General features: G+C 70.5%; 54 protein-coding genes (2 of these 54 running past the window's edge). 48 read left to right on the plus strand and 6 right to left on the minus strand.

Annotated elements, in window-relative coordinates; genetic code table 11:
- Positions 1 to 1,547 carry the 3' portion of a RelA/SpoT family protein gene (locus ABD716_RS13660; protein ID WP_344777784.1) on the plus strand. It extends 709 nt beyond the left edge of the window, so 1,547 of the gene's 2,256 nt are visible here — the last part of the coding sequence; its start codon lies off the left edge, out of view; the stop codon is at positions 1,545 to 1,547.
- Here the strand turns inward: ABD716_RS13660 and ABD716_RS13665 are convergent.
- From ABD716_RS13665 to ABD716_RS13675, 3 genes are all read right to left on the minus strand, one after another.
- A complete protein-coding gene (locus tag ABD716_RS13665; RefSeq protein ID WP_344777786.1) occupies positions 1,534 to 2,079 on the minus strand; it encodes a hypothetical protein in 546 nt (181 codons plus the stop codon). The genes ABD716_RS13660 and ABD716_RS13665 overlap by 14 nt on opposite strands.
- 75 nt (positions 2,080 to 2,154) lie before the next feature.
- The gene (locus tag ABD716_RS13670; protein ID WP_344777788.1) at positions 2,155 to 3,384 is read right to left on the minus strand and encodes a DUF349 domain-containing protein; all 1,230 of its coding nucleotides are present in this window, start codon (positions 3,382 to 3,384) and stop codon (positions 2,155 to 2,157) included.
- A 92-nt stretch (positions 3,385 to 3,476) separates the two neighbouring features.
- Positions 3,477 to 4,319, minus strand: a complete 843-nt coding sequence (locus ABD716_RS13675; RefSeq protein ID WP_344777790.1) for a peptidylprolyl isomerase — start codon at positions 4,317 to 4,319, stop codon at positions 3,477 to 3,479.
- A 206-nt stretch (positions 4,320 to 4,525) separates the two neighbouring features.
- Here ABD716_RS13675 and ABD716_RS13680 point away from each other — a divergent pair, with 206 nt between their 5' ends.
- Complete coding sequence (locus ABD716_RS13680; RefSeq protein WP_344777792.1) at positions 4,526 to 5,848, plus strand: replication-associated recombination protein A; 1,323 nt, start codon at positions 4,526 to 4,528, stop codon at positions 5,846 to 5,848.
- Between the two features lie 6 nt (positions 5,849 to 5,854).
- On the opposite strand, the gene gap is transcribed toward ABD716_RS13680, so the two are convergent.
- Positions 5,855 to 6,853, minus strand: a complete 999-nt coding sequence (gene gap, locus ABD716_RS13685) for a type I glyceraldehyde-3-phosphate dehydrogenase (RefSeq protein ID WP_344777794.1) — start codon at positions 6,851 to 6,853, stop codon at positions 5,855 to 5,857.
- Positions 6,854 to 6,949: 96 nt separating this feature from the next.
- A complete protein-coding gene (locus ABD716_RS13690) occupies positions 6,950 to 7,903 on the minus strand; it encodes a GlxA family transcriptional regulator (RefSeq protein WP_344777796.1) in 954 nt (317 codons plus the stop codon).
- Positions 7,904 to 8,064: 161 nt separating this feature from the next.
- Here ABD716_RS13690 and rpsD point away from each other — a divergent pair, with 161 nt between their 5' ends.
- From rpsD to ABD716_RS13845, 31 genes are all read left to right on the plus strand, one after another.
- On the plus strand, positions 8,065 to 8,688 hold the full coding sequence (gene rpsD / locus ABD716_RS13695) for a 30S ribosomal protein S4 (RefSeq protein ID WP_344777798.1): 624 nt from the start codon (positions 8,065 to 8,067) through the stop codon (positions 8,686 to 8,688).
- 93 nt (positions 8,689 to 8,781) lie between these two features.
- Positions 8,782 to 8,967, plus strand: coding sequence for a hypothetical protein (locus tag ABD716_RS13700; protein WP_344777800.1), 186 nt, complete (start codon positions 8,782 to 8,784; stop codon positions 8,965 to 8,967).
- Positions 8,968 to 9,029: 62 nt separating this feature from the next.
- Positions 9,030 to 11,684, plus strand: a complete 2,655-nt coding sequence (alaS, locus tag ABD716_RS13705; protein WP_344777802.1) for an alanine--tRNA ligase — start codon at positions 9,030 to 9,032, stop codon at positions 11,682 to 11,684.
- A gap of 7 nt (positions 11,685 to 11,691) precedes the next feature.
- Positions 11,692 to 12,156 carry a Holliday junction resolvase RuvX gene (gene ruvX, locus ABD716_RS13710; protein WP_344777804.1) on the plus strand — a complete coding sequence of 155 codons (465 nt, stop codon included), beginning with the start codon at positions 11,692 to 11,694 and terminating at the stop codon, positions 12,154 to 12,156.
- A 21-nt stretch (positions 12,157 to 12,177) separates the two neighbouring features.
- Positions 12,178 to 13,665, plus strand: a complete 1,488-nt coding sequence (gene mltG / locus ABD716_RS13715) for an endolytic transglycosylase MltG (protein ID WP_344777806.1) — start codon at positions 12,178 to 12,180, stop codon at positions 13,663 to 13,665.
- Complete coding sequence (locus ABD716_RS13720) at positions 13,662 to 14,546, plus strand: shikimate dehydrogenase (protein ID WP_344777808.1); 885 nt, start codon at positions 13,662 to 13,664, stop codon at positions 14,544 to 14,546. Before mltG ends, ABD716_RS13720 begins: the two co-directional genes overlap by 4 nt.
- A 9-nt stretch (positions 14,547 to 14,555) precedes the next feature.
- Positions 14,556 to 15,773, plus strand: coding sequence for a chorismate synthase (aroC, locus tag ABD716_RS13725; protein WP_344777810.1), 1,218 nt, complete (start codon positions 14,556 to 14,558; stop codon positions 15,771 to 15,773).
- 2 nt (positions 15,774 to 15,775) lie between these two features.
- Complete coding sequence (locus ABD716_RS13730) at positions 15,776 to 16,279, plus strand: shikimate kinase (RefSeq protein ID WP_344777812.1); 504 nt, start codon at positions 15,776 to 15,778, stop codon at positions 16,277 to 16,279.
- A 47-nt stretch (positions 16,280 to 16,326) separates the two neighbouring features.
- Positions 16,327 to 17,409: a 3-dehydroquinate synthase gene (gene aroB / locus ABD716_RS13735; RefSeq protein WP_344777814.1), complete on the plus strand. Its 1,083-nt coding sequence runs from the start codon at positions 16,327 to 16,329 to the stop codon at positions 17,407 to 17,409.
- Positions 17,410 to 17,436: 27 nt separating this feature from the next.
- Entirely contained in the window at positions 17,437 to 18,105 is a 669-nt protein-coding gene (locus ABD716_RS13740; protein ID WP_344777816.1) for a hypothetical protein, read from the plus strand.
- A gap of 93 nt (positions 18,106 to 18,198) precedes the next feature.
- A complete protein-coding gene (locus tag ABD716_RS13745; protein WP_344777818.1) occupies positions 18,199 to 18,849 on the plus strand; it encodes a TetR/AcrR family transcriptional regulator in 651 nt (216 codons plus the stop codon).
- Positions 18,846 to 19,367, plus strand: a complete 522-nt coding sequence (locus ABD716_RS13750; protein ID WP_344777820.1) for a hypothetical protein — start codon at positions 18,846 to 18,848, stop codon at positions 19,365 to 19,367. Before ABD716_RS13745 ends, ABD716_RS13750 begins: the two co-directional genes overlap by 4 nt.
- Before the next feature lie 54 nt (positions 19,368 to 19,421).
- Positions 19,422 to 19,865: a type II 3-dehydroquinate dehydratase gene (locus ABD716_RS13755; RefSeq protein ID WP_344777822.1), complete on the plus strand. Its 444-nt coding sequence runs from the start codon at positions 19,422 to 19,424 to the stop codon at positions 19,863 to 19,865.
- 51 nt (positions 19,866 to 19,916) lie between these two features.
- Entirely contained in the window at positions 19,917 to 20,213 is a 297-nt protein-coding gene (locus ABD716_RS13760; protein WP_344777824.1) for a GlsB/YeaQ/YmgE family stress response membrane protein, read from the plus strand.
- A gap of 121 nt (positions 20,214 to 20,334) precedes the next feature.
- On the plus strand, positions 20,335 to 20,898 hold the full coding sequence (gene efp, locus ABD716_RS13765) for an elongation factor P (protein ID WP_344777826.1): 564 nt from the start codon (positions 20,335 to 20,337) through the stop codon (positions 20,896 to 20,898).
- Positions 20,898 to 21,356: a transcription antitermination factor NusB gene (nusB, locus tag ABD716_RS13770; RefSeq protein WP_344777828.1), complete on the plus strand. Its 459-nt coding sequence runs from the start codon at positions 20,898 to 20,900 to the stop codon at positions 21,354 to 21,356. The genes efp and nusB overlap by 1 nt, the downstream gene beginning before the upstream one ends.
- A gap of 46 nt (positions 21,357 to 21,402) precedes the next feature.
- Positions 21,403 to 23,322, plus strand: a complete 1,920-nt coding sequence (locus tag ABD716_RS13775) for a M3 family metallopeptidase (RefSeq protein WP_344777830.1) — start codon at positions 21,403 to 21,405, stop codon at positions 23,320 to 23,322.
- A gap of 63 nt (positions 23,323 to 23,385) precedes the next feature.
- The gene (gene pyrR / locus ABD716_RS13780) at positions 23,386 to 23,940 is read left to right on the plus strand and encodes a bifunctional pyr operon transcriptional regulator/uracil phosphoribosyltransferase PyrR (RefSeq protein ID WP_344777832.1); all 555 of its coding nucleotides are present in this window, start codon (positions 23,386 to 23,388) and stop codon (positions 23,938 to 23,940) included.
- Positions 23,940 to 24,890 carry an aspartate carbamoyltransferase catalytic subunit gene (locus tag ABD716_RS13785; protein WP_344777834.1) on the plus strand — a complete coding sequence of 317 codons (951 nt, stop codon included), beginning with the start codon at positions 23,940 to 23,942 and terminating at the stop codon, positions 24,888 to 24,890. The genes pyrR and ABD716_RS13785 overlap by 1 nt, the downstream gene beginning before the upstream one ends.
- Positions 24,891 to 24,892: 2 nt before the next feature.
- Complete coding sequence (locus ABD716_RS13790) at positions 24,893 to 26,206, plus strand: dihydroorotase (protein ID WP_344777836.1); 1,314 nt, start codon at positions 24,893 to 24,895, stop codon at positions 26,204 to 26,206.
- On the plus strand, positions 26,199 to 26,741 hold the full coding sequence (locus tag ABD716_RS13795) for a PH-like domain-containing protein (RefSeq protein ID WP_344777837.1): 543 nt from the start codon (positions 26,199 to 26,201) through the stop codon (positions 26,739 to 26,741). The genes ABD716_RS13790 and ABD716_RS13795 overlap by 8 nt, the downstream gene beginning before the upstream one ends.
- A 1-nt stretch (position 26,742) precedes the next feature.
- Positions 26,743 to 27,879: a glutamine-hydrolyzing carbamoyl-phosphate synthase small subunit gene (carA, locus tag ABD716_RS13800; protein ID WP_344777839.1), complete on the plus strand. Its 1,137-nt coding sequence runs from the start codon at positions 26,743 to 26,745 to the stop codon at positions 27,877 to 27,879.
- On the plus strand, positions 27,872 to 31,174 hold the full coding sequence (gene carB / locus ABD716_RS13805; protein WP_344777841.1) for a carbamoyl-phosphate synthase large subunit: 3,303 nt from the start codon (positions 27,872 to 27,874) through the stop codon (positions 31,172 to 31,174). Before carA ends, carB begins: the two co-directional genes overlap by 8 nt.
- A gap of 17 nt (positions 31,175 to 31,191) precedes the next feature.
- Positions 31,192 to 32,082 carry an orotidine-5'-phosphate decarboxylase gene (pyrF, locus tag ABD716_RS13810; RefSeq protein ID WP_344778416.1) on the plus strand — a complete coding sequence of 297 codons (891 nt, stop codon included), beginning with the start codon at positions 31,192 to 31,194 and terminating at the stop codon, positions 32,080 to 32,082.
- Positions 32,075 to 33,043, plus strand: coding sequence for a guanylate kinase (gene gmk / locus ABD716_RS13815; protein ID WP_344777843.1), 969 nt, complete (start codon positions 32,075 to 32,077; stop codon positions 33,041 to 33,043). Before pyrF ends, gmk begins: the two co-directional genes overlap by 8 nt.
- A 59-nt stretch (positions 33,044 to 33,102) precedes the next feature.
- Positions 33,103 to 33,363 carry a DNA-directed RNA polymerase subunit omega gene (gene rpoZ, locus ABD716_RS13820; RefSeq protein ID WP_344752608.1) on the plus strand — a complete coding sequence of 87 codons (261 nt, stop codon included), beginning with the start codon at positions 33,103 to 33,105 and terminating at the stop codon, positions 33,361 to 33,363.
- A 48-nt stretch (positions 33,364 to 33,411) separates the two neighbouring features.
- Positions 33,412 to 34,692, plus strand: a complete 1,281-nt coding sequence (locus ABD716_RS13825; RefSeq protein WP_344778418.1) for a bifunctional phosphopantothenoylcysteine decarboxylase/phosphopantothenate synthase — start codon at positions 33,412 to 33,414, stop codon at positions 34,690 to 34,692.
- Positions 34,693 to 34,754: 62 nt separating this feature from the next.
- On the plus strand, positions 34,755 to 35,948 hold the full coding sequence (gene metK, locus ABD716_RS13830) for a methionine adenosyltransferase (protein WP_344777845.1): 1,194 nt from the start codon (positions 34,755 to 34,757) through the stop codon (positions 35,946 to 35,948).
- A 13-nt stretch (positions 35,949 to 35,961) separates the two neighbouring features.
- Positions 35,962 to 37,959, plus strand: a complete 1,998-nt coding sequence (locus ABD716_RS13835; protein ID WP_425553486.1) for a primosomal protein N' family DNA-binding protein — start codon at positions 35,962 to 35,964, stop codon at positions 37,957 to 37,959.
- Positions 37,960 to 37,992: 33 nt separating this feature from the next.
- Positions 37,993 to 38,913, plus strand: coding sequence for a methionyl-tRNA formyltransferase (locus ABD716_RS13840; RefSeq protein WP_344778420.1), 921 nt, complete (start codon positions 37,993 to 37,995; stop codon positions 38,911 to 38,913).
- Entirely contained in the window at positions 38,910 to 40,292 is a 1,383-nt protein-coding gene (locus ABD716_RS13845; RefSeq protein WP_344777849.1) for an RsmB/NOP family class I SAM-dependent RNA methyltransferase, read from the plus strand. Before ABD716_RS13840 ends, ABD716_RS13845 begins: the two co-directional genes overlap by 4 nt.
- A gap of 205 nt (positions 40,293 to 40,497) precedes the next feature.
- Here the strand turns inward: ABD716_RS13845 and ABD716_RS13850 are convergent, their stop codons facing one another.
- Positions 40,498 to 40,992, minus strand: coding sequence for a DUF2087 domain-containing protein (locus ABD716_RS13850; protein ID WP_344777851.1), 495 nt, complete (start codon positions 40,990 to 40,992; stop codon positions 40,498 to 40,500).
- 27 nt (positions 40,993 to 41,019) lie between these two features.
- Between ABD716_RS13850 and rpe the strand changes: the two genes are divergently transcribed.
- From rpe to pyk, 15 genes are all read left to right on the plus strand, one after another.
- Positions 41,020 to 41,682, plus strand: a complete 663-nt coding sequence (gene rpe, locus ABD716_RS13855; RefSeq protein ID WP_344777853.1) for a ribulose-phosphate 3-epimerase — start codon at positions 41,020 to 41,022, stop codon at positions 41,680 to 41,682.
- Positions 41,683 to 41,695: 13 nt separating this feature from the next.
- Positions 41,696 to 41,959, plus strand: a complete 264-nt coding sequence (locus ABD716_RS13860) for a phosphoribosyl-ATP diphosphatase (protein ID WP_344777855.1) — start codon at positions 41,696 to 41,698, stop codon at positions 41,957 to 41,959.
- Between the two features lie 46 nt (positions 41,960 to 42,005).
- Positions 42,006 to 42,845 carry an ATP phosphoribosyltransferase gene (gene hisG / locus ABD716_RS13865; protein ID WP_344777857.1) on the plus strand — a complete coding sequence of 280 codons (840 nt, stop codon included), beginning with the start codon at positions 42,006 to 42,008 and terminating at the stop codon, positions 42,843 to 42,845.
- 1 nt (position 42,846) lies between these two features.
- Positions 42,847 to 43,611, plus strand: a complete 765-nt coding sequence (gene hisF / locus ABD716_RS13870) for an imidazole glycerol phosphate synthase subunit HisF (RefSeq protein ID WP_344777859.1) — start codon at positions 42,847 to 42,849, stop codon at positions 43,609 to 43,611.
- A complete protein-coding gene (hisI, locus tag ABD716_RS13875) occupies positions 43,608 to 44,003 on the plus strand; it encodes a phosphoribosyl-AMP cyclohydrolase (RefSeq protein WP_344777861.1) in 396 nt (131 codons plus the stop codon). The genes hisF and hisI overlap by 4 nt, the downstream gene beginning before the upstream one ends.
- The gene (locus ABD716_RS13880) at positions 44,000 to 45,529 is read left to right on the plus strand and encodes an anthranilate synthase component I (protein WP_344777863.1); all 1,530 of its coding nucleotides are present in this window, start codon (positions 44,000 to 44,002) and stop codon (positions 45,527 to 45,529) included. The genes hisI and ABD716_RS13880 overlap by 4 nt, the downstream gene beginning before the upstream one ends.
- Positions 45,526 to 46,170, plus strand: a complete 645-nt coding sequence (locus ABD716_RS13885; RefSeq protein ID WP_344777865.1) for a Trp biosynthesis-associated membrane protein — start codon at positions 45,526 to 45,528, stop codon at positions 46,168 to 46,170. The genes ABD716_RS13880 and ABD716_RS13885 overlap by 4 nt, the downstream gene beginning before the upstream one ends.
- 37 nt (positions 46,171 to 46,207) lie before the next feature.
- Entirely contained in the window at positions 46,208 to 46,453 is a 246-nt protein-coding gene (locus ABD716_RS13890) for a DUF6704 family protein (RefSeq protein WP_344777867.1), read from the plus strand.
- A gap of 5 nt (positions 46,454 to 46,458) precedes the next feature.
- On the plus strand, positions 46,459 to 47,238 hold the full coding sequence (trpC, locus tag ABD716_RS13895; protein WP_344778422.1) for an indole-3-glycerol phosphate synthase TrpC: 780 nt from the start codon (positions 46,459 to 46,461) through the stop codon (positions 47,236 to 47,238).
- A 16-nt stretch (positions 47,239 to 47,254) separates the two neighbouring features.
- A complete protein-coding gene (trpB, locus tag ABD716_RS13900) occupies positions 47,255 to 48,469 on the plus strand; it encodes a tryptophan synthase subunit beta (RefSeq protein WP_344777869.1) in 1,215 nt (404 codons plus the stop codon).
- Positions 48,466 to 49,266 (plus strand): tryptophan synthase subunit alpha, encoded by an 801-nt coding sequence (trpA, locus tag ABD716_RS13905; RefSeq protein WP_344777871.1) that lies wholly within the window; start codon positions 48,466 to 48,468, stop codon positions 49,264 to 49,266. The genes trpB and trpA overlap by 4 nt, the downstream gene beginning before the upstream one ends.
- Before the next feature lie 79 nt (positions 49,267 to 49,345).
- Positions 49,346 to 50,329: a prolipoprotein diacylglyceryl transferase gene (gene lgt, locus ABD716_RS13910; RefSeq protein ID WP_344778424.1), complete on the plus strand. Its 984-nt coding sequence runs from the start codon at positions 49,346 to 49,348 to the stop codon at positions 50,327 to 50,329.
- A gap of 180 nt (positions 50,330 to 50,509) precedes the next feature.
- On the plus strand, positions 50,510 to 55,099 hold the full coding sequence (gene gltB, locus ABD716_RS13915) for a glutamate synthase large subunit (RefSeq protein WP_425553469.1): 4,590 nt from the start codon (positions 50,510 to 50,512) through the stop codon (positions 55,097 to 55,099).
- Positions 55,092 to 56,549 carry a glutamate synthase subunit beta gene (locus ABD716_RS13920; RefSeq protein WP_344777875.1) on the plus strand — a complete coding sequence of 486 codons (1,458 nt, stop codon included), beginning with the start codon at positions 55,092 to 55,094 and terminating at the stop codon, positions 56,547 to 56,549. Before gltB ends, ABD716_RS13920 begins: the two co-directional genes overlap by 8 nt.
- Before the next feature lie 65 nt (positions 56,550 to 56,614).
- Positions 56,615 to 57,671 carry the 5' portion of a pyruvate kinase gene (gene pyk, locus ABD716_RS13925; protein ID WP_344777877.1) on the plus strand. 389 nt of this gene lie beyond the right edge of the window, so 1,057 of the gene's 1,446 nt are visible here — the first part of the coding sequence; it begins with the start codon at positions 56,615 to 56,617; the stop codon falls past the right edge of the window.

Genomic DNA, 57,671 nt, shown 5'->3' on the forward strand with positions numbered 1-57,671 from the left:
TCGTGCAGCAGGTGATCGCGGCGATCGACGACGATCTGCGCTCCGCCCGCATCCGCGGGAAGGTCGTCGGCAGGCCGAAGCAGTACTACTCGATCTACCAGAAGATGGTCGTGCGCGGGCGCGAGTTCGACGAGATCTACGACCTCGTCGGCATCCGTGTGCTCGTGAACACGGTGCGCGACTGCTATGCCGTGCTCGGGCAGATCCACGCCAGGTGGACGCCGATGCCGGGGCGCTTCAAGGACTACATCGCGACACCCAAGTACAACCTGTACCAGTCGCTGCACACCACCGTCATCGGGCCGGGCGGCCGCGCTGTCGAGATCCAGATCCGCACGGAGGAGATGCATCAGCGCGCGGAGTACGGCGTCGCCGCGCACTTCAAGTACAAGGAGCGGGTCGCCGGCAAGGACGACAAGACGAACGTCGACGCCGACCTCACCTGGCTCGCGCACATCACCGACTGGCAGGCCGAGACCGAGGACCCGAGCGAGTTCCTCGACTCGCTGCGGTACGAGATCGGTGCGAAAGAGGTCTACGTCTTCACGCCGAAGGGCAAGGTCATCGGGCTGCCGCAGGGGGCGACCCCGGTCGACTTCGCCTACGCCGTGCACACCGAGGTCGGGCACCGCACGATGGGCGCGAAGGTCAACGGCCGACTGGTGCCGCTCGACTCGGGCCTGTCGACGGGCGACGTGGTCGAGGTGTTCACCTCGAAGAACCCCGACGCGGGCCCCAGCCAGGACTGGCTCAACTTCGTCAAGAGCCCGCGCGCACGCAGCAAGATCCGCCAGTGGTTCACCAAGGAGCGCCGCGACGAGGCGATCGAGCAGGGCAAGGACGCGATCGCGCGTGCCATGCGGAAGCAGAACATGCCGCTGACGCGCCTGATGAGCCCCGAGTCGCTCACCGAGGTGGCGAACACGCTGCACCTCGACGGGGTCGAGGCGCTGTTCGCGGCGGTCGGCGAGGGGCACGTGTCGACGCAGTCGGTGCTCGAGAAGCTCGTCGCCGGACTGCAGGGCGAGAGCGAGACCGAGAGCCCGTCGACCGAGGTCACGCAGGCGGTTCGAGGGCGTCGGCCGCGCAGCTCGAGCGACTCGGGCGTACTGGTGCGCGGCGCGCCCGACATCCTGGTCAAGCTCGCCAAGTGCTGCACGCCGGTTCCCGGCGATGAGATCGTCGGCTTCATCACCCGAGGTGCAGGCGTCTCGGTGCACCAGGCGAGCTGTCAGAACGTGAAGAGCCTGATGGATCAGCCCGAGCGCATGATCGAGGTCGAGTGGGCCGAAGAGAACAAGGGCATCTTCCTGGTGCAGATCCAGGTCGAGGCGCTCGATCGCTCCGGGCTCCTGTCGGACATCACGCGGGTGCTCTCGGAGCACCACGTCAACATCCTGTCCGCCACGGTGTCGACCTCGCAGAACCGGCTCGCGCTCTCGCGCTACGTGTTCGAGATGGGCGACACCACGCACCTCGATCGCGTGCTCAACGCCGTGCGGCGCATCGACGCCGTGTACGACGTCTACCGCGTCAGCGCCGGCTGACGCACCACTGTCTGAGGCGGTCCACGGCCCGCAGCTTGCCCGGGGTGTGGCCGAGCTGGAGTGCGATCGTCAACGCCTCCGCAGCGATGACGGGAGCGCGCAGCAGTTCCCGCACCGCGTCTTCGCGCTCGGGCGAGACGTCGTCGAGCAGGGCGACATCGACGGCAGTGCGCGGGCGGGACGTGACGCGGATGCCCGCGAGCTCAGTGATCTCGTCGTCGGTCACCGCGGTCTCTCGCAGGGTCACCCGCAGTGTTGACAGCAGGCGCCGCCGGGCGTCGCGGCGGACGGCACCGGTGTGGACGGCGGGCGGCCGGTCGAGGCATCCGTAAACCCAGAGCGCGGTGTCGAGCTCGGCGACCATGCGCGGCGTGAACACGCCCGCGAGTGCGGCGGCGCGATTCACCGCGAGCTCGGGCTCGTCGACCGCGATGACCGCCTCGTCGAGCGCGAAGGCGTCACCGTCGAGCCGCAGCGCCGACAGCTCGGCGACGGGCAGATCGAGTCGGGTGAGCACGGGGGACAAGCGCATGGCTGCGAGTCTCACAGATACGCGAAAGGCCCGGGTCGAACCCGGGCCTTCCTGTGGACAACGTGCCGGTCGCGGCTAGCGCAGCGCGTTGAGCCAGGCGCGGCGAGCGTCGATGGCCTCTTGCGCGTCGGCGATCGCCTTGGCGTCACCCGACGCCTGAGCCTCGGCGAGCTCGGCTTCGAGCCGCTCGATCGCCTCGTTGAGCTGAGCGGCCAGGCCGGCGCTGCGTGCCTGCTTCTCGGGGTTGTTGGCGCGCCAGTGCTCCTCGTCGAGCTTGCGGACAGCCGCCTCGACGCGGCGCAGCCGGTCTTCGATGGGGCGCACCTGGTCGCGGGGAACGCGACCGATCTCGTCCCACCGGCGCTGGATGTCGGTCAGCTTCGACTTCGCGACGTCGCGGTTGGTCTCGTTCAGCAGCGGCTCGGCCTCGCTGAGCAGCGCCAGCTTGGCATCGAGATTCGCCGAGTACTCCTCGTTCTCGACCGCGATCTCCTGCGCCTTGGCGGCGTAGATCGCGTCACCGGCTGCCTTGAAGCGAGCCCAGAGCGCGTCGTCGTCACGCTTGCCGGCACGACCGGCGCGCTTCCACTCGTCGAGCAGCTCGCGGTACTGCGGAATGCCGTCGACGCCGCGCGGCACCAGCGCCTCGGCGCGCTCGATCAGGGCCGTCTTCGCGGTGCGGGCATCGCGGTGCTGGGCATCGAGCTCGGCGAAGAACGCCTTGCGGTTGCGCTCGATCACCGATCGCGCAGCGCGGAAACGCTTCCAGAGCTCGTTGGCCTCGTTCTTCGGAAGGCGCGGGCCCTCCTTCTGGTGCTGCTGCCACCGGGCGAAGAGCTCGTCGAGCTGAGCGCTGGTGCGCTTCCACTGCGTCTTGGCCGGGTCCTCGGCGGCAAGGGCCTCGACCTCGACGACGATCTGCTCGCGCACAGCGAGTGCGTCGGCAAGCGCCGCCTTGGCCTCGGCGCTCTGCTGCTCGGTGAGCTCGGAGACGGTGCCGCCCAGCTTGTCGAGTCGTGCGGCCAGAGAGGCCAGGTCGCCCACGGCGCTCGCGCCGACCACGGTCGCCTTGAGGGTCGAGACCGACTTGGCGATGTCGGCAGCAGGTGCGCCGCGGCGCGCACGCTGCTCGAGGATCGACACCTGACCGGCGAGATCGGCGAACTTGCGCTCGTAATAGGCCAGCGCCTCTTCGGGCGTTGCGTCGGGGAACTCGCCAACGGCGCGCTCACCATCGCCTTCGCGCACGTAGACGGTGCCGTCCTCGGCCACACGGCCCCAGGGCTGCTGTTCGGAATCGGACAAGATGCTCCACCTTGCTCATGGATCGGCCCAGGGGAAGGCCGATGCTGACACTCGTTCGCCAGCCTATTGCACCCCACGCGGGGCGTGACGATCTACTTGAGCGTGAATCCGGTGATGGTGGTGGCGACCTTTGGGGCGCCGTCCTGAGAGCCGTCCGAGGTGCCCTTGGCGGTCACCGTCGAGATGAGCTTGTCGAGCCCGCTCGTGACCTGGCCGACCACAGTGTAGCCGCCCGCCGAGTCATTGGGGATGGTCGTATCGCCGTAGACGAGGAAGAACTGGCTGCCGTTGCTGTTCGCGTTGTCGCCCTGGCGCGCCATCGCGATGACGCCCTTCTTGTACTCCGCCGAGCCGTACGGGTTGTCCGTGGTCTTGGACCCTGTCGTCACCGCCGGGGCGTTCTCGATCGGCCCGAAGCTGAAGCCGGGGCCGCCGGTGGGCCCGTCGGCGACGGTCTTCGCGCCGCCGCACTGCAGCACTTTGAAGGTCGCGCCGGTGGTCAGGCGGTGGCACACGGTTCCGGTGTAGAAGTTCGTCTTCGCAAGGCTGATGACGGCCGCGGCAGCCTGCGGCGCCGCTTTGCCGTCGATGGTGACCCCGAGCGGAATGCTCTTGTTGAGCGTGAGAGTCCCCGTCCAGTCGCGGTTCTCAGCGACGGACTCGTCGGGGGCGATGCCCGTCGCGGTCGGCGTCGGGGTGGGCGAGGCCGTCGCCGTCGACGTGGGCTTCGCCTCCGGCTTGCCGGGGCCGACGCCGAAGTACGCCAGCTGTGCCGCGATCGCGGCCGCCGCCACGACGACGATCGCGATTCCGGCGATCAGGTTGTCGCGACGGCGCCGCTTCCTGCCTGTCTCGTGAACGGTCTGCCTGGCCTGATAGGCACGCAGACGCTCGCGGGCGATGCGGGCTTCGCGGTCGTTCTTCGAGGGGGCCACCCGCGCACTTTATCGGGTGGCCTTATGAGGGTCGAAATCAATGCGGGCGATGGATGCCGGCCCCGAGCTCGCGCCGTGCCCCCGAGGCGCGTCGCCGCCTTCGGCGCCGAGATCGCGGGGCAAACGGCCAAGATGGGGGACGGGCGGCCGCTTGGCCTCCCATGCATGAACCGGCCGATGTCGGGGCAGTCTCGTAAGCTTGTTCTATGACTGATGCACGGGTGGGGCTGCGCAGCGGCGCGGTTCCGCTCGCTGTGCGCATGCGGCCGAAGAGCCTCGACGAGGTTGCCGGCCAGCGACACCTGCTCACGCCCGGCTCACCGCTCGTCGCGCTCGCGAACGACAAGACGGGCGAGCGCGGTTCTGTCTCGGTGATCCTCTGGGGTCCGCCCGGCACAGGGAAGACGACCCTCGCCCAGGTCATCGCGCACTCGTCCGGCCGCCGCTTCGTCGAGCTCTCTGCCGTGACCGCCGGCGTGAAGGACGTGCGCCAGGTGATGGACGAGGCGCTGTCGAACCGCGACCTCTACGGCATCTCGACGGTCCTCTTCCTTGACGAGATCCACCGCTTCACCAAAGCCCAGCAGGACGCGCTGCTGCCGGGCGTCGAGAACGGGTGGGTCATCCTCGTGGCCGCCACGACCGAGAATCCGTCGTTCTCCGTCATCTCGCCGCTGCTCTCGCGCTCGCTGCTGCTGACTCTCGAGACCCTCACGGAAGACGATCTGGCGACGCTCATCGATCGCGCGGTCGCCGATCCCCGCGGGCTGGGGGGCCGCTTCGAGCTCGAGGCCGAGGCGCGTACCGCGATCATTCAGCTCTCGTCGGGCGATGCCCGCCGGGCGCTGACCGCGCTCGAGGCGGCATCCATCACCGCCGACAGCGAGCAGCAGACGACGATCACGGCCGAGAAGGTCTCGCGCGCGGTCGACCGGGCGCTGCTGCGCTATGACCGGCAGGGCGACGAGCACTACGACGTCATCAGCGCATTCATCAAGTCGATCCGGGGCTCAGACGCCGACGCGGCGCTGCACTATCTCGCCCGCATGATCGAGGCGGGCGAGGACCCCCGGTTCATCGCCCGCCGGCTCATCGTCTCGGCCTCTGAAGACATCGGCATGGCCGACCCGACGGCGCTCGGCGTCGCCGTCGCTGCCGCCGATGCCGTGCAATACATCGGGATGCCCGAGGGGCGCATCCCGCTCGCGCAGGCCACCGTGCACCTGGCCACCGCGCCGAAGTCGAACGCGAGCTACATGGCGCTCGACGCGGCGCTCGCCGACGTGCGGGCGGGCAGGGCCGGCCGCGTGCCCAAGCATCTCCGCGACGCGCACTACGCGGGCGCGAAGAAGCTCGGGCACGGCAAGGGCTACGTGTACCCGCACGACGACGAGCTCGGCGTGGTCACGCAGCAGTACCTGCCCGACTCGCTGAAGAACGCCGAGTACTATCGGCCGACCGACCACGGCAACGAGCGCGACATCGCCACCCGGTGGGAGAAGCTGAAGCGCATCATCAGACGGCGCTGAACCCGCTCAGTCGCGGGCGAGCAGCTCGAGCGTGTCGACGACGCGGTTCGAGAATCCCCACTCGTTGTCGTACCAGGCGACGACCTTGACGTTGCGCCCGTCGACGCGGGTAAGGGCCGAGTCGAAGATCGAGGATGCCGGATCGCCGACGATGTCGGACGAGACCAGCGCGTCCTCCGAATACTCGAGGACGCCGGCGAGCGGCCCATCGGCCGCCGCGCGGTAGGCGGCGAGCACCTCGTCGCGGGTGACCTCGCGGGCGACCGTGGTGTTGAGCTCGACGATCGAGCCGACAGGAACGGGAACGCGGATCGAGTCGCCCGAGAGCTTGCCGTCGAGCTGGGGGAGCACCAGGCCGATCGCCTTCGCCGCACCGGTCGTCGTCGGAACGATGTTGACGCCGGCGGCACGCGCCCGGCGGGCATCGCGGTGCGGGCCGTCCTGCAGATTCTGCTCCTGCGTGTAGGCGTGCACGGTGGTCATGAAGCCGTGCTCGATACCCGCGAGTTCGTCGAGCACCGCGGCCAGAGGCGCCAGGGCGTTCGTCGTGCACGACGCGTTCGAGATGATCGTGTGCGCGGCGGGGTCATATGCCGAGGTGTTCACGCCATAGGCGAGCGTGACGTCGGCGCCGTCGGAGGGGGCGCTCACGAGCACGCGCGCGGCGCCGGCCTCGAGGTGCGCACGCGCAGCGGCGGCCGAGGTGAAGCGCCCGGTCGACTCGAGCACGATGTCGACGCCGAGTTCCGCCCACGGCAGCTGCGCCGGCTCACGCTCAGCGGTGACCCGGATGCGGTGACCGTCGACCACGAGGGTGTCCCCGTCCACGGAAACGGGGCGGCCGAGGCGCCCGGCGGTGGAGTCGAACGCGAGCAGGCGGGCGAGGGCCGCGGGCTCGGTCAGGTCGTTGACGGCGACGACCTCGAGGGACGAGTCGCGCTCGAGCAGGGCGCGCAGCACGTTGCGGCCGATGCGTCCGAATCCGTTGATGGCGATGCGGGTCATGGGGTGGTTCCTTTCCGTTACGGAATCCACCCTCGAACGGCACGCGCGGCCGCGGCATAGGCGCGGACGCCAAGGTGCGCAAGAATCGCGCCAAACTCACTCGCCGCGCGCGAACGTGCGCCGGTACTCGCTCGGCGTCGTGCCGAGGATGCGCTGGAAGTGCAGCCGCAGGTTCGCGGCCGTGCCGAGCCCGACCCCGGCGGCGATCTGCTCGATGCTCTGCTCGGAACGCTCGAGCAGCTCTCGAGCGACATCGATGCGCGCTCGCATGACCCACTGCATCGGCGTGTAGCCGGTGTCCTCGACGAAGCGGCGCGAGAACGTGCGTGGCGAGACCGCCGCATGCCGGGCGAGCGCGTCGAGCGTCAGCGGGTCCCCGAGCCGCGCGAGCGCCCACTCCCGCGTCGCCGCGAACCGCTCGCCGAGCGGCTCGGGCACGCTGCGCGGAACGTACTGCGCCTGGCCGCCGCTGCGATACGGCGCGGCGACGAGCCGGCGCGCCGCGTGGTTCGACACGGCGACGCCCTGCTCGCGCCGCAGAATGTGCAGGCACAGATCGATGCCGGATGCCGCGCCCGCCGACGTCAGCACGTCGCCTTCGTCGACGAAGAGCACGTTCTCGTCGACCGTGACGAGCGGATGCCTCGCCGCGAGCGCCTTCGTGTAGTGCCAGTGCGTCGTGGCGCGCTTGCCGTCGAGCAGCCCCGTGGCGGCGAGGGCGAACGCGCCGGTGGAGATGGCGGCGAGCGTCGCGCCGCGGCCGTGCGCCGCCCGCAGAGCGGCGACCGCCGGGGCCGGCGGCTCCTCCCGATCGGGGAAGCGATAGCCGGGCACGAAGACGATGTCGGCCCACTCGAGCGCCTCGAGGCCGTGCGCCACGTGGTAGGAGAGTCCGTCGCCCCCGGCGACCAGCCCGGGCGCCGAACCGCACACGCGCACCTCGTAGGGCATGCTGGCGCGGGTGGTGAAGACCTGCGCGGGAATCCCGACGTCGAGCGGCTTCGCGCCCTCCAGCACCAGCACGGCGACGCGGCGCAATGGTTCGGGCACGTCTGGTAATCTAGTCAGGTTGTCTCGGAGCCATTCGGCCCCGCAGCACGTCGCTCAGGCGACAGATCCCATTAGACGATGACCGCTTCACACAGAGGCGGTTCACGTGCGCTTCGAAGCACGCGCTCCTCAGCGGAGATCACAGAATCGAAAGGAAACACGTGTCCTCCCAGTCACGTAGCAAGACCCGCCTCTCCCGCGCCCTCGGCATCCCGCTCACCCCGAAGGCTGCGCGCTACCTCGAGAAGCGCCCCTACGCCCCCGGCGAGCACGGCCGCACCAAGCGCAAGGCCGACAGCGACTACGCCGTCCGTCTGCGCGAGAAGCAGCGCCTGCGCGCCCAGTACGGCCTCGGCGAGAAGCAGCTCCGCATCGCGTTCAACGACGCGCACCGTCGCGCCGGCATGACCGGTGACAACCTGGTCGAGGCCCTCGAGACCCGCCTCGACGCGCTCGTGCTTCGTGCCGGCTTCGCCCGCACCACCGCGCAGGCCCGCCAGTTCGTCGTGCACCGCCACATCCTCGTCGACGGCAAGATCGTCGACCGCCCGTCGTTCAAGGTGAAGCCGGGCCAGCTCATCCACGTCAAGCCCAAGTCCGAGGGCACTGAGCCCTTCCAGGTCGCGGCGGCCGGCGGCCACCTCGACGTCCTGCCCAAGGTCCCGGGCTACCTCGAGGTCGAGATCGACAAGCTGCAGGCCCGCCTCGTGCGCGAGCCGAAGCGCGCCGAGGTCCCCGTGCAGTGCGAGACCCAGCTGGTCGTCGAGTACTACGCAGCTCGCTAAGAGCGCTGGTATTCAGCACCGATAGTCTGGAGAGCGGATGCCGTACGGCATCCGCTCTTCGGCTTTAACTCACGCGGACTACGGAGCAGAACCATGAAGACCTTCCTCGCGCTTGCATTCGGCGTCGTCCTCGGATTCGTCGCGGCCCACCAGTTCAACCGCACCGAGCAGGGGCAGCGCTTCTTCCACGACCTCGACGCGAAGGCGCGCGAGTTCGGCGCCGCCGTGGCCGACGGGTACCACGCCCGCGAGGCCGAGCTGCGCTCGCCCGAGGACTGAACCCGATTCCGCACCGCCCCGCCCGCACATTCACGAACGCACCCAGGTAGAACCCCCTCTCGATGCTCACTTCTGAGATCCACCGCCGCTTCCTCGACTTCTTCGCGCAGCGCGACCACACGATCGTCCCGTCCGCCTCGCTCATCAGCGACGACCCGTCGCTGCTGTTCACGATCGCCGGCATGGTGCCCTGGGTGCCGTACCTCACGGGCGTCGTGCCCGCGCCCTACCCGCGCGTCGCCGATGTGCAGAAGTGCATCCGCACCCTCGACATCGAAGAGGTCGGCAAGACGCCCCGGCACGGCACCTTCTTCCAGATGCTCGGCAACTGGTCGTTCGGCGACTACTTCAAGGCCGAGGCGATCCGGTATGCCTGGGATCTGCTGCTGACGCCCGAGAGCGCGGGCGGCCTCGGCTTCGACGAGAAGGACCTGTGGTTCACGGTCTACGAAGAGGACGACGAGGCCTACAACGAGTGGCTGAAGGTCGGGGCATCCCCGGCGCGCATCCAGCGCCTCGGCAAGGACACCAACTACTGGTCGACCGGCCAGCCCGGCCCCGCCGGCCCCTGCTCCGAGATCTTCTTCGACCGCGGCCCGGCCTACGGCGTCGACGGCGGCCCCGCGACCGACGACGACCGCTACGTCGAGATCTGGAACCTCGTGTTCATGCAGTACCTGATCAAGGACGTGAAGTCGAAGTACGACTTCACGGTGGTCGGCGAGCTGCCGCAGAAGAACATCGACACGGGTGCGGGTCTCGAGCGCATCGCGTTCATCAAGCAGGGCGTCGGCAACTTCTACGAGATCGACCAGGTGCGCCCGGTGCTCGACCGGGCGGCCGAGATCGCGGGCAAGCGCTACGGCGCGAACCACGAGGACGACGTGCGGCTGCGCGTGGTCTCCGACCACGTCCGCTCGTCCCTCATGCTCATCGGCGACGGGGTCACGCCGTCCAACGACGGCCGCGGCTACATCCTGCGCCGCCTGCTGCGCCGGACCGTGCGCGCGATGCGGCTGATGGGCGTCGACACGGCCGTCTTCCCCGAGCTGTTCACCGCGAGCCGCGACGCCATGAAGGGCGCCTACCCCGAGGTCGAGACCGACTTCGCGCGCATCTCGCACGCGGCGTATGCCGAGGAGGAGACCTTCCTGCGCACGCTCGCGGGCGGCACCACCATCCTCGACACCGCGGTGGCCGACACGAAGGCCGCCGGCAAGACGCAGCTCTCGGGCGACACGGCGTTCCTGCTACACGACACGTGGGGCTTCCCGATCGATCTGACGCTCGAGATCGCCGACGAGGCGGGACTCAAGGTCGACCGCGCGGCGTTCGACACGCTCATGCAGGAGCAGCGCCAGCGCGCCAAGGCCGACGCCAAGGCGAAGAAGGGGCAGATCGCCGACCTCACCGTCTACAGCCAGTTCCGCACCCTGGGCGAGACCGTGTTCACCGGCTACACCGACTTCACGACGGAGTCCGAGGTGCTCGGCATCATCGTCGACGGCGTCTCGGTCGACCGGGCCCGCGAGGGCGAGACGGCCGAGGTGATCCTCAAGGAGACCTCGCTGTACGCCGAGTCCGGCGGCCAGGACGCCGACCAGGGCACGATCGTCGGCCCGGGCTACGAGCTCGAGGTGCTCGATGTGCAGCGCCCCGTCGCCGGCCTTGTCAGCCACACCGTGCGGGTCTCCGTCGGCGAGGTCGGGGTCGGCGCGAAGGCGACCAGCGTGGTCGACCAGGAATACCGCCGTGGTGCGAACCAGGCGCACTCCGGCACCCACATCGTGCACGCGGCGCTGCGCCAGCTGCTCGGGCCGAACGCACACCAGTCGGGCTCGTACAACAAGGCCGGCTATCTGCGGCTCGACTTCTCATGGAACAAGCCGCTCTCGGCCGAGACCCGCAGCGAGCTCGAAGAGATCTCGAACAACGCGATCCGCGAGAACCTGCAGGTCACGACCCGCGTTCTGCCGCTCGCCGACGCCAAGGCGCTCGGCGCCATGGCGCTGTTCGGCGAGAAGTACGGCGACCAGGTGCGCATGGTCGAGATCGGCGGCCCGTGGAGCCGCGAGCTCTGCGGCGGCACCCACGTCTCCGGCAGCTCCGAGATCGGCATGATCAACCTGATCGGCGAGTCATCGGTCGGTTCGACCAACCGCCGCGTCGAGTCGCTCGTCGGCATCGAGGCGTTCCGCGATCTCGCCGCTGAGCGGGCGATCGTCGCCGAGCTCACGTCGAGCCTCAAGACGCCGCGCGAGAAGCTGCCTGAGCGCATCTCCGAGCTCGTCGCGAACCTCAAGGCCGCCGAGAAGAAGATCGCCCAGTTCGAGGCGAAGCAGCTGCTCGAGCGCGTGCCCGCCCTCGTCGAGACGGCGAGCCGCGTCGGCTCGGTCCGCCTCGTCGCGCAGGACGCCGGCTCGCTGCGCGGCGGCGACGAGCTGCGCCAGCTCGCCATGAGCGTGCGCGAGCGGCTCGGCAGCGACCCGGCCGTCGTGGCGCTCACCGCCACCGTGTCCGACCGCCCGATCGTTCTCGTCGCGACCAACCAGGCCGCACGGGAATCCGGCGTCAAGGCGGGCGCGCTCGTCTCGACCGCCGCAGGCGTGCTCGGCGGCCGTGGCGGCGGCAAGGACGACCTGGCACAGGGCGGCGGCGCAGACACCGCGGCGATCCCGGCCGCGCTCTCGGCGATCGCCGACGCGCTGGCCGCGTAGGGGAGCCGTGCGCACGGGCATCCGCCTCGGAATCGACGTCGGGACGGTGCGGATCGGCGTCAGTCGATCCGACCCCTCCGGCTTCCTCGCCTCGCCTTTCGAAACCGTGCCGAGATCGGATGCCGGCGCCGATGTCGCCCGCATCGCGCAGCTCGCCGCCGAGCTCGACGCGATCGAGCTCGTGGTCGGGCTGCCGCTCGCGCTCTCGGGGCGCCGCACCGCGAGCACCGACGATGCGGTCGGCTTCGCAGAAGCGCTCGCCGGTGCCGTCAGCGTGCCCGTGCGCCTCGTCGACGAGCGGCTCTCAACCGTCACGGCCACCGTGTCGCTGCGGCAGTCGGGCAAGAATTCAAAGAAGTCGCGTAGCGTGGTAGACCAGTCAGCGGCTGCCGTGATCCTGCAGCACGCGCTCGACGCCGAGCGGTCAAGTGGCCGGCCGGCGGGCAGCGAAGTCCTGCCGCCGAGTTCCTGACCCCGAAGGAGCGCTCCCCACGTGACTTTCCGAGCCACGCCCTCTGATCAGCACGACCCGGGTGCTGAGAGCGGGCAGACCCGGCAGCCGATGACGCGGCGCGAGGCGCGCGAGATGGCCGCTCGGGCAGAAGCGGCGCGCGCCGCCGCGCAGCCGGCGGCCGAACAGCCGGCGCCGCCCGAGCAGCAGCAGCCCGAGCAGGAGCAGAAGCAGCCCGAGACCGCGTCGATCTGGGCGACCGCCCCCGTCACCGCGCAGACGGCGGCACTGCGACCGGAGGCGCCTGAGCTCGACGACCCGGCCGAGGCATCCGGCTCAGGCGAGCCCGAGCACGACTTCGCGTGGCTGCACGCGGCCGACGAGCCGCGCGGCGGCTCCCGGGGCGGCCGAGGCGGCCGGCCGCCGAAGCCCCCGCGCACGCGCGGCGGGGGTCGCCGAGCGCTGACGTGGATCATCTCGACCGTCGTCATCCTGGGGTTGATCGGCGGCGGGGCGCTCTACGCGTGGAACACCTTCCAGCCTCAGGTCAAGGCCGTGATGGGGCGCTTCGACACGACGCCGACCGACTACACGGGCGACGGCAGCGGAACGGCCAAGGTCACGATCAAGCAGGGCGACACGGGCGAGTCGATCTCGAGGAGCCTCGCCGACGCGGGCGTCGTGAAGACCCCGCAGGCGTTCTATTCGCTGCTCCTCCAGACCAAGCCCGACCCGGTCTTCCAGCCGGGGGTCTACCAGCTGCGCAAGCGCATGAGCGCCGCGAGCGCGCTCGCGCTGCTGCAGGACCCGAAGTCGCGGCTCGAGCACACCCTGCTGGTCCGCGAGGGCGACCGCGAGGCGACGATTCTGCAGAACGCGGCGACGGCGACCGGCATCCCGCTCGCGCAGCTGCAGGCAGCGGCGAAGAATCCGGCCAGATTCGGCCTGCCCGCGCAGGCGAAGTCGCTCGAGGGCTTCCTGTTCCCGGCCACCTACACGCTCGACCCGGGCATCACAGCCGACCAGGTGATCGAGAAGCTCGTCGACCGGATGAAGCAGGCGTTCCAGGACGACGGCATGCCGACCGATCCGACCAAGCTGTGGAACACGGTGATCCTCGCCTCGGTCGTGCAGCTCGAGGCCGGGCCGAACCCCGACGACCTGCCCAAGATCGCCGGCGTCTTCCAGAACCGGCTGAATCAGAACATGGCGCTCGAATCTGATGCCACGGTGCACTACGGGCTCGGCAAGTTCGACACCGTGTGGACCACCCCCGCCCAGCGCGCCGACACGTCCAACCGCTACAACACCTACGCGCACAAGGGCCTGCCGCCCGGCCCCATCGGAAACCCCGGCGATGCGGCGCTCAAGGCCGCGGCGAACCCGCAGGGCGACTACCTCTTCTTCACGGTCGTGAACCTGCAGACCGGCGAGACGGCGTTCTCGAAGACCGCCGACGAGCAGGACGCCAACGTGGCGAAGCTGCAGGCGTGGTGCCAGGAGCCCGACAACAAGGTGTACTGCAAGTGACCGCCGAGCTGATGTCCGAGCGTCGGCTCGCGGTGCTCGGCAAGCCGATCGCCCACTCGAAGTCGCCCGCACTGCACGCGGCGGCCTACGACGTGCTCGGCCTGCCGTGGGTCTACGAGCGCCACGAGGTCGACGAGAGCACGCTCGCCGAGTTCGTGAAGTCGCGGGATTCCGCGTGGCGCGGACTCTCGCTGACGATGCCGCTCAAGCAGACGATCCAGCCGCACCTCGACCAGATCGATCGGGTCGGCGAGCTGACGGGCGCCGTGAACACGGTCCTGTTCGAATGGGGCGGCGACACCGTGCACCGCGCCGGCTTCAACACCGATGTTCCCGGCATCGTGCGCGCGCTCCGCGCCGGCGGCGTCGACACCGTGCGGCGCGCCCACATCCTCGGCGGCGGCGCAACAGCGGCATCGGCGATCGTCGCCGCGAGCGAGCTCGGGGCCGAGAGCGTGCTGGTGAGCGTGCGGGCCCCCGAGCGCGCCGCGGCGCTCGTCCCGCTCGCGGCATCCGTCGGCCTCACCATCGACATCGCCACGTTCGACGCCGCACGCGACGACGCCGCGACGGGCCTCGTCGTGAGCACGCTGCCAGGCGGCGTCGACGTGCCCCTCACGTTCGCCGACGACCTCCGCGCGCGCGTGCCGCTTCTCGACGTCGCGTACGAACCCTGGCCGAGCACGCTCGGTCAGGCATGGGGGGATGCCGGGGGAGTCGTGCTCAGCGGCCTGGCCATGCTCGTGCACCAGGCGCTGCTGCAGGTGCGCATCTTCGTCGGCGGCGACCCGTTCGCGCCGCTGCCCGACGAGGAATCCGTGCTCGCCGCCATGCGTGCGGCGGTCGGCCTCGAGGCCGACGGCACCCCGGTACGCAAGTAGGCTTGAGCCATGCTTCGTTGGCTCACCGCAGGGGAATCGCACGGACCCGAACTGATCGCGATGCTCGAGGGTCTTCCCGCCGGCGTGCCGGTCAGGGTCGACGATATCCAGGCGGATCTCGCGCGCCGCAAGCTCGGCTACGGCCGCGGGGCGCGCATGAAGTTCGAGCAGGACGAGCTCACCCTGTCGGGCGGTGTGCGGCACGGCTTCAGCATGGGCAGCCCGGTCGCTCTGCGCATCGGCAACACCGAGTGGCCGAAGTGGGTCGATGTGATGAGCCCCGAGCCCGTCGACCCCAGTGTCTTGAGCGGCGGCCGCGGTGCCCCGCTCACCCGCCCCCGCCCGGGTCACGCCGACCTGGTCGGCATGCAGAAGTACGGCTTCGACGAGGCCCGCCCGGTGCTCGAGCGTGCGAGCGCCCGCGAGACCGCCGCCCGCGTCGCCCTCGGCGCGATCGCGAAGTCGTTCCTGCGCGAGCTCGGCATCACGACCGTCGCGCACACCCTCTCCATCGGGCCGGTGCGCGTGCCCGAGGGCTCCCGGCTGCCGCTGCCCTCCGACGTGGAGGCGCTCGACGCCGATCCGCTGCGCTGCTTCGACGCGGCGACGAGCGCGCTCATGGTCGCCGAGGTCGATGCGGCCCACAAGGAGGGCGACACGCTCGGCGGCATCGTCGAGGTGCTCGCCTACGGCGTCCCCGCCGGGCTCGGGTCGCATGTGCAGTGGGACCGCAAGCTCGACGGCCGGCTCGCCCAGGCGCTCATGAGCATCCAGGCGATCAAGGGCGTCGAGATCGGCGACGGCTTCGAGACCACGCGCCGCCGTGGCTCGCAGGCCCACGACGAGCTCGTCGTCGACGACGGGCTGATCGAGCGCACGAGCGACAAAGCGGGCGGCACCGAGGGCGGCATGTCCACCGGCACCGTGCTGCGGGTGCGCGCCGGCATGAAGCCCATCGCCACGGTCCCGCACGCGCTGCGCTCCATCGACGTGTCGACCGGCGAGGCGGCGCCCGCGCACCACCAGCGCTCCGACGTTTCCGCTGTTCCCGCTGCCGGCGTCGTGGCCGAGGCGATGGTCGCGCTCGTGCTGGCCGACGCCGTGCTCGAGAAGTTCGGCGGCGACTCGCTCGCTGAGACGAAGCGCAACCTCGATGCCTACGTCGCCGCGATCCCCGCGACGCTGCGCACCGCGGTCGCCAGCGCGTCCGCCGGCGCCGAGGCGTAGGCGTGGCGATCGTCCTCATCGGCCCGCCCGCGGCCGGGAAGTCGAAGGTGGGCAAGAAGCTCGCGAAACTGCTCGACAAGGACTTCGTCGACACCGACGCGATCATCGTGCGCGACCACGGCCCGATCACCGAGATCTTCGCCCAGCACGGCGAGCCGCACTTCCGCGCCCTCGAGCGCGCCGCGGTGATCGAGGCGCTCCGCCACGACGCGATCATCTCCTTCGGCGGCGGCGCCGTGCTCGACGCCGCCACACAGCGTGACCTCGAGGCCCATCTCGTCATCCTGCTCGATGTCGACGCCGAATCCGTCGAGCACCGCATCAAGGCCGACGGCAAGCGGCCGCTCGCCCCTGACATCGAGTCCTGGAAGGCGCTCGTCGCGGCGCGCCGCCCGCTTTACGAGCGACTGGCCGACCGGCGGGTCGAGACCGCGAACCGGCCCCGCGACCAGATCGCGCAGGAGCTGGCCGACTGGATCCACACCGCGGGCGAATTCGCGGAGTAGGCGCGCCGCCGCAGAGGCGACGCTCGACAAGACGGGAGTTCTCGCACATGAGCACCGACGACATCACCGAGATCCCGGTCCCGGGCCTCGACCCGTACACCGTGACGGTGGGCTACGGCCTGCGCAACGGCCTCGCCGACAAGATCGGCGACGACGTGTCGAAGGTGCTCGTCGTGCACCCGCCGACCCTCGCCGCCGCGGCAGCCGAGCTGCGCGCGAGCCTCGCCGACCGCTACCAGGTCCTCCTCGCCGAGGTGCCCGACGGCGAGGCAGCCAAGCGCGTCGAGGTGGCCGCCTTCTGCTGGCAGATCATGGGCCAGGCCGACTTCACCCGCTCCGACGCCGTCATCGGCTTCGGCGGTGGCGCCGCGACCGACCTCGCAGGGTTCGTCGCGGCGACCTGGCTGCGCGGCGTCAAGCTGATCCAGGTTCCGACGACCGTGCTGGGCATGGTCGACGCCGCGGTGGGCGGCAAGACCGGCATCAACACGGCCGAGGGCAAGAACCTCGTCGGCTCCTTCTACGCGCCCTCCGCGGTCGTCGCCGACCTCGACACCATCTCCAGCCTGCCGCGCAACGACGTGCTCGCAGGGTTCGCCGAGATCGTCAAGTGCGGATTCATCGCCGAACCCGAGATCCTCGAGATCGTCGAGGCCGACGTCGACCGCGCGACGGATGCCTCGTCCGACGAGTTCCGTCGCGTGGTCGAGCTCGCCATCGCGCTCAAGGCCCGCGTCGTGGGCGAGGACTTCAAGGAGTCCGGCCTGCGCGAGATTTTGAACTACGGGCATACGCTCGGGCACGCGATCGAGCACGCCGAGCGCTACCAGTGGCGGCACGGCGCTGCGATCTCGGTCGGCATGGTCTATGCGGCCGAGTTGTCGCGGCTCGCCGGGCGGCTGTCGGATGCGGCGGCCGAGCGGCATCGCAGCATCCTCACCTCGCTCACCCTGCCGACCACCTACCCGCTCGGCCGCTGGCAGATGCTGCTTGCGACCATGCGGCGCGACAAGAAGGCGCGCGGCGCGATGATGCGCTTCATCGTGCTCGACGACATCGCTCGGCCGACGGTGCTGCACGGCCCCGACGAGTCGCTGCTCTTCGCCGCGTATCAGGAGGTCGGCGTCTAGGGCGGTGACCCCGGGTACCGTCAGAGCATGACCGCACCCGCACCGCCGCGGCACCCGCGACACACACTGGTCGCGGTCTGGGCGGTGATCGGCGTCGCGGTCGCCGCCGTCGTCGCGCTGCTCGCGACCGGGCGGCTGAATGCGAACGTGCTGCCGAAACAGGCCGACAGGCCGCCGCTGCAGTCCGTGAGGTGCTTCGACGCCGACGGCGACCCGCTCTCGGGCTGGTCGGCGACCGCACGGCAGGCGGCGCGCCACGCGCGGGTCGACCCGCTCGCGATCTGCGCCGCGCTGTACAAGGACCACTCGGCGACCGCCCAGATGGACCGCATGTCGGCCGAGCAGCAGGCACTCGGCCGCGATTGCGTGACCTTCGACACGAGCGACGGCGAGCACTGGACGCTCAGCGGTCTCGTCGTGTCGCCGCAGGGCACCTACTTCGCCAGCGGCGGGCCCGCGCCCGGTCGCCTTCCGGGCTTCGGCACCGTCGCGCAGCCGGCGCCGCTCGTCTCGCCGCCGCCCGCGCCCACGCCCGGCACCCCGTGCACGGCGCTGCCGACCGTCAGCTGGGACCTCACGGTGCCGCCCATGGTCGCCTGCACCAGCGACGACGTCACCGTCTCGGTGTTCGTGCGCACGGAAGCGCGGACCGCGCGCGCCGTCTGCGCGGCCAAGCACCTCGCGGTCGCGGATTAGCGCCCACGCCGGGGGATCTCGCCGACGGGCGGAGCTTGTGGCATCCGCCTGCATGACCTAGTTTTTGAACATGTTCAAAACGACGAGCAGCGCATGAAATCCGAGCAGACGCGCGACCTCATTCGCACCACCGCGCTGCGCTCGTTCCGCGAGCAGGGCTTCGACGCGACGACGATGCGCAGCATCGCGAGCCAGTCGGGGGTCTCACTCGGCAACGCCTATTACTACTTCCCGACGAAGAACCACCTCGTGCAGGAGCTCTACCTCGAGGTGCAGCAGGCGCACCGCGCAGCCGCAGAGCCGGCACTGGCTGCGGCGTCCGACCTCACCGAGCGCCTCGGCGTCGTCTTCCGCACCGGGCTCGCGCAATTGGCGCCCTTCCGCGATTACGCGTCCGGCTTCCTCACCGCCATGGTCGCCGCGGACTCACCGCTCAATCCGATGTCACCGGAGTCGGCGCCGGCGCGCGAGATCGTCGTGGGCCTGTTCCGCGACGCCCTGGCGGGCGCCCGGCGCGCGCTGCCGGTCGAATTCGAAGCACGGATGCCTCACGCGCTGTGGCTCGCCTACCTGCTGCTGTGCCTGTACTGGAGCTATGACCGCTCACCCGGCCAGCGCAGCACCCAGCGCCTTCTCGACCAGGGGCTCGCGCTGCTGAAAGCCGCGCTGCCGCTGCTGCGCACCCCGGTGCTGCGGGCTCCGCTGCGGAGGCTGCTCGATCTCGTGGGGGAGCTCGGCGCATGAGCGACCTGGCGCGCCGCTACGGCACCTCATCGCCGCGCACAGCTGAGCTGCCGCGCGCGTTCACGTTGGGCGAATTCGTGCGGGGAGCGGGGCTCGCCCTTCTCTGGTTCCAGCCGCTGGTCGCGATCTCGGGCGTGATCGGCTCGCTGAGCGATGGCGGCAGCGACATCGAATACGCGTTCGTCATCCCGGTTGCTGGGCTTCATCTCAGTGTCATCGCCACCGTGCTCGGCTCACCGGCGGCGTACGCGGTCGGCTTCGCCCTGCGCCGACAGGGCCGCGATGCCGCGCATCTCGCCGCCTTCGTGCTCTACGGAGCGCTCGTCGGCATCGTAATGCTGGAGGCCATGGGGATCTACGGGCAGAGCGAGCTTCCGTTCCCGTGGGACACAACGTTCATCTACGGCATCCCTTCGGCGCTTGCCGTCGCCCTCGGTTGGTGGACGACGTCCCGCCTCGCACTTCGCAAAGATCGCGCGCTCGCTGCGGCACCGCGCACCGGCACTGACCATCGCTGACCCGATTCTGCGGCGCATCGCGGCTGCGGGAAGAGGCCTCGCTAAAGTAAGCCCGTGACCCACGTGCTCGTTCTGAACGGCCCCAACCTCGGCACCCTCGGCACCCGCGAACCCGAGATCTACGGCAGCGAGACGCTCGACGACCTGCGCGCGCTGCTCGAAGCGGATGCCGCGGGCCTCGGCGCCACCGTCGAGGTGCGGCAGACCGACCACGAGGGCGAGCTGCTCGGCTGGCTGCACGCGGCCGCGCGCGAGAAGACGCCGGTCGCGCTGAACGCCGGCGCGTGGACGCATTACTCGATCGCGGTCCACGATGCCGTGCAGTACGTGACGAGCTCGGGCGTGCCGCTCATCGAGGTGCACATCTCGAACCCGCACGCACGAGAGACGTTCCGCCACACCAGCGTCATCACAGCCGTGGCGACCGGCGTCATCGCCGGATTCGGCTTCGACTCGTATCGTCTAGCCCTCGCGCAACTCACCCGAACGGGGCAATGATTCTCCTGTGAGGCGCCCATCAGGGTGCCAGCGACTGTAAAGGGGAACAGCATGCTCGGCACGATCCTGTGGATCATCATCGGCGGCATCATCATCGGCCTGATCGCGAAGTGGATCGTGCCCAGCCGGCACGACGATATCCCGTTCTGGCTCACCGCGATCTGCGGCATCCTCGGAATTATCGTCGGCAATTGGATCTACGCCGCGCTCTTCCACAACGGCCAGTTCGTCGGCACCGGCGGCTTCGACTGGTGGCGCCACATCTGGCAGGTGGCCGTCGCGATCGTCTTCGTGATCATCGCGGCGTCGATCTCGGCGAGTGTGCGCGGCGGGCAGCGCCGGGCCTGAGAGACCCGCGCCGAGCCCGCTGATAGGATCTTCGCTGGCCATCGCTTCGTCGAAGCTCGATCGGCCACGCAGCTTCCTTATCGCGAGCGCATCTTCGCAACGACACTGAACGGAACCGCCCATGGCATCAACCGCTGACATCAAGAACGGCGTCGTCCTCAACATCGACGGCCAGCTCTGGAGCATCGTCGAGTTCCAGCACGTCAAGCCGGGCAAGGGCGGTGCGTTCGTCCGCACGAAGATGAAGAACGTCGTCACGGGCAAGGTCGTCGACAAGACCTACAACGCGGGCACCAAGATCGACATCGAGACGGTCGACCGCCGCGACTACCAGTACCTCTACAACGACGGCGACTCGTTCGTCTTCATGGACCAGACTGACTACGACCAGATCAACGTGCCCGCCGCCACCGTCGGTGACGCCGCGCACTTCATGCTCGAGAACCAGACCGTGACGATCGCGATGAACAACGGCAACCCGCTGTACGTCGAGCTTCCTGCCTCGGTCATTCTCGAGGTCACCTACACCGAGCCTGGCCTGCAGGGCGACCGCTCGAGCGCCGGCACCAAGCCTGCGACGCTCGAGACGGGCTACGAGATCCAGGTCCCGCTGTTCCTCGAGACCGGCACCAAGGTCAAGGTCGACACCCGCACGGGCGACTACCTCGGCCGTGTGAACGATTAATGTCGGCACGCACGAAGGCCCGGAAGCGGGCCCTCGACATCCTGTACGTCGCCGACCTGCGCGGCATCCCGATTCCGCAGGCGCTCGCGACCGAGGCCGAGCGCGCGGCCAATGAGCCGGCGCGCGAGGCATCCTGGCTCTACGCGCGCGAGATCGTCGACGGCGTCTACGACCACCGCGCCGAGATCGACGAGCTGATCGAGACGTACGCCCACGGCTGGACCCTCGCCCGCATGCCGATCGTCGACCGCGCCATCGTGCGCATCGGGGTGTGGGAGCTGCTGTACAACCCCGAGGTGCCGACCGGGGTCGCGATCTCCGAGGCCGTCGAGGCGGCGACGGTCCTCTCCACCGAGGACTCGTCGGGCTTCATCAACGGGCTCCTCGCCAAGATCGCGCAGACGGTCGGCGATGACGGGGCTGCGGATGCCTCGTCCGAGGCGCCCGCGGGGGAGTAGCGCCACCCGGTCGGAAGTGACCGCCCGATCCGGATAGGGTGCGAGCATGCCCCTGACGCCGCTCGAGCTTCCCGCCACCGACGATGCCTGGCTGAGCTGGGGTGAGAGCTACACCGCCGGGCTGATCGACGCATTCCGCGCGAGCGTCGCCGCGCTCAAAGACGGCTCGGCGCGCTCGGCCGCCGAGGTGCTCAGCCTCTGGAACGACGGCGACCTCGCGATCGGCGATGTCGCGGCCGCCTCCGAGCTGCTGAGCGAGGTGCACCCCGACCCCGCCGTGCGCGAGCTCTTCGAGGAGCGCGCCCGCACGGCCGACGCCCTCGCGACCGAGCGGCAGCAGGACTCCGAGCTCTACGCCGTCGTCTCGGGTGTCGATGCGGAAGGCCTCGACGACGAGGCCGCGCGCCGGCTGTCTCGCCTGCTGCGCGACTTCCGCCTCGCCGGTGTGCACCTTCCCGCCGAGACGCGGGTCGAGGTCGCCGCCCTCGACGACCGCATCACCGAGCTCTCGCAGGAGTTCAACCGCAACGTGCGCGACGACGTGCGCAGCGTGCGGCTCGCCCCAGAGCGCCTGGCGGGCCTCCCCGCGGACTGGATCGCGGCGCACCCCGTCGCCGAGGACGGCCTCGTGACGGTGACCACCGACTACCCCGACGTCGTCCCCTTCCGCACCTACGCGATCGACGCCGACGCGCGCCGCGAGCTCGTGGTCGCCCTTCAGAACCGCGCGTGGCCGGCGAACGACGCGGTCCTCGGCGAGCTGCTCGAGCTGCGGGCGCAGAAGGCCGCGCTGCTCGGCTTCGACAGCTGGGCGGACCTCGATGCCCAGACCAAGATGACCGGCTCGGCCCGGGCCATCGAGGAGTTCATCGCACGGCTGCACGAGACGGTGGCACCGCAGGCCGCGGCCGACTACGCCGAGGCGCTCGAGGCGCTGCAGCGCGAGGACCCGAGCGCGGAGTCCGTGGACTTCTCGGCCAACATGCACGCCCTCGAGCTTCTGCGCCGCGAGAAGTTCGACGTCGACACCCAGCTCGCGCGCCGCTATCTCGACATCGCGAAGGTGCGGCAGGGCCTGCTCGACGTCACCGGTCGTCTGTTCGGGCTCGAATACACCGAGCTTCCCGACGCGCCGCGCTGGCACCCAGAGGTGCACGTCTACGACGTCGCCCTCGAGGGCGACGCACTCGGGCGCATCTATCTGGACCTGCACCCGCGCGAGGGCAAGTTCAAGCACGCCGCAGCGTTCGGCCTGCAGACGGGCGTCGCCGGGCGCCAGCTCGCCTCGGCCGCGCTCGCGTGCAATTTCACCCGCGGGCCGCTGCTGCACTCCGAGCTCACGACGCTGTTCCACGAGTTCGGGCACCTCGTCCACCAGCTGATCGCCTCGCGCCACGAGTTCGCGGCGCTCTCGGGCATCACCACCGAGTGGGACTTCGTCGAGGCGCCGAGCCAGCTGCTCGAGGAGTGGGCATGGGATGCCCGTGTGCTGCAGACCTTCGCGACCGACGACGACGGGCAGCCGATTCCCGCAGAACTGGTCGAGCGGATGCGGGCGGCGAACGTGCTCGGCCGGGGTCAGCTCATCGCGCGCCAGCTCTTCTACACCGCGGTCTCGTACTTCCTGCACCGCGATCGCCCGGCCGACCGCACCGCATACGCACGAGCACTGCAGGCGCAGTACGACGTGCTCGCGCCGCTGCCCGGCGAGCATCAGCACGCGTCCTTCGGGCACCTCACGGGCTACTCCAGCGCCTACTACACGTACATGTGGAGCAAGGTGATCGCCGCCGATCTGTTCACGGCCTTCGACCGTGCAGACCTCTTCGACGAGGCGGTCGCGCACCGCTATCGCGACCTCGTGCTCGCCCCCGGCGGCTCCACGGACGCCGCACAGCTCATCGAGGATTTCCTCGGCCGCCCGTACTCGTTCGACGCGTTCGGAGATTGGCTCGCCGGGCGCTGATAGGCTTGCCGAAGTAGGCACTCTTTAAAGACCGTCCCGTGAGGCGGAGAAGGGAGTCGGCGGATGAGCACGAGAATCGTGCTGAGTGAGGCTGACATCGCCCGGGCACTGACTCGGATCTCGCACGAGATCCTCGAGTCGAACCGGGGCACGCAGGGGCTCGTGATCCTCGGAATCCCGACCCGAGGCGTGACTCTCGCACGGCGCATCGCGGCGAATATCTCCCGCATCGAACAAGGCAGCGACGTCTTCGCCGGCAGCCTCGATGTGACCATGTACCGTGACGACCTCGCCCACACCCGGACCCGCACGCCGGGGCGCACGAGCGTGCCCGCATCGATCGACGGCGCGACGGTCGTGCTGGTCGACGACGTGCTGTTCTCAGGTCGCACGATCCGCGCCGCCCTCGACGCTCTGAACGACATCGGCCGCCCGCGCATCGTGCGCCTCGCCGCCCTGGTCGACCGCGGGCACCGCGAGCTGCCGATCCGCGCCGACTTCGTCGGGAAGAACCTGCCGTCCGCGTACGACGAGCGCATCAACGTGCACCTCGCCGAGAACGACGGCGACGAGTTCGTCGCGATCGAGTCCAAGCGCGACAGCGAGGCGGACGCCTGATGCGCCACCTCCTCTCCACCAAAGACCTGTCTCGCGAATCCGCCATCGGCTTGCTCGACGTCGCCGAGGACATGGCCGATGTGCAGAACCGCGAGGTCAAGAAGCTGCCGACACTGCGCGGCAAGACGGTCGTGAACCTCTTCTTCGAGGACTCGACCCGCACCCGCATCAGCTTCGAGGCCGCCGCGAAGCGGCTCTCGGCCGACGTCATCAACTTCAGCGCGAAGGGCTCGAGCGTCTCGAAGGGCGAGAGCCTCAAGGACACCGCGCAGACGCTGCAGGCGATGGGCGCCGACGGCGTGGTCATCCGCCATCAGGCCTCGGGCGCGCCCTTCACGCTCGCGACCAGCGGGTGGATCGACGCCGGCGTGATCAACGCCGGCGACGGCATGCACGAGCACCCGACGCAGGCGCTGCTCGACGCGTTCACGATGCGCCGCAGGCTGCACGGCGACGCGAGCCGCGGCAAGGCGCTCGACGGCGTCGCCGTGACGATCGTCGGCGACATCCTGCACTCGCGCGTCGCCCGCTCGAACGTGTGGCTGCTGACCACGCTGGGCGCCGAGGTGACTCTCGTCGCGCCGCCGACGCTCCTGCCGGTCGACACCTCGCACTGGCCCGTCACGGTCGGCTACGACCTCGACGCAGCGATCGACGAGGGCGTACCCGACGTGCTGATGATGCTCCGCATTCAGGGCGAGCGGATGCGTGCCTCGTTCTTCCCGAACGAGCGCGAGTACTCACGCACGTGGGGTCTCGACGACGAACGCCTCGCGCGGCTCGCCGGCGACACCATCGTCATGCACCCGGGACCCATGAACCGCGGGCTCGAGATCTCGGCCGCCGCGGCCGACTCGCCGCGCTCGACCGTGCGCGAGCAGGTCGCCAACGGCGTCTCGATCCGCATGGCGGCCCTATACCTGCTGCTCGCCGGCGAAGAGGAGAACTGAGAATGGCAGAGAGCTTCCTGATCGCCGGCGCAACGCTTCCCGACGGGTCGCGCGCCGACCTGCTCATCGAGGACGGCACGCTGGTCGAGGCGGGCACGAGCGTGAGCAGCGTGGATGCCACGCACGTCGACGCCGACGGCCTGATCGCCCTTCCCGGCCTCGTCGACCTGCACACGCACCTGCGCGAGCCCGGCTACGAGCAGTCCGAGACGGTTCTCACCGGGACGCGCGCCGCGGCGGCCGGCGGCTACACCGCGGTGTTCGCCATGGCCAACACCTCGCCCGTCTCCGACACCGCGGGCGTCGTCGAGCAGGTGCTCTCGCTCGGCGAGGCCGCCGGCTACGCCACCGTGCGCCCGATCGGCGCCGTGACGGTCGGCCTGGGCGGCGAGCGGCTGGCCGAGCTCGGCGCCATGGCCGCGAGCCGCGCGCAGGTGCGGGTGTTCAGCGACGACGGCTTCTGCGTCTCCGATCCGCTGCTCATGCGCCGCGCGCTCGAGTATGTGAAGGCGTTCGACGGCGTCATCGCGCAGCACGCGCAGGAGCCGAGGCTCACCCGGGGCGCGCAGATGAACGAGGGCGCGCTCTCGGGCGAGCTGGGTCTCGCCGGCTGGCCGGCGGTCGCCGAGGAGTCGATCATCGCCCGCGACGTGCTGCTCGCCGAGCATGTGGGCAGCCGCCTGCACGTCTGCCACGTCTCCACCGCGGGCTCGGTCGAGGTCATCCGCTGGGCGAAGTCCCGGGGCATCCGCGTCACCGCCGAGGTGACGCCGCACCACCTGCTGCTCACCGAGGACCTCGTGCGCGGCTACGACGCGCGCTACAAGGTGAACCCGCCGCTGCGCACCCGCGAAGACGCCGAAGCGCTGCGCGCCGCCGTCGTCGACGGAACGATCGACATCGTGGCCACCGACCATGCGCCGCACCCCGCCTGGGCCAAGGACACCGAGTGGGACGCCGCCGCCAACGGCATGGTCGGGCTCGAATCCGCCCTGTCGGTCGTGCATGCGGCCCTCGTCGCCGACGGGCGCATCGACTGGGCCGACGTCGCACGCATCATGAGCGCGAAGCCCGCCGAGATCGGCTCCCTCGCGGGCTACGCCGATGGGCTCGTCGTCGGCGCGCCGGCGAACATCACGCTCTACGACCCTGAGGTCACCCGCTCGTTCTCGACCGAGGACCTCGCGGGCAAGGGCGTGAACTCGCCCTATCTCGGGCTCGAGCTGCCGGGGCGCGTCCTGCACACCTTCCACCAGGGCCGGCGCACCGTCGCCGACGGCGCGGTGCTCGACGCTGCGGAGGTGGCGCGTGCCTGAGTGGGCCTCCACGATCATCGTCGTCCTCGTCCTGCTGCTGGTGCTGTTCGGGATGTGGCAGGGGTGGCGCGCGCTCGTGCGCCGCTCAGCCCACCTCGAGCCGCCGCACGACGTTCCCGCCGAGCTCGGCGCTCCGCTCGTCGAAGCGCGCGTGCTGTACGTCGCGACGACCGCGCACGAGAAGCCGCTCGAACGGCTCGCGATCAGGGGCTTGGGATTCCGCGCCCAGGGCACCATCGCCGCGTACGGCGCGGGACTCGTGGTGAGCCTCGACGGCGCAGAGGACGTCTGGATCGCGGCATCCGCCATCGACTCGGCCCGGCCGGCTCAGGTCGTGATCGACAAGGCCGTCGAGAAGGACGGACTGCTCGTGCTGAGCTGGCATCTCCATTCGCTTCGCGAGTCGACGCGCGGCGAAGCTCGCGAGTCGACGAGCGAAACCGTCGACAGCTACTTCCGCGTCGCAGAGCCCGAGAAGTCCCGGGCTCTCTATGACGCGATCAACTCTTCAACTGCTGCAGAAAGCGAGGTCTGACGTGCCTGTTCCTTCCCCCGCCGTCCTGGTGCTCGAAGACGGGACCCGCTACGAGGGTCGCGCCTACGGCGCCCAGGGCCGCACGCTCGGCGAGCTCGTGTTCGCCACCGGCATGACCGGCTACCAGGAGACGCTGACCGACCCGTCGTACGCGGGCCAGATCGTCATCCAGACGGCCCCGCACATCGGCAACACCGGCATGAACGACGACGACATGGAGTCGCGACGGATCTGGGTCGCCGGCTACGTCGTGCGCGACCCCAGCCGCGTCGTCTCGAACTTCCGCTCGATCCGCAGCCTCGACGACGAGCTCGTCTCGACCGGCATCGTGGGCATTTCGGGGATCGATACGCGTGCCGTCACCCGCCACATCCGCGACCTCGGCGCCATGCGCGCAGGCATCTTCTCGGGCGACGACGCCGCCCTCTCGCAGTCCGAGCAGCTCGAGCTCGTGCGCGGCGGCGACGAGATGGCCGGCCTCAACCTCTCGGCGCAGGTCTCCGTGACCGAGGACACCGTGACCCCCGCCGTCGGCGAGAAGATCGGCAACCTCGCGGTGCTCGACCTCGGCGTCAAGCAGTCGACGATCGACAACCTCGCGAAGCGCGGCTTCGAGGTGCACGTGCTGCCGCAGGACTCGAGCCTCGAGCAGATCCTTGCGATCGAGCCGGTCGCCGCGTTCTATTCGAACGGCCCGGGGGACCCGTCCGCCTCTGAGAGCCAGGTGCAGGTGCTGCGCGGCCTGCTCGACGCGAAGCTGCCGTTCTTCGGCATCTGCTTCGGCAACCAGCTGCTCGGGCGCGCCCTCGGCCTCGAGACCTACAAGCTGCCGTTCGGGCACCGCGGCATCAACCAGCCGGTGCGCGACAAGCAGACCGGCCGCGTCGAGATCACGGCGCACAACCACGGCTTCGCCGTCAAGGCGCCGAGCAACGACGAGCCCTTCGACTCGCCGAACGGCTACGGCCGCATCGAGGTCAGCCACGTCGACCTGAACGACGACGTGGTCGAGGGCCTCAACGCACTCGACATCCCGGCGTTCTCGGTGCAGTACCACCCCGAGGCCGCGGCCGGCCCGCACGACGCCAACTACCTCTTCGACCGGTTTGCCCAGATGGTGAAGGATCACATTGCCTAAGCGCCCCGACATCAACAGCGTCCTCGTCATCGGCTCCGGGCCGATCGTCATCGGCCAGGCGGTCGAGTTCGACTACTCCGGCACCCAGGCGTGCCGTGTGCTGCGCTCCGAGGGGGTGCGCGTGATCCTCGTCAACTCCAACCCGGCGACGATCATGACCGACCCCGACTTCGCCGACGCGACCTACGTCGAGCCGATCACCCCCGAGGTGATCGAGTCGATCATCCAGAAGGAGAAGCCCGACGCGATCCTGCCGACGCTCGGCGGCCAGACGGCGCTGAACGCGGCCATGGCGTTGCACGAGCGCGGCATCCTCGAGAAGTACGGCGTCGAGCTGATCGGCGCCAAGGTCGACGCGATCCGCAAGGGCGAGGACCGGCAGATCTTCAAGGAGCTCGTGCTCGAGGCGGGGGCCGACGTCGCGGCATCCGTCATCTGCCACAGCATGGACGAGCTGTTGGCGGGCGCCGAGAAGCTCGGCTACCCGCTCGTCGTGCGCCCGTCGTTCACCATGGGCGGCCTCGGCTCGGGCTTCGCGTACAACGAAGAGGACCTGCGCCGCATCGGCGGCGCCGGCCTGCACGACTCGCCCACGCACGAGGTGCTGCTCGAGGAGTCGATCCTCGGGTGGAAGGAGTACGAGCTCGAGCTCATGCGCGACACCGCCGACAACACGGTCGTCGTCTGCTCGATCGAGAACGTCGACCCCGTGGGCGTGCACACGGGCGACTCGATCACCGTCGCCCCGGCGCTCACGCTGACCGACCGCGAGTACCAGAACCTGCGCAACATCGGCATCGAGATCATCCGCCGCGTGGGCGTCGACACCGGCGGCTGCAACATCCAGTTCGCCGTCGACCCCAGCAACGGGCGCGTCATCGTCATCGAGATGAACCCGCGCGTCTCGCGGTCTTCCGCGCTCGCGTCGAAGGCGACCGGATTCCCGATCGCGAAGATCGCCGCGAAGCTCGCCATCGGCTACCGGCTCGATGAGATCCCGAACGACATCACCCGCGTCACCCCGGCGAGCTTCGAGCCGACGCTCGACTACGTCGTCGTCAAGGTGCCGCGCTTCGCCTTCGAGAAGTTCCCCGCGGCCGACCCGACGCTGACCACGACCATGAAGTCGGTCGGCGAGGCGATGGCCATCGGCCGCAACTTCTCGACCGCGCTGCAGAAGGCGCTGCGCAGCCTCGAGAAGCGCGGCTCGTCGTTCCACTGGGACGAGGAGCCCCGCACGATCGACGAGCTGCTCGAAGCCGCGAAGACCCCGACCGACGGCCGGATCGTGCTCGTGCAGCAGGCGCTGCGCAAGGGCGCCACGATCGAGCAGGTCTTCGAGGCCACCAAGATCGACCCGTGGTTCCTCGACCAGATCGCGCTGATCAACGAGGTCGCCGAGGACGTGCGGAACGCGCCGACCCTCGACACCGCGACGATGCAGTGGGCGAAGCAGCACGGCTTCAGCGACGTGCAGATCGGGCAGCTGCGCGGTTTCGGCGAGGCGGATGTCCGCGAGGTGCGGCACATCCTCGGCGTGCGGCCCGTCTACAAGACCGTCGACACGTGCGCGGGGGAGTTCCCGGCGCTCACGCCGTACCACTACTCGAGCTACGACAGCGAGACCGAGGTCGAGCCGAGCGGCAAGCGCAAGGTCGTCATCCTCGGCTCGGGCCCGAACCGCATCGGCCAGGGCGTCGAGTTCGACTACTCGTGCGTGCACGCCTCGTTCGCCCTGCACGACGCGGGCTTCGAGACGATCATGATCAACTGCAACCCCGAGACGGTGTCGACGGATTACGACACGTCCGACCGGCTGTACTTCGAGCCGCTCACGCTCGAGGACGTGCTCGAGGTCATCCACGCCGAGTCGCAGACGGGCGAGCTCGTCGGCGTCGTCGTGCAGCTCGGCGGCCAGACGGCGCTCGGCCTCGCGACCGGCCTGAAGGAGGCCGGGGTGCCGATTCTCGGCACGAGCCCCGAGGCGATCGACCTCGCCGAGGAGCGCGGCCTGTTCGCCGGCATCCTCGAAGACGCCGGTCTGCTCGCGCCGCGCAACGGCACCGCCTACGAGCTCGATGGTGCCAAGCAGGTTGCGGGCGACATCGGCTACCCGGTGCTCGTGCGCCCGAGCTACGTGCTCGGCGGCCGCGGCATGGAGATCGTCTTCAGCGAGGACCAGCTGATCGACTACTTCGACCGCATCGAGGGCCAGGGCATCGTCGGCCCCGGTCACCCGCTGCTCGTCGACCGCTTCCTCGACGACGCGACCGAGATCGACGTGGACGCCCTCTACGACGGCGAGCGGCTCTACATCGGCGGCGTCATGGAGCACATCGAAGAGGCCGGCGTGCACTCCGGCGACTCGAGCTGCACCCTGCCGCCCGTCACGCTCGGCCGTTCCGACATCGCCAAGGTGATCGAGGCGACCGGGAAGATCGCGGCCGGCATCGGCGTGCGCGGCCTGCTCAACGTGCAGTTCGCGATCGGAGCCGGCGTGCTCTACGTGCTCGAGGCGAACCCGCGTGCGAGCCGCACGGTGCCCTTCGTGAGCAAGGCGCTGGGGATTCCCCTCGCGAAGGCCGCGAGCCGGGTGATGGCCGGCGCCACGATCGCCGAGCTCATCGCCGAGGGACTCCTGCCCGAGGCCGACGGCTCCAGCATCCCGCTCGACGCCCCGGTGGCTGTGAAGGAGGCCGTGCTGCCCTTCAAGCGCTTCCGCGACAAGGCCGGCCACGTCGTCGACTCGCTGCTCGGGCCCGAGATGCGCTCGACCGGAGAGGTGATGGGCATCGACCGCGACTTCCCGCGCGCCTTCGCCAAGAGCCAGGCGGGCGCCTACGGCGGCATCCCGTCCTCCGGAACGGCGTTCGTCTCGGTCGCCGACCGCGACAAGCGCAACATCATCCTGCCGATCCTGCGACTGACCGAGCTCGGCTACCGCATCGTCGCCACCGAGGGCACGGGCGAGGTGCTCGCGCGCAACGGCATCGCGAGCGAGACGGTGCGGAAGTACAGCGAGAGCTCGAAGGACGGCGAGTCCGTCGTGGACATGCTGAACCGCGGCGAGGTCGACCTCGTCGTGAACACGCCGACCGGTGGCGCGAGCCGGCACGACGGCTACGAGATCCGCGCCGCCGCGGTCGCAGCCGACAAGCCGCTTTTCACGACCATCAGCGAGCTGTCTGCCGCCGTCGCCTCGATCGAGGCGGTGCGCGCCGGCTTCGATGTGAAGAGCCTGCAGGACTACCAGCGCGAGCGCGACGCGCGCCACGAGGAGGGGAGCGCGGCGTGAGCGACGCGGGATTCGGCATGGGCTTCGGCTTCGGCGGCGTGCTCGCCTCGGCCCTCGAGGCCTTCGGCCCGCTGTGCGTCGGCATCGATCCGCACGACTTCCTGCTGCAGGACTGGGGGCTGCCGTCGTCGGCGGCGGGCGCGCGCGAGTTCGGCCTGCGCGTCGTGGACGCCGCCGCCGGTCGCGCAGGCATCGTGAAGCCGCAGGTCGCCTTCTTCGAGCGCTTCGGCTCGGCGGGCTACTCGGCGCTCGAAGAGGTGCTCGCGGCGGCCCGCTCGAAGGGCCTCATCGTGATCGCCGATGCGAAGCGCGGCGACATCGACACCTCGCTCGCCGGCTACGTCGAGGGCTGGCTCACCCCGGGCTCGCCGATCGAGGCCGACGCCCTGACGATCAACCCCTTCCAAGGGGTCGCATCGCTCGAGTCCGCCATGGAGTACGCCGCCGACAACGGGAAGGGCCTGTTCGTGCTGGCTGCCACCTCAAACCCCGAGGCGGCTCGGGTGCAGGGTGCGCGCGTCGTGGGTTCCGCCTCTGATCAGGCATCCCGCACCGACCCGCTTGCCACCGCGACCGTCTCTCGTGCGATCATCGATGATGTGAGCGCCTTCAATGCGGGTCGCGCTGAGCAGGGTCCGATCGGTTCCATCGGCGTCGTGCTGGGCGCCACCGTCGACTTCGCCGCCCTCGGCATCGACATGAACAGCGCCCATTCGCCCGCTCTGCCGGTGCTCGCACCCGGCTTCGGCCATCAGGGTGCCACGGCGACCGACGTGCGCCGTCTCTTCGGCGCACTGACCCCGTTCACCCTGGTGTCCGAGTCCCGCAGCCTGCTGCAGGCCGGGCCCCGCGGCCTCGCCGCCGCGATCGACGCCCGCGCCGAGGAGGTGCGAGCCGCCCTTGTCTGAGCTCGAGACGGCCGAGAACGGCGCCGGGGCGCGCGGCGCGCAGTCGCGGCCCACCCCGCCCGACGTCGACCGTGCCGCAGCCTCTCGTGCCGCGGTCGCCGCCCGGCGCGCCCGCGCCGAGCTCAAAGCGCAGATCACCTCTGGCGCCCGCAGCGCCGAGTCTGTCCTCGACGAGGGGGCGCGCGAGCCCAACGGCCCCGCGGGCACGCTGCGCGTCACCGACTTCCTGCTCGCCATTCCGGCCATCGGGGTCACCAAAATGAAGGCGACGCTCGAACGACTCGAGATCTCGCAGGTCAAGCGGGTCGGCGGCCTCGGCCGCCACCAGCGCGCGCGGCTGCGCGAGTTCCTGCGCGAGCGCGCCCGGCTGTCGTCGAAGGCCAGGGGAGCGGCGCGCCTCGTCGTGCTGGCCGGCCCCACGGCCGTTGGCAAGGGCACCGTCTCCGCCTACATCCGCGAGAACTACCCCGAGGTCGTGTTCTCGGTCTCGGCCACGACACGCAAGCCGCGCCCCGGCGAGGTCGACGGCGTGCACTACTACTTCGTCGACGACGCCGAATTCGACCGCATGATCGAGGCCGGCGAGTTCCTCGAGTGGGCCACCGTGCACAACATGAGCCGCTACGGCACCCCGCGGGCGCCTGTGCGCGACGCCCTGGCGGCCGGCCGCAACGTGCTGCTCGAAATCGATCTGCAGGGAGCCCGGCAGGTGCGCGCCAACGACCCCGACGCCCTGCTCGTCTTCCTCGCGCCGCCCACGTGGGACGAGCTGGTGCGCCGCCTCATCGGCCGCGGCACCGAGTCGCCCGAAGAGCAGCGCCGCCGGCTCGAGACCGCCAAGGTCGAGCTCGCGGCCGAGGGGGAGTTCGACCGCACCGTCGTGAACACGACCGTGCCGGAGGCCGCGCGCGAGGTCGTAGACTTGATGTCTGTGCCGCTTCGGGCACACGCGCGCGAGTGAGTCGCGCCCCGCGATCTCTTCACTGAAGATCACAGACTTTTCCGGATAGGAGTACCCCCATGGCGACGTCCCAGAAGGGCATCATCGACCCGCCGATCGACGAGCTGCTGAGCAAGGTCGAGTCGAAGTACGCGCTCGTGATCTTCGCGAGCAAGCGCGCCCGCCAGATCAACGACTACTACGCCGATCTGCACGAGGGCAGCCTGTTCGACAACGTCGGCCCGCTGGTCGACTCGTCGGTCGACGACAAGCCGCTTTCCGTCGCCCTGCACGAGATCAACGAGGACAAGCTCGTCGTCAAGCCGATCGCCGAGCAGTAGAACGCGGCTCAAGTCACAGTGAGCAAGGATGCCGCCGGGACGCCCCGTCTGACCATCGTCGTCGGGGTGACCGGCGGCATCGCCGCGTATAAGACTGTCTCGCTGGTGCGCGGCTTCGTCCTCGCCGGCCACGACGTCCACGTCGTGCCGACCGAGGCCGCGCTGAAGTTCGTCGGGAAGCCGACGTGGGAGGCGATCAGCCGCAACCCCGTGACCACCGACCTCTACGACGGCGTCGACGAGGTGCGGCACGTGAGCCTCGGGCACAGGGCCGACCTCATCGTCATCGCGCCGGCCACGGCCAACACGATTGCGAAGCTCGCGCACGGCATCGTCGACGGTCTGCTGACCAACACGGTGCTGGCCTCGAAGGCCCCCGTCGTGATCGCCCCTGCCATGCACACCGAGATGTGGCAGGCGGCAGCCACCCAGGCCAACGTGCGCACCCTGCGCGAGCGGGGCGTCGTCGTCATCGGCCCGGCCTCCGGCCAGCTCACGGGCAGCGACTCGGGCCCCGGCCGCATGGAAGAGCCCGAGACGATCGCGCAGGCGGCGCTCAAGAACGTCGTGGGGGCGGGGCCGGCCCCGCGCGGCAGTGCGGCACAGGCATCCGCTGCCCGCGCGCGGCGTGCCCGCGTCGACGACGCGAGCGAGACCGCGCGACTCGACCTCGATGGGCTGCGCGTCGTGGTGACGGCAGGCGGCACGCGCGAGCCATTCGACCCCGTGCGCTTCATGGGCAACCGCTCGAGCGGCAAGCAGGGCATGGCACTCGCCGCGGCCGCGGCCGCGCGCGGTGCCGCCGTGACCCTGATCGCGGCGAACGTCGGCACCGACGCCCTGCCGAACGGCATCGCCGTGCAGCCGGTGAGCACCACCCTCGAGCTCGAGAAGGCGGTGACCGAGGCGGCGAAGTCCGCCGACGTGGTCATCATGGCGGCCGCCGTCGCCGACTACCGCCCCGCCCAGGTGCAGCAGGGCAAGATCAAGAAGGAGCACACGGGCGACAGGCTGACCGTCGAGTTCGTCGTGAACCCCGACATCCTCGCCGAGCTCGGCGCCTCGCGGCGGGAAGGGCAGACCGTGATCGGATTCGCCGCCGAGACCGAGCCCGACCCGGCGACGCTGCTCGAGCTCGGCCGTTCGAAGATCGCGCGCAAGGGCTGCGACTTCCTGGTTGTGAACAACGTCGGCTGGAACCATGGTTTTGCCACAGATGACAATGACGTCATCGTCTTGAACCGCTCGGGCGATATCGTGATGGAGGCTTCCGGAACGAAGTTGTCGGTGGCCGACCGCATCCTCGACGCGACGCTGAGTCGCAGCTGAGGCACCACGACCAGATCGCCTGACGCGAACCAGACGCCTCCGGCCCGAACCAAGGAAGAATCATGGCTCCATTGCGCCTCTTCACGTCCGAGTCCGTCACTGAGGGTCACCCCGACAAGATCTGCGACCAGGTCTCCGACGCGATCCTCGATGCCCTGCTCACCGTCGACCCGAGGGCCCGCGTCGCCGTCGAGACGATGGTCACGACCGGCCAGGTCCATGTCGCCGGCGAGGTGACCACCTCCGGCTACGTCGAGATCCCGCAGATCGTGCGCGAGAAGATCTCGTCGATCGGCTACACGTCGTCCGACGTGTGGTTCGACGGCCGCTCGTGCGGTGTCTCGATCTCCATCGGCGCGCAGTCGCCCGACATCGCCCAGGGCGTCGACGACGCGTTCGAGACCCGCGAGGGCACGAGCGCCGACGAGCTCGACAAGCAGGGCGCCGGCGACCAGGGCATCATGTTCGGCTTCGCCACGAATGAGACGCCGCAGCTCATGCCGCTGCCGATCTGGCTCTCGCACCGCCTCTCCGAGCGGCTGACCGCCGTCCGCAAGTCGGGCGAGCTCGACTTCCTCCGCCCCGACGGCAAGACCCAGGTCACCATCGGCTACGAGGGCTTCACGCCCAAGACCATCGACACCGTCGTGCTCTCGACCCAGCACTCGCCCGCCATCGGCCTCCCCGAGCTGCGCGAGGCCGTCGAGCGCGTCGTGATCCGCCCCGTCCTCGAGACGGTCGACCTCGACACCTCCGAGCTCAAGCTGCTCATCAACCCGACGGGCAAGTTCGAGATCGGCGGCCCGCACGGCGACGCCGGCCTCACCGGCCGGAAGATCATCGTCGACACCTATGGCGGCGCCAGCCGACACGGCGGCGGCGCGTTCAGCGGCAAGGACCCGTCGAAGGTCGACCGTTCGGCCGCCTATGCGATGCGCTGGGTCGCGAAGAACGCGGTGGCCGCCGGCTTCGCCGACCGCCTCGAGGTGCAGGTCGCCTACGCGATCGGCGCCGCGCACCCGGTCGGCCTCTACGTCGAGACCTTCGGCACAGAGAAGCTGCCCGTCGATCAGATCCAGAAGGCCATCACCGAGGTCTTCGACCTGCGCCCGGCTGCGATCATCCGCGACCTCGACCTGCTGCGCCCCATCTACTCGCAGACGGCCGCCTACGGCCACTTCGGCCGTGAGCTCCCCGACTTCACGTGGGAGCGCACCGACCGCGTCGACGCTCTGCGCAGCGCAGCCGGCCTCTGATCGGCGGCGCCGCGTGGCATCCGTCGCGCGCGTCCTGATCGACACGCCTCTGCCGCAACTCGACCGGCTGTTCGACTACGCGATCCCGCTCGCCCTGGCCGACCAGGTCGTCCCGGGCGTGCGGGTCACCGCGCCGCTGCGCGCCGAGGGGCGACTCGCCGATGGGCTCGTCGTCGAGGTCGGCGACACGAGCGACTTCGACGGCGCGCTGACTCCGCTGGAATCCGTCGTCTCGGCGGCGCGTGTGCTCGCCCCCGAGGTGTGGGCGCTCGCGCGCCGCATCGCCGACCGGCAGGCCGGCAGCGCCAACGACGTGCTGCGCCTCGCGATTCCCCGCCGGTCGGTCGCCGTCGAGCGGAAGTGGCTCGCGCAGGGCGCGCCGCGCGAGGTGCCTCGGGCGGCGCATCCTGTCGCGGGCTACGAGGGCGGAGTGATCGAATCGGCCGTCGACGACGGCGGCAGGGTGGCGCTCAGGTCGCTGCCGGGCGTCGTCGAGCTCGCCGACGGCAGCTGGGTCGGCCGCTGGGCGGTCACCCTCGCCCAGGCGGCCGTGCGCGCGGTCATCGACGGCCGAACCGCGATCCTCGCGGTCCCCGACTACCGAGACCAGGAGCAGCTCGAGGCGGTGCTCAGCACCATGGTGCCGGCCGGCACCGTGGCCTCCCTCGACGCGCGGCGCACCAACGCGCAGCGGTACGCGGCTTTTCTGTCGTGCCTCGCTCACCCCGACGACAGCGGGCACACGCCGCGCATCATCGTCGGGAACCGCTCGGTGGTCTACGCCCCTGCGGCAGAGCTCGGGCTGATCGCGCTCTATGACGACGGCGACCCCCTCTTCGCCGAACCGCTCGCGCCCTACGCGCACGCCCGTGACGTCGCCCTCGTGCGCCAGCAGCAGCAGGGCGGCGCGCTCATCTTCGCCGGGCACACCCGCTCGGTCGAGGTGCAGCGGCTCGTCGAGCTCGGCTACCTGCACGACGTCGCCCCGGTGCCGCTCGTGACGCCGAAGGTCGTGCCGACGGCCGCCCAGCAGCAGCGGCAGGCGGGCGACGGCGGCCGGGTGCCCTCGGCCGCCTTCCGCACCGCGACCGAGGCGCTGCAGGCCGGCCCCGTCCTCGTCCAGGTGGGGCGGCCCGGCTACGTCTCTCTGCTCGCCTGCCGCCGCTGCGGCCAGGCGGCGCGCTGCACGAGCTGCGCCGGCCCGCTGCAGCTGTCGTCCGCGCGCTCCGTGCCGAGCTGCGCGTGGTGCGGCCGGATCGCGGGCGATTGGGCCTGCTCCGAGTGCAACAACACGAGCTACCGCATGGTCACGCGCGGTTCCGGGCGCACCGCGGAAGAGCTCGGGCGTGCCTTCCCCGGCACGCGCGTCATCGTCAGCGACGGCGATCGACCGCTCACCCACGCGCCGGGGGAGCCGCACACCCTCGTCGTCGCGACCCGCGGGGCCGAGCCCATCGCGGCCGGCGGCTATGCCGCGGTGATCCTGCTCGACGGCGAATGGATGCTGCAGCGCGAGAGCCTGCACGTCGGCGACGACTGCCTGCGCTGGTGGTCGAACGCGGCGGCCCTCGCCGCACCCGGCGCACCGACCGTGCTGGTCGGCGTCGGCGGCCCGCTCGCCCAGGCGCTGACCCTGTGGCAGCAGCACAGCTATGCGGCGGCCCAGCTGGTCGATCGGCGCGCTCTCGGCTTCCCGCCGGCGCTGCGCGTGGCATCCGTCACCGGCAAGCCCGCGGCCGTCCAGGCTGCGCTCGACGCGCTGGGCGACGTGCCCGTGCGCGACGTGCTCGGCCCCGCGGCGCTGCCCGCCGAGGGGCCGCGCGCGCTCGACGACGACTTCGTGCGCGCCATCGTGCGCTTCGACTACGCACACGGCGACGCGGTCGCGGCCGCCCTGCGCGGAGCCATCGTGCGACAGGCGACCGGCGGCCGCCGACCACCCGCCGGGCGGAAGCGGGGGCGCCCGGCTCCTACACTGAGAATCAAGCTGGACGACCCCGAGATCCTCTAGGAACAGCACCGCATGCCACCCGCCGCACCTTCCCTGCGCATCGTCTTCGCAGGAACCCCCGCCGTCGCCCTGCCGACCCTCGACGCTCTAGCCGCCAGCCGCCACGAGCTCCTCGCAGTGGTGACACGGGCCGACGCGCCGCTCGGGCGCAAGCGCCTGCTGACCCCGTCGCCCGTTGCCGCGCGCGCGGCCGAGCTCGGGGTCGCGACGATCAAGGCGAACCGGCTGCGCGAGCCCGAGACCGAGGCGGTGCGCGAGCGTGCGGCCGACCTCGGCGTGATCGTCGCCTACGGCGGCCTGCTGCGCGCGCCGATGCTCGCGGCGCCCCGGCTCGGCTGGATCAACCTGCACTTCTCGCTGCTGCCGCGCTGGCGGGGGGCCGCGCCCGTGCAGCGAGCCGTGATGGCCGGCGATTCCGAGACGGGCTCCGCCGTGTTCCAGCTCGTCGAAGAGCTCGATGCCGGCGACGTGTTCTCGCTCGAGCGGCGCCCGATCGGCGCCGACGAGACCGCGGGCGACGTCCTCGCGGCGCTCTCCGTGAGCGGCGCCGCACAGCTGGCATCCGTCGTCGACGCGATCGCCGACGGCACGGCCGTCGCGACGCCGCAGCGCGGCGAGGTCACGATCGCCGCCAAGCTGACGCAGGGCGATGCCCGGCTGCCGCTCGCCGCGGCCGGCGACGCGGTCTACGCGCGACTGCGCGGCGTCTCTCCCGAGCCCGGCGCGTTCGTGATCGTGGGCGGCGAGCGCTTCAAGATCCACGCGGCGCGGCTCGCCAAGGGCGCCGACCGGCTTCCCCCGGGCGCGTTCGGGTCGCGTGGCGGCAGGGTCTACCTCGGCACGGGCACGCACCCGCTCGAGCTGCTCACCGTCCAGCCCGCGGGGAAGAAGGCGATGGCCGCAGCCGACTGGTGGCGCGGCCTGCAACGACCGGAAGAGGTGGTCGCCGAATGAGCGGACCGTCAGGTGCGCCGAGCGCGCGCCGCATCGCCTACGACGTGCTCACGGCTGTGCGCGAATCGGATGCGTACGCCAATCTGCTGCTTCCCGTGCGGCTCGAGCGCTCCGGCCTGTCCGCCGCAGACGCAGGCCTCGCCACCGAGCTGACCTACGGCACGCTGCGCATGCGCGGGTTCTACGACGCGGTCATCCGCATCGCCGCGCACCGCGAGATCGACCAGATCGAGCCGGCCGTGCGCGACGTGCTGCGGCTCGGTGCGCACCAGCTGCTGTCGATGCGCGTGCCCTCGCACGCCGCCGTGAACGAGACGGTCCGCGTGGCGGGCGAGGCGATCGGCCGCGGCCGGGTCGGCTTCGTCAACGGGGTACTGCGCGGCATCGCGCGCACGAAGCCCGAGAAGTGGCGCGAGCGGGTGGCCGCCGACGCCACGAGCGCCGACGAGGCGATCGCCGAGCTCGGCTCGCATCCGGTCTGGATCGTGCGCGCGCTGCGGCAGTCCCTCGCGGCCGAGCGCCGCGAAGGGGTCGACCTCGAGGCCGAGCTCGCGGCCCTGCTCGAGGCCGACAATGCGGCGCCGCGGGTCAACCTGGTTTCTCTTCCGGGTGGCGAGCCGGTGCCGGAGGCGGCCGAGCGCAATCCGTATTCGCCGTACGGCTTCACTCTGCCGGGCGACCCGTTCCGGCTGGTGCGCGACTCGGGCGGCTGGGTTCGCGTGCAGGACGAGGGCTCGCAGCTCGCCGCGCTCGCGCTGGTCGCCGCACGGCCGGTGCGGGCAGGGGAGCGCTGGCTCGACATGTGCGCCGGCCCCGGCGGGAAGGCCGCCCTGCTCGGCGCGGAGGCGCGCCGGGGCGGCGCCACGCTCGTCGCCAATGAGGTCGTGCCCGCCCGCGTCGGACTGGTCCGCAACGCCGTCGCGGTCCTCGGCGACGCCGTCGAGGTGGTCGAGGGCGACGGCCGCGGCATCCCTGCTGAGCACGCCGGCGAGTTCGACCGGGTGCTTCTCGATGCGCCGTGCACGGGCCTCGGCGCGCTGCGCCGCCGGCCCGAGTCGCGCTGGCGGAAGGAGCCGCGCGACGTCGCCGAGCTGAGCCGGCTGCAGGCGTCCCTGATCGACGCCGCCGTCGAGGTGCTGCGGCCGGGCGGCATCCTCGCCTACGTCACCTGCTCCCCGCATCTCGGCGAGACGCGCATCGCGGTGGCCGAGGCGCTGAGGCGGCACGCCGGCGCGCTCGAAGAGCTACCCACGCAGGAGATCCTGCAGGGGGCAGCCGATCAGCCGCTCGACCTCGCGGGCGACCCCGCGCAGGTGCAGCTGTGGCCGCACCGCCACAACACCGATGCCATGTTCATCGCGCTGCTGCGGAAGGCGTAGAGATCGCCGGTCACCGGTCGCGAAGCGCAGACCTCTCCGCCCGGCGACAGTAGACGGCGTTTCGGCGCCCAGCGCTCCTGAGCGGCGACGATAGGTGGCGTTTCGAAGTCAAGAGTTCAGCGTCTAATGTCGCCTCGCGGCATCGGGGCCCGACTGAACGACACCTAGTGTCGCCCCATGCGCCGGCGCCGGCGCCGGCACGAAGCTACGCGGGTTCCTCCGCAAGGGCATACGACGAGCCCGAGCGGGTGCGCACCAGCAGGCCGAGGTCGACCAGATAGCGCCGCAGCACCGCGACGTCGTCGTGGAACTCGGCGAGACGCGCATTCACCTCGCGCTCGTCGAGCACCTCGCCCGAACGGAACGCCCGCCCGGCGATGAGGGCGAGCAGCTCGCCGCGCTCGGTCTGCGACGCCGGGTACTGCGCGATGCGCCCGTCGCGCAGGAAGCGCTCGGGCCCCGTGGGCTGAACGGGCGCGGGCGCGGCGGCGAGCACCTCGCCGAAGATCGCGGGCCGCGGCGCGGATGCCGCGTCGATCAGCCCCGCGCCACGCAGACCCTCGACGACCTTGCGCCGCCTCGCGGGGGAGAGGCCGGCCGTGGCATCCGCCTCATCTGACCCGGCGACCAGCCGTGCCCAGGTGAGCCGCATGTCGGGGTTCGCAAGCGCTGCGACGACGCGTCGCCATTCCTCAGCCATGCGCCCAGGCTAGCTAGGCTCGACACCATGGCCGCCCGCATCAACCCGAGCATCCTGTCCGCCGACTTCGCGAACATGCAGCGCGACCTCGAGCGCATCGCTACCGCCGACTACGTGCACGTCGACGTGATGGACAACCACTTCGTGCCCAACCTCACCTTCGGCCCGCAGATGGTCGAGCGCGTGCAGGCCACGAGCCCGGTGCCGCTCGACGTGCACCTGATGATCGAGGACCCCGACCGCTGGGCGCCGCAGTACGCCGAGATCGGATGCTTCAGCGTGACCTTCCACGCCGAGGCGGCCACCGCGCCCATCACACTGGCACGCACCCTGCGCAAGGCGGGCGCCCGCGCGGGCATCGCGCTCAGCCCGAAGACCGACGTCGGCGCCTACCTCGAGCTGCTTCCCGAGTTCGACCAGGTGCTCGTGATGACGGTCGAGCCGGGCTTCGGCGGCCAGTCGTTCCTGCCGCACGTGCTGCCGAAGCTCACCAGGCTGCGCGACGCCGCGACGCGGCTCGGCACCGACGTCTGGCTGCAGGTCGACGGCGGCGTCACCACCGAGACGATCGCGAGGGCTGCGCAGGCCGGTGCCGACACCTTCGTGGCCGGCTCGAGCGTGTTCGGCGCGGAGGACCCGGGCGCGGCGATCGAGGGGCTGCGGGCCGCGGCATCCGCTCACGTGCACTAGGTAGGCTGGGGGCGTGAAAACCTTCGACGACCTTTTCGCTGAGCTCAGCGAGAAGGCTCAGTCCCGCCCTGAGGGCTCCCGCACCGTCGCAGAGCTCGACGCGGGGATCCATCAGATCGGGAAGAAGATCGTCGAAGAGGCCGCCGAGGTGTGGATGGCCGCCGAGTACCAGAGCGACGCCGAGTTCGCGGAAGAGGCGAGCCAGCTGCTCTACCACCTGCAGGTCGCGCTGATCGCGAAGGGCCTGACCCTCGAGGACGTCTACCGACATCTGTGATCGGATGCCTCGCTCAGACCGACTCGACCCCGAAAGCCCCTCGCCCATGCTCAGAATCGCCGTGCCCAACAAAGGCGCCCTCGCTGAAACGGCCGCCGAATACCTCAAGGAAGCCGGCTACAACGGCCGCCGCGACCCCAAGGAACTGATCGTCGCCGACCCCAAGAACGACGTCGAGTTCTTCTACCTGCGCCCGCGTGACATCGCGACGTATGTGGGCTCCGGCGCGCTCGACGTCGGCATCACCGGTCGCGACCTGCTTATCGACTCCGGCTCCGACGCCCACGAGGACGAGCCCCTCGGCTTCGCCGCCTCGACCTTCCGCTTCGCCGGCCCCGCGGGCAGGTTCCACGACCTCGAAGACCTGCGCGGCATGCGCCTCGCCACCAGCTACCCCGTCCTCGTCGGCGGCTTCCTCGCCGAGCGCGGCATCGACGTGCGCCTCGTCAAGCTCGACGGAGCGGTGGAGTCCGCGATCCGCCTCGGCGTCGCCGATGTGATCGCCGATGTCGTCGAGACCGGCACGACGCTGCGCAAGCAGGGTCTCGAGATCTTCGGCCCCGTCATCCTCGAATCAGAGGCGGTCCTCATCGCGGGCCCCAACGAGGCGCCCGGGCTCGAGACGCTGCACCGCCGACTCGAGGGTGTCATGGTCGCCCGCCGCTACGTGCTGATGGACTACGACCTGCCGAGCGAGCTCATCGAGCAGGCATCCGCCGTGGCGCCCGGCATGGAGTCGCCCACCATCTCGCCCCTGCGCGACCCCGCCTGGGTGGCGGTGCGCGTCATGATCCCGCGCGACGAGATCAACCACATCATGGACGCGCTCTACGAGCTCGGCGCGCGCGCGATCCTCGTCACGCCGATCCACGCGGCGAGGCTCTGAGATGGGCGTCGCAGTCCGGGTCATCCCGTGCCTCGACGTGGCCGACGGCCGCGTCGTCAAAGGCGTCAACTTCTTGAACCTGGCGGATGCCGGCGACCCGGTCGAGCTCGCGAGGAGGTATTTCGAGCAGGGCGCCGACGAGGTCACCTTCCTCGACGTGACCGCCACCGTCGAGGGCCGTTCCACGACCTACGAGATGGTGCGCCGCACGGCCGAGCAGGTCTTCGTGCCGCTGACCGTCGGCGGGGGAGTGCGCTCCACCGAAGACGTCGCCAAGCTGCTCGCCCACGGCGCCGACAAGATCGGCGTGAACTCGGCCGCGATCGCGCGCCCCGCGCTGATCGGCGAGATCGCCGACCGCTTCGGCGCGCAGGTGTGCGTGCTGTCGCTCGACGTCAAGCGCAGCTCGCGCACGCCGTCGGGCTTCGTCGTGACCACGCACGGCGGGCGCACCGAGACCGAGCTCGACGCGCTCGCCTGGGCGCGCGAGGCGACCCTGCGCGGCGCAGGCGAGCTGCTCGTCAACTCGATCGACGCCGACGGCACCAAGGCGGGCTACGACCTCGAGCTGATCGGGCTGATGCGCGAGCTGTCGCGCGTGCCCGTCATCGCGAGCGGCGGCGCCGGGAAGCTCGGCGACTTCGCCCCGGCGATCGAGGCCGGGGCCGACGCCGTGCTCGCGGCGTCCGTGTTCCACTACGGCGAGCTGACCATCGGCGACGTCAAGGGCGAGCTGCGCGCCGCCGGCCTGGAGGTCCGATCATGAGCACCGACGCCACGACGCCCGACGTCGACGGCATCCTCAGCCGCGTGCGCTTCGGCGCCGACGGGCTGCTGCCCGCGATCATCCAGCAGCACGACACCCGCGAGGTGCTGATGCTCGGCTACATGGACGCCGAGGCGCTGCGCCGCACCCTCACCGAGGGGCGCGTGACGTTCTGGTCGCGCTCGCGCCAGGAGTACTGGCGCAAGGGCGACACGAGCGGCCACGTGCAGTACGTGCGCCAGGCCGCCCTCGACTGCGACGGCGACACGCTGCTCGTCGAGGTCGAGCAGATCGGCGCCGCCTGCCACACGGGCGACCGCACGTGCTTCGACGCCGACGTGCTGAACCCCGCCCTGGGCTCAGCAGCTGCGGAAGGCACGGCCGCCGAGTGACCACGACTTCGCGCGAGGCGTTCGACGCGCTGCTTGAGGGCCACCGCGTGGTGCCCGTGGTGCGCGAGCTCTTCGCCGACGGCGAGACGCCCGTCGGCATCTACCGCAAGCTCGCTGCGGGCCGACCGGGCACCTTCCTGCTCGAGTCGGCCGAGCAGGGCGGCATCTGGTCGCGCTACTCGTTCGTGGGCGCGGGCGCGTTCGGCGTTCTGACGCAGACCGGCGGCTCCGCCACGTGGCAGGGCTCTGGGCTCTCTCGTGAACGCGCGCTGGGCCAGGCATCCGTCGACGCGGGCGCGAAGCCTCTCGACGTGCTCGCCGCGCTGTACGCGCGCTGGCAGACGCCGCGCATCGAGGGCCTGCCGCCGCTCACGGGCGGTCTGGTCGGCTTCATCGGGTGGGAGGCCGTGCGGCAGCTCGAGCGCCTGCCCCACCAGCCGCCCGCCGACTTCGACGTGCCGGGGCTCGCCTTCAGCTTCGTCGCCGACCTGGTCGTCGTCGATCACCGCACGGGCGTGGTCCAGCTGATCGCGAACGCGCTGAACGATGGCGAAGCGGATGCCGGCGAGCTGTGGCGCGACGCCCAGGGGCGCCTCGACGAGCTGCAGGGGCGGCTCGCCCAGCCGCTCGAGGCGCAGCTCGCGGTCGTCGATCTCGAGGCGGAACCGAACCCCGAGAACCGCACGCCGCGCGAGGACTACCTCGCGGCGGTCGAGCGCTCGAAGGACTACATCACGGCGGGCGACGTCTTCCAGGTCGTCGTCTCGCAGCGCTTCCAGCAGCCCGTGACCGCCGACCCCGTCGACGTCTACCGCGTGCTGCGCAGCCTGAACCCGAGCCCCTACATGTACCTGCTGCAGCTCGCGACTCCTGCGGGCGAGCCCTATGCGGTCGTGGGTTCGAGCCCCGAGGCCCTCGTCAAGGTCGAAGGCGGCCGCGCCTACTCGCACCCCATCGCCGGCAGCCGCCCGCGCGGCGCGACGCCCGAGAGCGACGCCGAACTCGAGGCGAGCCTCATCGCCGACCCGAAGGAGCGCGCCGAGCACCTCATGCTCGTCGACCTCGCCCGCAACGACCTCGCCAAGGTCTGCCGGGCGGGCACCGTCGAGGTCACCGAGTTCATGCGCGTCGAGCGGTTCAGCCACATCATGCACCTCGTCTCGAGCGTCGAGGGCGACGTGCGCGAAGGCGCCTCGGCGATCGACGTGTTCCGCGCGACGTTCCCCGCGGGCACGCTGTCCGGCGCGCCCAAGCCACGCGCCCTCGAGATCATCGACGAGCTCGAGCCCGCGCAGCGCGGCGTCTACGGGGGAGTCGTCGGCTACTTCGGCTTCGCCGGCGACGCCGACCTCGCGATCGCGATCAGAACGGCGACCCTGATGGGCGGCATGGCCTACGTGCAGGCCGGCGCCGGCCTCGTCGCCGACTCCGACCCGGTGAGCGAGTACGAGGAGTGCCGCAGCAAGGCCGCGGCGCCGCTGCGCGCCGTCGCCGTCGCCAACGCGATGAAGCGGGTCGGCGCATGACCGGCGGCCGGCTCAAGCTGCTGACCATCGCCGTGGTCGTGGTCGGCGCGGTCCTCGGCCTCGCGGGGGCCACGCAGACCTGGTTCACGGTGACGCTGACGAAGGCATCCGGTCACGCCACGCCGATCACGGTGAGCGGGTCGGATGCCTCGCCGGCGCTCACCGCGCTCTCGCTGGCCGCCCTCGCCCTGGCCCTCGCGTTCGCCATCGCCGGCCGCCTCGCGCGCATCGTCGTCGGCGTCGTCGGGGTGGTCCTCGGCGCCTGCGTCGTCATCGCCGCGGTCGGCGACCCGCTGCGCTCCACCGGCGTGCGCGACGCGGTCTCGAAGGCGACGGGCATCACGGGCAATGCGTCCGTGCGCGCGCTGATCGACCACATCGCCACGAGCGCCTGGCCGACCCTCGCCATCGTGGGCGGCGTGATCATCGCCCTCGGCTCGCTCGCGGCGCTCGTGACGGGCGGCCGCTGGCCGGGCGGCTCGCGCCGCTACGACGCGGCGCGCGGCAACGGCGCGCTGCGCTTCGAGGAAGCCGACGGCAGGGCGCCCGCCGCCCGGAGGAAGCCGGCGGAGCGCCCCGGCGACAGCGCCGTCGACGACTGGGACGAGCTGACCCGCGGCGACGACCCCACCGCCGACTAGCTAGACTTTTCGCGAGACGTTCGAGAGCAGGAGAGACATGAGCGGCACGACCAACGCCCACGAGCACGAGGAGATCGGCGAAGGACACTCGCCGGCCGCGTGGACGGCGGTGATCATCATGCTGCTCGCCTTCGTGTTCGGCACGATCTTCTTCTACTTCGACCTGCCGTGGCTCGTCGTCGCCTCGGGCGGTCTGCTGGTCGTCGGCCTCATCGTCGGCTGGGTCCTGAAGAAGGCCGGCTACGGCGTGGGTGGCGAGAAGTACCAGCCCAAGGGCCACTAGTGTCCATCCTCGCCGACCTCACCGCGGGCTCCGTCGCCGACGCGAACGCCCGCAAAGAGCGGCGCTCCAAGGCCGAGGTCGAGAAGGCCGCGCTCGAGCAGACACCGGCGCTCGACGCGCTCGAGCTGCTCGCACCGGCCGAGCGGGTGAAGATCATCGCCGAGGTCAAGCGCGCAAGCCCGTCGCGCGGCGACCTGTCTGAGATCTCGGACCCCGCCCAGCTCGCCGTGAGCTACGAGACGGGCGGAGCGAGCGCCATCTCCGTGCTCACCGAGCAGCGGAAGTTCAAGGGCTCGCTCGCCGACCTCGAGGCCGTGCGCGCTGCCGTCAGCATCCCGGTGCTGCGCAAGGACTTCATGGCCACCGAGTACCAGATCCTCGAGGCGCGCGCCGCCGGCGCCGACATCGTGCTGCTCATCGTCGCGGCGCTCAGCCAGAAGAAGCTCGCCGAGCTGCACCAGCTCGCGCGCGAGCTCGGAATGACCGCACTGGTCGAGACGCACTCAGAGGACGAGATCGACCGTGCCCTCGAGGTCGGCGCTCAGCTGGTCGGCGTGAACGCGCGCGACCTCGACAGCGCCGACTTCACCCTCGACAAGGACCTGTTCGGCCGGGTGGCCGACCGGATCCCCGCCGGCGTCATCCGCGTCGCGGAATCCGCTGTCCTCAAGCGGAAGGACGTCGCCCGCTATCGCGAGGCCGGCGCCGACGTCGTGCTGGTCGGCGAGGCGCTCGTCACCGACGGCGACCCGATCCGCACGCTCGAGAAGTTCCTCTCCGTCTAACCCTGTTGGGAGCAACATGACCCTCCGCGACGCCGCCGGGCCTGATTTCGGCGCATTCGGCGGGCGCTTCATGCCCGAGTCGCTCATCGCCGCACTCGACGAGCTGACCGACGCGTGGCACGCCTCCCAGCAGGACCCGGGCTTCGCGGAAGAGCTCGCGGCGCTTCACCGCACCTACTCGGGGCGCCCGTCGATCATCACCGAGGTGCCGCGCTTCGCCGCGCATGCCGGCGGCGCGCGGGTCATCCTCAAGCGCGAGGATCTGAACCACACGGGCAGCCACAAGATCAACAACGTGCTCGGGCAGGCGCTGCTCGTGAAGCGAATGCTGGGCAAGACGCGCCTCATCGCCGAGACGGGCGCCGGTCAGCACGGCGTGGCCACGGCCACTGCTGCGGCCCTGTTCGGCATGGAGTGCACGATCTACATGGGCGAGGTCGACACCGAGAGACAAGCCCTCAACGTGGCGCGCATGCGCCTCCTCGGCGCAGAGGTCGTGCCGGTGAAGACCGGTTCGCGCACCCTGAAGGATGCCATCAACGAGGCGTTCCGCGACTGGGTGGCCAACGTCGAGACGACGCACTACCTGCTCGGCACGGTGGCCGGCCCGCACCCGTTCCCGACGATGGTCCGCGACTTCCACAAGATCATCGGCGAAGAGGCGCGCGCCCAGGTTCTCGAGCTCACCGGCCGGCTGCCCGATGCGGTCGCAGCGTGCGTCGGCGGCGGCTCGAACGCCATCGGCATCTTCCACGCCTTCCTCGACGACACCGACGTGAAGCTCTACGGCTTCGAGCCGGGCGGCTACGGAATCGAGTCGGGCAAGCACGGCGCGACGCTCGAAGAGGGCCGGCCCGGCATCCTGCACGGCAACAAGACCTACGTCCTGCAGGACGAGGACGGGCAGACCCTCGAATCGCACTCGATCTCGGCCGGCCTGGACTACCCGGGGGTCGGCCCCGAGCACGCGTGGCTCAAAGACCTCGGCCGCGCCGAGTACCGCAACATCACCGACGACGAGGCCATGCAGGCCTTCCGCCTGCTGTGCCGCACCGAGGGCATCATCCCGGCCATCGAGTCGGCCCACGCCCTCGCCGGCGCGCTCAAGCTCGGGCACGAGCTCGGCCCCGATGCGCTCATCCTCGTGAACCTCTCGGGGCGCGGCGACAAAGACGTGGCGACGGCCGGCGCGTACTTCGGCGTCTTGGACGAAGGAGCCGCACAGGCATGAGCGACACCACGACTTCCTCGCCGGTCGCGCAGGCGGTCGCCGACGCGCGCACGTCGCGCAAGGGCGCGCTGGTCGGCTATCTGCCGATCGGATTCCCCGACCTGACGACCTCCGTCGACGCGGCGGTCGCGCTCGTCGAGTCCGGCGTCGACATCCTCGAGCTCGGTCTTCCCTATTCCGACCCCGTCATGGACGGCACCGTGATCCAGGCCGCAGCGCAGCAGTCGCTGTCGAACGGGTTCAAGATCCCGCACCTCTTCGAGGCGGTCCGGCAGATCCGGTCGCAGGTCTCGGCGCCCGCGCTCGTCATGACGTATTGGAACCCCGTGCTGCAGTTCGGCGTCGAGCGCTTCGCCGACGAGCTGGCCGCGGCCGGCGGGGCCGGGCTGATCACGCCCGACATCACGCCCGACTCGGCGGCCGACTGGATCGCGGCGAGCGACCGGGTGGGCCTCGACCGCGTGTTCCTCGCCGCGCCCACCTCGACCAACGAGCGCCTGAGGCAGGCGACAGAGGCCTCGCGCGGCTTCGTGTACGCCGTGTCGACGATGGGGGTGACCGGTGCCCGGGCATCCGTCGACGACGCCGCACGCGCCCTCGTCGGCCGCCTGCGCGACGCAGGGGCCGACTCGGTGTGCGTCGGCATCGGCATCTCGACGGGAGAGCAGGTCAGCGAGGTGCTGTCGTATGCCGACGGCGCGATCGTCGGCGCCATGCTCGTCAAGTCGCTCGCCGACGGGGGAGTGGCCGGTGTGCGCGCCGCGGCCTCGTCCCTGGCCGCGGGCACCGCGCGTTAGCACATAAGCTCGCCCCCTAGACTTCTCCCGGCCCCGCACCCCAGCGGGCGCGATACCCACGGAAGGCACCATCACCTTGCTGGAAGCGCTTGTCTCGAGCATCCCGAGCCCCACAGCCCAATGGCAGTCGTGGACGATCGGCCCCCTGACGATCCACCTGTACGCGCTGCTGATCCTCGCCGGGATCATCGTCGCCGCCTGGTGGACGCACGCGCGCCTGACGAAGCGCGGCGGCGAGCCCGGCATCGTGCTCGATGTCGTCCTGTGGACGGTGCCGCTCGGCATCATCGGGGCCCGGTTCTACCACGTGTTCACGCACCCGCACGACTACTTCTACTCGGGCGCCAACCTGTGGAACGTCTTCGCCATCTGGGACGGCGGCAACGCGATCTTCGGCTCGCTGATCGGCGGCGCGATCGGCCTGTGGCTCGCCTGCGTGACCCCCAAGCACAAGCTGCGGTTCTGGTCGTTCGCCGACGCGCTGGTCCCCGGCCTGCTGCTCGCGCAGGCGGTCGGCCGTCTCGGCAACTACGTCAACAACGAGCTGTTCGGCCTGCCCACCCGCATGCCGTGGGGCCTCGAGATCTCGCCCGACAACAAGGCGTACCCCGCCGGCCTGCCCGACGGGACCGTGTTCCACCCGCTCTTCCTCTACGAGATCATCTGGAACGTCGTCGGGATCGTGCTGCTGCTCGCCATCGAGCGGAAGTACAAGCCGCGCTGGGGCATCTTCTTCGGCATGTACCTCATCTGGTACGGCGCAGGGCGCAGCTGGCTCGAGTCCATCCGCATCGACCCGAGCGAGTTCAGCTTCCTCGGCATCCCGACCAACGTGTGGGCCGCGTTCGCGGCGATCGTCGTGGGCATCGTGGTCATCGCCGTGCAGCACCACCGGCACCCCGGGGCCGAGCCCAGCGTCTACCGCCGGGGCTACGAATGGACCCCGGGTGGCGATGACGTAGACTCGGAATCGTCCGATGGCGCTGATCAGCAGCCTGGCAACACTGTTGCTGAAGACATCGTCACGGGCGACGCCGAGGCCACAAGCCGATCCGGCTCATAACGCACCCCCAGCGGGCATCCGCACCGTGCTCCGCTGACCTCAGGCACACCCGAACCGCGCGTCAGCTCCGTCCCACGACAGCAGGGAACGGCACCAACACCCCCGACTCGTCGTAGGGCCGATGGCGTCCCCACCAGTCACTCTCCCCAAATCACGTGAGGACGGTTGAAAATGGCGCGTATGCCGCACATGTCTTCCCCGGTGAACACTTCCTCCCGGTTCTTCAGCTCCGTGCCCGCAGCTCAGGGCATGTACGACCCGAGCTCCGAGAAGGACGCCTGCGGCCTCGCCATGGTGGCGACGCTGCGCGGCACCGCCGGCCACGACATCATCGACAACGCGCTGAACGCGCTGCGTCACCTCGAGCACCGCGGCGCGGTCGGCTCCGACGCCGGCACGGGCGACGGCGCGGGCATCATCACCCAGATCCCCGACGCGTTCCTGCGGGCGGTCGCGCCGTTCGAGCTGCCCGAGGTCGGCCGCTACGCGGTCGGCAACGCCTTCCTGCCGCTCGACGCCGACGAGCGCGCCGCCGCAAAGGCCGCCGTCGAGAAGATCGCCGCGCAGGAGCAGCTCACGGTGCTCGGCTGGCGCGAGGTGCCCACCCGCCCCGACGAGATCGGAACGCTCGCGCGCGGCGCCATGCCGGCCATCGAGCAGCTCTACCTGACGGCCACGCACCCGGCAGACGACGGCAGCGTGCGCACGGGCATCCAGGTCGACCGCCTGTCCTTCCGTCTGCGCAAGCGGGCGGAGCGCGAGCTCGGCACCTACTTCGCGTCGCTCTCCGCGCGCACGCTCGTCTACAAGGGCATGGTCACGACGCTCCAGCTCGAGCCGTTCTACCCCGACCTGTCCGACGAGCGCTTCGCCTCGAAGCTCGCCCTCGTGCATTCGCGGTATTCGACCAACACCTTCCCGTCGTGGCCGCTCGCGCAGCCGTTCCGCATGCTCGCGCACAACGGCGAGATCAACACGGTGCAGGGCAACCGCAACTGGATGCGCGCGCGCCAGTCGCAGCTCGAGTCCGAGCTGCTCGGCGACCTGCGCCCGCTGTTCCCGATCGTCACCGACGGTGCGAGCGACTCGGCGAGCTTCGACGAGGTGCTCGAGCTGCTGAACCTCGCCGGCCGCTCGCTGCCGCACGCTGTCATGATGATGGTTCCCGAGGCGTGGGAGAACGCGACAGAGATCGACCCGGCGCGCAAGGCGTTCTACGAGTACCACTCGGCGCTCATGGAGCCGTGGGACGGCCCGGCCGCGCTCGTCTTCACCGACGGCTCCCTCGTCGGCGGCACCCTCGACCGCAACGGGCTGCGCCCGGCGCGGTACCTCGTCACCGACGACGGCCTCATCGTGCTCGGCAGCGAGACCGGCGTGCTCGACATCGCGCCCGAGAAGGTCGTGCGCAAGGGCCGCCTGCGGCCCGGCCGCATGTTCCTCGTCGACACCGAGGCCGGCCGCATCATCGAAGACGACGAGATCAAGGCGTCGCTCGCGGCTGAGCAGCCGTACGGCGAGTGGCTGAAGAACTCGATCAACCTCGCCGACCTGCCCGAGCGCGAGCACATCGTGCACACGCCCGCGTCCGTCCGCCGGCGCCAGCGCACCTTCGGCTACACCGAGGAAGAGGTGCGCATCCTGCTCACGCCGATGGCGAAGAACGGCGCAGAGCCGCTCGGCGCCATGGGCAGCGACACCCCCGTCGCCGTGCTCTCGAAGCGGCCGCGCCTGCTCTTCGACTACTTCACGCAGCAGTTCGCGCAGGTGACCAACCCGCCGCTCGACTCCATCCGCGAAGAGGTCGTCACCTCGATGCGCCTGGGGCTCGGCCCCGAGCGCAACCTGCTCACCGCGACCCCGCAGCACGCCCGCCAGGTCGTCCTCGACTTCCCGGTGATCAACAACGACGAGCTCGCGAAGATCCAGCACATCGACCCGCGCCCCGGCTCGCGCCTCACGACGACGATCAAGGGCCTGTATCGGCCGGATGCCGGCGAGAAGGCGCTCGAGGAGCGGCTCGCCGCGATGTGCGACGAGGTCGACCAGGCCATCGAAGACGGGGCGGCGTTCATCGTCCTGTCCGACCGCGACTCCAACAAGGACCTCGCGCCCATTCCGTCGCTGCTCATGGTCTCGGCCGTGCACCACCACCTGATCCGCACCGAGAACCGCATGCGCGTCGGCATCGTCGTGGAGGCGGGCGACGTGCGCGAGGTGCACCACGTGGCGCTGCTCGTCGGCTACGGGGCCTCCGCGGTGAATCCGTATCTCGCCATGGAGACGGTCGAAGAGCTCGTCAACGCGGGCATGATCACGGGGATCACGGTCGAGAAGGCCGTCTACAACCTGATCAAGGCGCTCGGCAAGGGCGTGCTGAAGATCATGTCGAAGATGGGCATCTCGACCGTCGGGTCGTACGCGGGCGCCCAGGCGTTCGAGGCCGTCGGCCTCTCGCAGGAGTTCGTCGACACCTACTTCACGGGAACCGTGAGCAAGCTCGGCGGCGTCGGCATCGACGTGATCGCGGCAGAGAACCTGAGCAGGCATCAGCAGGCGTACCCGGAAGAGGGCGCCGTGCGCGCGCACGAGCGCCTGGCGACGGGTGGCGAGTACCAGTGGCGCCGCGACGGCAGCCCGCACCTGTTCAACCCCGAGACGGTCTTTCGCCTGCAGCACTCGACCCGCACCCGCCGCTACGACGTGTTCCGCGATTACACGAAGCTCGTCGACGACCAGGCCGAGCAGCTCATGACCCTGCGCGGCATGTTCACGTTCAAGAAGGGCGCGCGCCCGGCCGTCCCGATCGACGAGGTCGAGCCGGTCGAGTCGATCGTGAAGCGCTTCTCGACGGGCGCGATGAGCTACGGCTCGATCTCGCGCGAGGCGCACGAGACGCTCGCGATCGCCATGAACCGCCTCGGCGCGAAGTCGAACACGGGCGAGGGCGGCGAAGACAACGAGCGGCTGCTCGACCCCGAGCGCCGCAGCGCGATCAAGCAGGTCGCCTCGGGCCGCTTCGGCGTCACGAGCATGTACCTGACGCACGCCGACGACATCCAGATCAAGCTCGCGCAGGGCGCCAAGCCCGGCGAAGGCGGCCAGCTGATGGCGCAGAAGGTGTACCCGTGGGTCGCCCGCACGCGGCACGCGACGGCCGGCGTCGGCCTGATCTCGCCGCCGCCGCACCACGACATCTATTCGATCGAGGACCTCAAGCAGCTGATCTTCGACCTCAAGCGCGCGAACCCGAAGGCCCGCATCCACACGAAGCTCGTGTCAGAGAACGGAATCGGCGCGGTGGCCGCCGGGGTGGCGAAAGCCCTCTCCGACGTCATCCTCGTCTCCGGTCACGACGGCGGCACGGGCGCGAGCCCCCTCAACTCGCTCAAGCACGCGGGCACGCCGTGGGAGCTCGGCCTGGCCGAGACCCAGCAGACGCTCATGCTCAACGGCATGCGCGACCGGGTGGTGGTGCAGGTCGACGGCCAGCTCAAGACGGGCCGCGACGTCGTCATCGGCGCGCTGCTCGGCGCCGAGGAGTTCGGCTTCGCGACGGCCCCGCTCGTCGTCGAGGGCTGCGTCATGATGCGCGTCTGCCACCTCGACACCTGCCCCGTGGGCGTCGCGACGCAGAACCCCGTGCTGCGCGAGCGCTTCACGGGCAAGCCCGAGTTCGTGGTGAACTTCTTCGAGTTCATCGCGCAGGAGGTGCGCGAGTATCTCGCCGAGCTGGGCTTCCGCTCGCTCGACGAGGCGATCGGCCACGCCGAGATGCTCGACACCCAGCGCGCCATCGAGCACTGGAAGGCCTCGGGGCTCGACCTGTCGCCGATCCTGCACGGCCCCGAGTTCGCCGACGACGCGCCGCGCAAGAACGCCCGGCAGCAGAACCACGAGCTCGACAAGCACTTCGACGTGAAGCTCATCGAGGCCGCGGCGGATGCCGTGAACAACGGCACCCCCGTCGAGCTCGAGCTGCCGATCCGCAACACCGAGCGCGCCGTGGGCACCATGCTCGGCCACGAGGTGACCCTGCGCCACGGAGAGAACGGCCTGCCCTCCGGCACGATCGACGTCACACTGACGGGCTCGGCCGGCCAGTCGTTCGGCGCCTTCCTGCCCGCGGGCATCACGCTGCGGCTGGTCGGCGACTCGAACGACTACGTCGGCAAGGGGCTGTCGGGCGGCCAAATCGTGCTGCGACCGGATGCCGCAGCGGGCTTCGCGGCGGAAGAGAACGTCATCGCCGGCAACGTCATCGGCTACGGCGCGACACAGGGCACCATGTTCATCCGCGGCATCGTGGGCGAGCGGTTCCTCGTGCGCAACTCGGGCGCGACGGCCGTCGTCGAGGGCGTGGGCGACCACGCGCTCGAGTACATGACCGGCGGTCTCGCCGTGATCCTCGGTGAGACGGGGCGCAACCTCGGGGCAGGCATGTCCGGCGGAACCGCCTACGTCTACCAGCTGCACGAGGGGCGCGTGAACCCGCAGTCCCTCGCCTCCGGCGAGCTGCAGCTGCTCCCGCTCGAGAGCGTCGACGCCGAGATCCTGCGCGATCTGCTCGAGAAGCACGTGGCAGAGACCGGTTCGCCGCTCGCCGCCGCGCTGCTGGCGGACTTCGAAGCGTCCGCCGCCAAGTTCGTGAAGGTGCTGCCCCGTGACTACGCCGCTGTCCTCGAGACGCGGCAGCAGGCGGTCAGCGAGGGACTCGACCCCGACGGAGACGTCGTCTGGTCGCGGATTTTGGAGGCCACCAATGGCTGACCCGAAGGGCTTTCTGAAGACCACCGAGCGCGAGCTGCCGAAGCGGCGGCCGGTCTCGGTGAGGCTCATGGACTGGAAAGAGGTCTACGAGCAGGGCGACCCGACGCAGCTGCGTCGGCAGGCCGGGCGCTGCATGGACTGCGGCATCCCGTTCTGCCACCGCGGCTGCCCGCTCGGCAACCTCATCCCCGAGTGGAACGACCTGACGTGGCGCGGTGAGGGCCGTCAGGCCATCGAGCGCCTGCACGCGACCAACAACTTCCCCGAGTTCACCGGCACGCTGTGCCCCGCGCCGTGCGAGTCGTCGTGCGTGCTCGGCATCAACCAGCCGCCGGTGACCATCAAGCAGGTCGAGGTCTCGATCATCGACGAGGCCTGGAACGAGGGGTGGGTCGAGCCGCACCCCCCGCAGCGCCTCACCGGCAAGACGGTCGCCGTCGTCGGCTCGGGCCCCGCGGGTCTCGCCGCCGCTCAGCAGCTCACCCGCGCCGGGCACACCGTCGCGGTCTACGAGCGCGACGACCGCATCGGCGGCCTGCTGCGCTACGGCATCCCCGACTTCAAGATGGAGAAGAAGCGCCTCGACCAGCGCCTCGCTCAGATGACGGCCGAGGGCACGCGTTTCCGCGCGGGCATCGACATCGGCACCGACATCACCTGGAACGACCTGCGCGCGCGCTATGACGCCGTGGTCGTCGCCACGGGCGCCATGGTGCCGCGTGACCTGCCGATCCCCGGCCGCGACCTGCCCGGCGTGCACTTCGCGATGGAGTACCTCACCCAGCAGAACCGCGTGGGCGCGGGCGACAGCGTCGCCAACCAGATCACCGCAGAGGGCAAGCACGTCGTCGTCATCGGCGGCGGCGACACCGGTGCGGACTGCATCGGCACGGCGCACCGCCAGGGTGCGGCCTCGGTCACCAACCTCGCCATCGGCGCCCGCCCGCCGCTCGAGCGTGCCGAGCACGAGCCCTGGCCGACCGACCCGCGGCTGTTCGAGGTGTCGAGCGCCCACGAAGAGGGCGGCAAGCGCGAGTTCCTCGCCTCGACCGTCGAGTTCCTGCGCAACGAGGCGGGCGAGGTGCGTGCGCTGCGCGTCGCCGAGACCGAGTTCGTCGACGGCCGCCGCGTGCCGAAGTCGGGCACCGAGCGCGAGATCCCGGCCGACCTGGTCCTGCTCGCGCTCGGCTTCACCGGGCCCGAGCAGCAGTTCCTCTCCGAGCAGCTGGGCCTGCGCTTCGACGGCCGCGGCAACGCGGCGCGCGACGAGGACTACGCCACGGCCGAGCCCGGCGTCTTCGTCGCAGGCGACGCGGGTCGCGGCCAGTCGCTCATCGTGTGGGCGATCGCCGAGGGGCGCGCGGCGGCGGCGGCCGTCGACCGCTACCTCGAGGGCGACACCGCGCTGCCGTCGCCTATCAAGGCGACCGAGCGAGGCATTAGCCTTTAACAGCGCTCGCGGCCCGTCGGCCGGCGCATCGCTACGAAACCAGAAAGCTGAACACGGAACATCACATGAGACGTGCCAAGATCGTCGCCACTCTCGGCCCTGCAACGTCGAGCTACGAAGCCATCCGCGCCATCATCGAGGCGGGTGTCGACGTCGCTCGAATGAACCTCAGCCACGGCAGCTACGACGTCCATGAGGGCGTCTACGCGAACGTGCGCAAGGCCGCAGACGACCTCGGCAAGCCCGTCGCCGTCATGGTCGACCTGCAGGGCCCGAAGATCCGCCTCGGCAAGTTCGAGGCCGGCCCCTACGAGCTCCGCGAGGGCGACACCTTCACGATCACCACGGAAGAGATCGTCGGCAACCAGCAGATCTCGGGAACCACGTTCAAGGGGCTTCCCGACGACGTGAAGCCCGGCGACCCGCTGCTGATCGACGACGGCAAGGTCGGCCTGCGCGTCGTGTCGGTCGACGGCCCACGCGTCACGACCGAGGTCACCGTGCCCGGCGCGGTTTCCAACAACAAGGGCATCAACCTGCCCGGAGTCGCCGTGAACGTGCCGGCGCTCAGCGAGAAGGACGAGGCCGACCTGCGCTGGGGTCTTCGCCTCGGCGCCGACTACATCGCCCTGTCGTTCGTGCGCAACGCCAAGGACATCGACCGCGTGCACGAGATCATGGCGGAAGAGGGTCGCAAGGTCCCCGTCATCGCCAAGATCGAGAAGCCGCAGGCCGTCGACGCCCTCGAAGAGATCATCGACGCGTTCGACGCGATCATGGTCGCCCGCGGCGACCTCGGCGTCGAGCTGCCGCTCGAGCAGGTGCCGATCGTGCAGAAGCGCGCCGTCGAGCTCGCGCGCCGCATGGCCAAGCCGGTCATCGTCGCGACCCAGGTGCTCGAGTCGATGATCTCGAGCCCGCGCCCGACGCGCGCCGAGGCATCCGACTGCGCGAACGCGATCCTCGACGGTGCAGACGCCGTCATGCTCTCGGGTGAGACCAGTGTCGGTGAGTTCCCGACCATCACCGTGCAGACCATGGCGCGCATCATCGAGTCGACCGAAGAGCACGGCCTCGAGCGGGTTCCCCCGCTCGGCACGACGCCGCGCACCCAGGGCGGCG

Origin of the sequence: Gryllotalpicola kribbensis (assembly GCF_039538245.1) — a bacterium.
Lineage (GTDB): Bacteria > Actinomycetota > Actinomycetes > Actinomycetales > Microbacteriaceae > Gryllotalpicola > Gryllotalpicola kribbensis.

What these genes read in the sequence shown, in the direction of transcription:
- ABD716_RS13885 (WP_344777865.1), top strand. Translation starts at nt 45,526, where the DNA reads ATGACCGGCGGCCGGCTCAAGCTGCTGACCATCGCCGTGGTCGTGGTC.
- rpe (WP_344777853.1), top strand. Translation starts at nt 41,020, where the DNA reads ATGGCCGCCCGCATCAACCCGAGCATCCTGTCCGCCGACTTCGCGAAC.
- rpoZ (WP_344752608.1), top strand. Translation starts at nt 33,103, where the DNA reads ATGGCGACGTCCCAGAAGGGCATCATCGACCCGCCGATCGACGAGCTG.
- gltB (WP_425553469.1), top strand. Translation starts at nt 50,510, where the DNA reads ATGCCGCACATGTCTTCCCCGGTGAACACTTCCTCCCGGTTCTTCAGC.
- aroC (WP_344777810.1), top strand. Translation starts at nt 14,556, where the DNA reads ATGCTTCGTTGGCTCACCGCAGGGGAATCGCACGGACCCGAACTGATC.
- ABD716_RS13745 (WP_344777818.1), top strand. Translation starts at nt 18,199, where the DNA reads ATGAAATCCGAGCAGACGCGCGACCTCATTCGCACCACCGCGCTGCGC.
- ABD716_RS13785 (WP_344777834.1), top strand. Translation starts at nt 23,940, where the DNA reads ATGCGCCACCTCCTCTCCACCAAAGACCTGTCTCGCGAATCCGCCATC.
- ABD716_RS13845 (WP_344777849.1), top strand. Translation starts at nt 38,910, where the DNA reads ATGAGCGGACCGTCAGGTGCGCCGAGCGCGCGCCGCATCGCCTACGAC.
- ABD716_RS13760 (WP_344777824.1), top strand. Translation starts at nt 19,917, where the DNA reads ATGCTCGGCACGATCCTGTGGATCATCATCGGCGGCATCATCATCGGC.
- aroB (WP_344777814.1), top strand. Translation starts at nt 16,327, where the DNA reads ATGAGCACCGACGACATCACCGAGATCCCGGTCCCGGGCCTCGACCCG.
- ABD716_RS13790 (WP_344777836.1), top strand. Translation starts at nt 24,893, where the DNA reads ATGGCAGAGAGCTTCCTGATCGCCGGCGCAACGCTTCCCGACGGGTCG.
- ABD716_RS13850 (WP_344777851.1), bottom strand. Translation starts at nt 40,992, where the DNA reads ATGGCTGAGGAATGGCGACGCGTCGTCGCAGCGCTTGCGAACCCCGAC.
- ABD716_RS13890 (WP_344777867.1), top strand. Translation starts at nt 46,208, where the DNA reads ATGAGCGGCACGACCAACGCCCACGAGCACGAGGAGATCGGCGAAGGA.
- gap (WP_344777794.1), bottom strand. Translation starts at nt 6,853, where the DNA reads ATGACCCGCATCGCCATCAACGGATTCGGACGCATCGGCCGCAACGTG.
- hisF (WP_344777859.1), top strand. Translation starts at nt 42,847, where the DNA reads ATGGGCGTCGCAGTCCGGGTCATCCCGTGCCTCGACGTGGCCGACGGC.
- alaS (WP_344777802.1), top strand. Translation starts at nt 9,030, where the DNA reads ATGCTCACTTCTGAGATCCACCGCCGCTTCCTCGACTTCTTCGCGCAG.
- metK (WP_344777845.1), top strand. Translation starts at nt 34,755, where the DNA reads ATGGCTCCATTGCGCCTCTTCACGTCCGAGTCCGTCACTGAGGGTCAC.
- nusB (WP_344777828.1), top strand. Translation starts at nt 20,898, where the DNA reads ATGTCGGCACGCACGAAGGCCCGGAAGCGGGCCCTCGACATCCTGTAC.
- trpA (WP_344777871.1), top strand. Translation starts at nt 48,466, where the DNA reads ATGAGCGACACCACGACTTCCTCGCCGGTCGCGCAGGCGGTCGCCGAC.
- pyrR (WP_344777832.1), top strand. Translation starts at nt 23,386, where the DNA reads ATGAGCACGAGAATCGTGCTGAGTGAGGCTGACATCGCCCGGGCACTG.
- ABD716_RS13680 (WP_344777792.1), top strand. Translation starts at nt 4,526, where the DNA reads ATGACTGATGCACGGGTGGGGCTGCGCAGCGGCGCGGTTCCGCTCGCT.
- ABD716_RS13700 (WP_344777800.1), top strand. Translation starts at nt 8,782, where the DNA reads ATGAAGACCTTCCTCGCGCTTGCATTCGGCGTCGTCCTCGGATTCGTC.
- ABD716_RS13740 (WP_344777816.1), top strand. Translation starts at nt 17,437, where the DNA reads ATGACCGCACCCGCACCGCCGCGGCACCCGCGACACACACTGGTCGCG.
- ABD716_RS13775 (WP_344777830.1), top strand. Translation starts at nt 21,403, where the DNA reads ATGCCCCTGACGCCGCTCGAGCTTCCCGCCACCGACGATGCCTGGCTG.
- trpB (WP_344777869.1), top strand. Translation starts at nt 47,255, where the DNA reads ATGACCCTCCGCGACGCCGCCGGGCCTGATTTCGGCGCATTCGGCGGG.
- pyrF (WP_344778416.1), top strand. Translation starts at nt 31,192, where the DNA reads ATGGGCTTCGGCTTCGGCGGCGTGCTCGCCTCGGCCCTCGAGGCCTTC.
- hisI (WP_344777861.1), top strand. Translation starts at nt 43,608, where the DNA reads ATGAGCACCGACGCCACGACGCCCGACGTCGACGGCATCCTCAGCCGC.
- ABD716_RS13920 (WP_344777875.1), top strand. Translation starts at nt 55,092, where the DNA reads ATGGCTGACCCGAAGGGCTTTCTGAAGACCACCGAGCGCGAGCTGCCG.
- efp (WP_344777826.1), top strand. Translation starts at nt 20,335, where the DNA reads ATGGCATCAACCGCTGACATCAAGAACGGCGTCGTCCTCAACATCGAC.
- ABD716_RS13750 (WP_344777820.1), top strand. Translation starts at nt 18,846, where the DNA reads ATGAGCGACCTGGCGCGCCGCTACGGCACCTCATCGCCGCGCACAGCT.
- ABD716_RS13665 (WP_344777786.1), bottom strand. Translation starts at nt 2,079, where the DNA reads ATGCGCTTGTCCCCCGTGCTCACCCGACTCGATCTGCCCGTCGCCGAG.
- hisG (WP_344777857.1), top strand. Translation starts at nt 42,006, where the DNA reads ATGCTCAGAATCGCCGTGCCCAACAAAGGCGCCCTCGCTGAAACGGCC.